The 57671-nt window shown below is 44.0% G+C and carries 44 protein-coding genes and 2 pseudogenes; 18 read left to right on the forward strand and 28 right to left on the reverse strand.

The window, feature by feature from the left end:
* Positions 1–115: 115 nt before the first annotated feature.
* Complete coding sequence (locus RID09_RS24075) at positions 116–619, reverse strand: Uma2 family endonuclease (RefSeq protein ID WP_446338447.1); 504 nt, start codon at positions 617–619, stop codon at positions 116–118.
* Between the two features lie 55 nt (positions 620–674).
* Positions 675–3212 carry a CHAT domain-containing protein gene (locus RID09_RS24080; protein WP_446338448.1) on the reverse strand — a complete coding sequence of 846 codons (2538 nt, stop codon included), beginning with the start codon at positions 3210–3212 and terminating at the stop codon, positions 675–677.
* Between the two features lie 785 nt (positions 3213–3997).
* Between RID09_RS24080 and RID09_RS24085 the strand changes: the two genes are divergently transcribed.
* Positions 3998–5107: an S-(hydroxymethyl)glutathione dehydrogenase/class III alcohol dehydrogenase gene (locus RID09_RS24085; RefSeq protein WP_446338449.1), complete on the forward strand. Its 1110-nt coding sequence runs from the start codon at positions 3998–4000 to the stop codon at positions 5105–5107.
* A gap of 333 nt (positions 5108–5440) precedes the next feature.
* Here the strand turns inward: RID09_RS24085 and RID09_RS24090 are convergent, their stop codons facing one another.
* Genes RID09_RS24090 through RID09_RS24100 form a run of 3 tightly spaced genes read right to left on the reverse strand, consistent with a single transcriptional unit; the run spans position 5441 to position 6114 of the window.
* Positions 5441–5704, reverse strand: a complete 264-nt coding sequence (locus tag RID09_RS24090; protein WP_446338450.1) for a Txe/YoeB family addiction module toxin — start codon at positions 5702–5704, stop codon at positions 5441–5443.
* Positions 5697–5951 (reverse strand): type II toxin-antitoxin system Phd/YefM family antitoxin, encoded by a 255-nt coding sequence (locus RID09_RS24095; RefSeq protein ID WP_446338451.1) that lies wholly within the window; start codon positions 5949–5951, stop codon positions 5697–5699. Before RID09_RS24095 ends, RID09_RS24090 begins: the two co-directional genes overlap by 8 nt.
* A complete protein-coding gene (locus RID09_RS24100) occupies positions 5929–6114 on the reverse strand; it encodes a hypothetical protein (protein ID WP_446338452.1) in 186 nt (61 codons plus the stop codon). The genes RID09_RS24095 and RID09_RS24100 overlap by 23 nt, the downstream gene beginning before the upstream one ends.
* Positions 6115–6368: 254 nt before the next feature.
* On the opposite strand from RID09_RS24100, the gene RID09_RS24105 reads away from it, so the two are divergent.
* From RID09_RS24105 to RID09_RS24125, 5 genes are read left to right on the forward strand one after another with little or no spacing between them, the layout of a single operon-like run.
* Entirely contained in the window at positions 6369–7442 is a 1074-nt protein-coding gene (locus RID09_RS24105) for a DNA cytosine methyltransferase (protein ID WP_446338453.1), read from the forward strand.
* A complete protein-coding gene (locus tag RID09_RS24110; protein ID WP_446338454.1) occupies positions 7439–8572 on the forward strand; it encodes a hypothetical protein in 1134 nt (377 codons plus the stop codon). Before RID09_RS24105 ends, RID09_RS24110 begins: the two co-directional genes overlap by 4 nt.
* A gap of 4 nt (positions 8573–8576) precedes the next feature.
* Positions 8577–8699, forward strand: coding sequence for a hypothetical protein (locus tag RID09_RS24115; protein ID WP_446338455.1), 123 nt, complete (start codon positions 8577–8579; stop codon positions 8697–8699).
* Between the two features lie 29 nt (positions 8700–8728).
* Positions 8729–8986, forward strand: a complete 258-nt coding sequence (locus tag RID09_RS24120) for a type II toxin-antitoxin system ParD family antitoxin (protein ID WP_446338456.1) — start codon at positions 8729–8731, stop codon at positions 8984–8986.
* A gap of 8 nt (positions 8987–8994) precedes the next feature.
* Positions 8995–9306 carry a type II toxin-antitoxin system RelE/ParE family toxin gene (locus tag RID09_RS24125; RefSeq protein ID WP_446338457.1) on the forward strand — a complete coding sequence of 104 codons (312 nt, stop codon included), beginning with the start codon at positions 8995–8997 and terminating at the stop codon, positions 9304–9306.
* A gap of 341 nt (positions 9307–9647) precedes the next feature.
* Here the strand turns inward: RID09_RS24125 and RID09_RS24130 are convergent, their stop codons facing one another.
* The 4 genes from RID09_RS24130 to RID09_RS24145 form a co-directional block, all read right to left on the reverse strand.
* On the reverse strand, positions 9648–9869 hold the full coding sequence (locus tag RID09_RS24130) for a hypothetical protein (RefSeq protein WP_446338458.1): 222 nt from the start codon (positions 9867–9869) through the stop codon (positions 9648–9650).
* Between the two features lie 73 nt (positions 9870–9942).
* Positions 9943–16581, reverse strand: a complete 6639-nt coding sequence (locus RID09_RS24135) for a hypothetical protein (RefSeq protein WP_446338459.1) — start codon at positions 16579–16581, stop codon at positions 9943–9945.
* Positions 16582–16752: 171 nt separating this feature from the next.
* Positions 16753–16977 (reverse strand): hypothetical protein, encoded by a 225-nt coding sequence (locus tag RID09_RS24140; protein WP_446338460.1) that lies wholly within the window; start codon positions 16975–16977, stop codon positions 16753–16755.
* Between the two features lie 451 nt (positions 16978–17428).
* Positions 17429–21412, reverse strand: coding sequence for a magnesium chelatase subunit H (locus RID09_RS24145; protein WP_446338461.1), 3984 nt, complete (start codon positions 21410–21412; stop codon positions 17429–17431).
* Positions 21413–21845: 433 nt separating this feature from the next.
* Here RID09_RS24145 and RID09_RS24150 point away from each other — a divergent pair, with 433 nt between their 5' ends.
* Positions 21846–22415 (forward strand): hypothetical protein, encoded by a 570-nt coding sequence (locus RID09_RS24150; RefSeq protein WP_446338462.1) that lies wholly within the window; start codon positions 21846–21848, stop codon positions 22413–22415.
* Positions 22416–22474: 59 nt separating this feature from the next.
* Here RID09_RS24150 and RID09_RS24155 read toward each other — a convergent pair whose 3' ends face one another.
* Together RID09_RS24155 and RID09_RS24160 are read right to left on the reverse strand one after the other, a co-directional pair.
* Positions 22475–23383 (reverse strand): glycosyltransferase family 2 protein, encoded by a 909-nt coding sequence (locus RID09_RS24155; protein ID WP_446338463.1) that lies wholly within the window; start codon positions 23381–23383, stop codon positions 22475–22477.
* Positions 23384–23547: 164 nt separating this feature from the next.
* Positions 23548–24186, reverse strand: coding sequence for a PEP-CTERM sorting domain-containing protein (locus RID09_RS24160; protein WP_446338464.1), 639 nt, complete (start codon positions 24184–24186; stop codon positions 23548–23550).
* A gap of 297 nt (positions 24187–24483) precedes the next feature.
* Between RID09_RS24160 and RID09_RS24165 the strand changes: the two genes are divergently transcribed.
* The 4 genes from RID09_RS24165 (at position 24484) to RID09_RS24180 (ending at position 31542) form a co-directional block, all read left to right on the forward strand.
* Positions 24484–25911 carry an AAA-like domain-containing protein gene (locus RID09_RS24165; protein ID WP_446338465.1) on the forward strand — a complete coding sequence of 476 codons (1428 nt, stop codon included), beginning with the start codon at positions 24484–24486 and terminating at the stop codon, positions 25909–25911.
* A 264-nt stretch (positions 25912–26175) separates the two neighbouring features.
* The gene (locus RID09_RS24170) at positions 26176–28617 is read left to right on the forward strand and encodes a GH116 family glycosyl hydrolase (protein ID WP_446338466.1); all 2442 of its coding nucleotides are present in this window, start codon (positions 26176–26178) and stop codon (positions 28615–28617) included.
* 187 nt (positions 28618–28804) lie between these two features.
* The gene (locus RID09_RS24175) at positions 28805–30109 is read left to right on the forward strand and encodes an ATP-binding protein (protein ID WP_446338467.1); all 1305 of its coding nucleotides are present in this window, start codon (positions 28805–28807) and stop codon (positions 30107–30109) included.
* Between the two features lie 98 nt (positions 30110–30207).
* Positions 30208–31542 carry a hypothetical protein gene (locus RID09_RS24180; protein WP_446338468.1) on the forward strand — a complete coding sequence of 445 codons (1335 nt, stop codon included), beginning with the start codon at positions 30208–30210 and terminating at the stop codon, positions 31540–31542.
* A gap of 384 nt (positions 31543–31926) precedes the next feature.
* Here RID09_RS24180 and RID09_RS24185 read toward each other — a convergent pair whose 3' ends face one another.
* Positions 31927–32487, reverse strand: coding sequence for a hypothetical protein (locus RID09_RS24185; protein ID WP_446338469.1), 561 nt, complete (start codon positions 32485–32487; stop codon positions 31927–31929).
* A gap of 220 nt (positions 32488–32707) precedes the next feature.
* On the opposite strand from RID09_RS24185, the pseudogene RID09_RS24190 reads away from it, so the two are divergent.
* A pseudogene (locus tag RID09_RS24190) lies at positions 32708–32863 on the forward strand (FAD-dependent oxidoreductase); the annotation flags it as partial.
* Between the two features lie 57 nt (positions 32864–32920).
* Here the strand turns inward: RID09_RS24190 and RID09_RS24195 are convergent.
* Both RID09_RS24195 and RID09_RS24200 read right to left on the reverse strand, forming a co-directional pair.
* Positions 32921–34144, reverse strand: coding sequence for an RNA-guided endonuclease InsQ/TnpB family protein (locus RID09_RS24195; RefSeq protein ID WP_446338470.1), 1224 nt, complete (start codon positions 34142–34144; stop codon positions 32921–32923).
* Complete coding sequence (locus tag RID09_RS24200; protein ID WP_446338497.1) at positions 34135–34731, reverse strand: IS607 family transposase; 597 nt, start codon at positions 34729–34731, stop codon at positions 34135–34137. The genes RID09_RS24195 and RID09_RS24200 overlap by 10 nt, the downstream gene beginning before the upstream one ends.
* A gap of 37 nt (positions 34732–34768) precedes the next feature.
* Between RID09_RS24200 and RID09_RS24205 the strand changes: the two genes are divergently transcribed.
* Positions 34769–36178: a phytoene desaturase family protein gene (locus RID09_RS24205; protein WP_446338471.1), complete on the forward strand. Its 1410-nt coding sequence runs from the start codon at positions 34769–34771 to the stop codon at positions 36176–36178.
* A gap of 251 nt (positions 36179–36429) precedes the next feature.
* Here the strand turns inward: RID09_RS24205 and RID09_RS24210 are convergent, their stop codons facing one another.
* The 5 genes from RID09_RS24210 to RID09_RS24230 form a co-directional block, all read right to left on the reverse strand.
* A complete protein-coding gene (locus RID09_RS24210; protein WP_446338472.1) occupies positions 36430–37569 on the reverse strand; it encodes a YbjN domain-containing protein in 1140 nt (379 codons plus the stop codon).
* A gap of 175 nt (positions 37570–37744) precedes the next feature.
* Positions 37745–38311 carry a hypothetical protein gene (locus RID09_RS24215; protein ID WP_446338473.1) on the reverse strand — a complete coding sequence of 189 codons (567 nt, stop codon included), beginning with the start codon at positions 38309–38311 and terminating at the stop codon, positions 37745–37747.
* Positions 38312–38321: 10 nt separating this feature from the next.
* Entirely contained in the window at positions 38322–43517 is a 5196-nt protein-coding gene (locus RID09_RS24220; RefSeq protein WP_446338474.1) for an eCIS core domain-containing protein, read from the reverse strand.
* 222 nt (positions 43518–43739) lie between these two features.
* The gene (locus RID09_RS24225; RefSeq protein WP_446338475.1) at positions 43740–44120 is read right to left on the reverse strand and encodes a hypothetical protein; all 381 of its coding nucleotides are present in this window, start codon (positions 44118–44120) and stop codon (positions 43740–43742) included.
* A gap of 2 nt (positions 44121–44122) precedes the next feature.
* Positions 44123–44317 (reverse strand): hypothetical protein, encoded by a 195-nt coding sequence (locus tag RID09_RS24230; RefSeq protein ID WP_446338476.1) that lies wholly within the window; start codon positions 44315–44317, stop codon positions 44123–44125.
* 67 nt (positions 44318–44384) lie between these two features.
* Between RID09_RS24230 and lysS the strand changes: the two genes are divergently transcribed.
* The 3 genes and pseudogenes from lysS to RID09_RS24245 all read left to right on the forward strand — a co-directional run.
* Complete coding sequence (gene lysS / locus RID09_RS24235; RefSeq protein WP_446338477.1) at positions 44385–45935, forward strand: lysine--tRNA ligase; 1551 nt, start codon at positions 44385–44387, stop codon at positions 45933–45935.
* Between the two features lie 248 nt (positions 45936–46183).
* Positions 46184–46795, forward strand: a complete 612-nt coding sequence (locus RID09_RS24240) for a Uma2 family endonuclease (RefSeq protein WP_446338478.1) — start codon at positions 46184–46186, stop codon at positions 46793–46795.
* A gap of 70 nt (positions 46796–46865) precedes the next feature.
* Positions 46866–47015, forward strand: a pseudogene (locus RID09_RS24245) (DUF433 domain-containing protein); the annotation flags it as partial.
* A gap of 99 nt (positions 47016–47114) precedes the next feature.
* On the opposite strand, the gene RID09_RS24250 reads toward RID09_RS24245, so the two are convergent.
* Positions 47115–47807: a hypothetical protein gene (locus tag RID09_RS24250; RefSeq protein WP_446338479.1), complete on the reverse strand. Its 693-nt coding sequence runs from the start codon at positions 47805–47807 to the stop codon at positions 47115–47117.
* 70 nt (positions 47808–47877) lie between these two features.
* The gene (locus RID09_RS24255; RefSeq protein ID WP_446338480.1) at positions 47878–50175 is read right to left on the reverse strand and encodes a hypothetical protein; all 2298 of its coding nucleotides are present in this window, start codon (positions 50173–50175) and stop codon (positions 47878–47880) included.
* 328 nt (positions 50176–50503) lie between these two features.
* Between RID09_RS24255 and RID09_RS24260 the strand changes: the two genes are divergently transcribed.
* Complete coding sequence (locus RID09_RS24260) at positions 50504–50848, forward strand: hypothetical protein (RefSeq protein WP_446338481.1); 345 nt, start codon at positions 50504–50506, stop codon at positions 50846–50848.
* 521 nt (positions 50849–51369) lie between these two features.
* On the opposite strand, the gene RID09_RS24265 is transcribed toward RID09_RS24260, so the two are convergent.
* From RID09_RS24265 to RID09_RS24275, 3 genes are all read right to left on the reverse strand, one after another.
* A complete protein-coding gene (locus RID09_RS24265) occupies positions 51370–51618 on the reverse strand; it encodes a hypothetical protein (protein ID WP_446338482.1) in 249 nt (82 codons plus the stop codon).
* Positions 51619–51949: 331 nt separating this feature from the next.
* Positions 51950–52243: a hypothetical protein gene (locus tag RID09_RS24270; protein WP_446338483.1), complete on the reverse strand. Its 294-nt coding sequence runs from the start codon at positions 52241–52243 to the stop codon at positions 51950–51952.
* Positions 52244–52428: 185 nt separating this feature from the next.
* Positions 52429–53031: a thioredoxin family protein gene (locus RID09_RS24275; protein WP_446338484.1), complete on the reverse strand. Its 603-nt coding sequence runs from the start codon at positions 53029–53031 to the stop codon at positions 52429–52431.
* A 71-nt stretch (positions 53032–53102) separates the two neighbouring features.
* On the opposite strand from RID09_RS24275, the gene RID09_RS24280 reads away from it, so the two are divergent.
* Entirely contained in the window at positions 53103–53507 is a 405-nt protein-coding gene (locus tag RID09_RS24280) for an NIL domain-containing protein (RefSeq protein WP_446338485.1), read from the forward strand.
* Between the two features lie 50 nt (positions 53508–53557).
* Here the strand turns inward: RID09_RS24280 and RID09_RS24285 are convergent, their stop codons facing one another.
* The 4 genes from RID09_RS24285 to RID09_RS24300 form a co-directional block, all read right to left on the reverse strand.
* Positions 53558–54148, reverse strand: a complete 591-nt coding sequence (locus tag RID09_RS24285; RefSeq protein WP_446338486.1) for a hypothetical protein — start codon at positions 54146–54148, stop codon at positions 53558–53560.
* A gap of 191 nt (positions 54149–54339) precedes the next feature.
* On the reverse strand, positions 54340–55143 hold the full coding sequence (gene thiD, locus RID09_RS24290) for a bifunctional hydroxymethylpyrimidine kinase/phosphomethylpyrimidine kinase (RefSeq protein ID WP_446338487.1): 804 nt from the start codon (positions 55141–55143) through the stop codon (positions 54340–54342).
* A 122-nt stretch (positions 55144–55265) separates the two neighbouring features.
* The gene (gene ftsZ, locus RID09_RS24295) at positions 55266–56534 is read right to left on the reverse strand and encodes a cell division protein FtsZ (RefSeq protein WP_446338488.1); all 1269 of its coding nucleotides are present in this window, start codon (positions 56532–56534) and stop codon (positions 55266–55268) included.
* Positions 56535–56724: 190 nt separating this feature from the next.
* Positions 56725–57567, reverse strand: coding sequence for a cell division protein FtsQ/DivIB (locus RID09_RS24300; RefSeq protein WP_446338489.1), 843 nt, complete (start codon positions 57565–57567; stop codon positions 56725–56727).
* Between the last annotated feature and the right edge of the window lie 104 nt (positions 57568–57671).

The following is a 57671-nucleotide window of genomic DNA, read 5'->3' on the forward strand; positions in this document are numbered from 1 at the left end:
CCGAACTAGAGAAGCGTCCGGAAGTGATTGTCCCCTACCAACTCATGCCCTTATTCATGTACAGACCGTCCATGGAAGGTCTCTACTGACAGGTTATCTCTGCCAATCCGCGTCTTCACGAAGTAAGGCGCGGTTCATGAACTCGCTTATTTTTCCGGTCAATTAACCATCCCAATTTTGCCTCGTTATCCCTATATTCTCTCATTTTTTCTTGTAGTTCTTTCAGGGAATCGGTTTCCGAACGCAATTCTACGACAAAATCTGGACAAATCGGGGCAAACTTCTTTCGTTGTGTCGGAGTTAACGCTTCCCATCGTTCCCGGCGTATCCAAGAGACATCAGGGGAACGCTCGGCACTATTGGGAAGTTTGAAGCCAGTGGAGGAATCAAAGGCAATCCCTAAATTATTAGGGCGGCTCCAAGCTTGGAGTTGATAGGCGAGTTCAATATTGCGATTTCCCGTTTCACTACCCGTTGGTGACATGATTAGTAATTCCCCTGATGTTGTCCGCTCAAATCGGTAATCTCGGTTTCTCTGACACAGCTCAAAGAACTGATCATCGGTTAAATCGATACTCAATTTTATCCGAGAAGGCAGAGTAATCGTTGCTATATTCATACAGGTATTACAACAGCATATTTTATCGAATTTTTGAAACCCACCCATGCCGATTTTATGGCGTTTCTCCTAAAAGCGATCGCCAATCTTGAATCGCCTGCTCGGACCAAAGCCAGTTCTGGCTCAGGGCGTCTGGTTGAAAATTTACGGGGTCATCTTGGAGAACTTTTTGCCGCAGTTTCGACGATTCATTTAAAAGATTGGTGCGGTTTTCGGCGGGCTGTTGTTGAGCAGATTTCCAGAATCCTAAAGCCAGTCCAGCATAAGCCGTTAGCGCTTCTTTCTTCGCCTCGTTTCCCGCCACATCTGCATCGATTTCCTCTTGTTCGATTAAGGTGAGAGCATCTAACCAGGCATTGTTAGCTCGCTCGAAATCTCCTTCTGCGTAGTAAGCAAAGCCAAGGGCATTATTATATTTAGCCGAGTCAGGTTGGGCTTTAACTGCTGTTTCCCAATACCGTCGCACATCGCTGATATTATAGTTTGTATCCCCCGTTTGAAGGGATTGCCAAGCCAGACGTCCTCTCAAGAAACTGATGGTTGGATTATCCAATTGGGAGGGAGAAACAGCCCCTAGTGCAGCATCAGCTTGAGACAATGCACCTCGATTGAGCAAAGCTTCCACAGCTTCCGTTCCGGCTTCGATCTTCCCTTGACCTAATTGTGCGATCGCTAAAGCTGTAACGCGACTAGTGTCGGCTTGCGCTAAGTTGCTCCTATCTAAGTCTGAGGGTTGGGGTACACTCGGCACAGGAGACTCAAGCGATGTAATTAACCCACCCGGTTGCGGCTGACGGTTCCAAAGCAAGGCGAAACTCAAAAGTGCGATCGCGACAGCACCGACACCTAATCCAATCCCCACTTTAGGTGCAACCCGCCAGGAACGCCACCCCTTTTGATTCGGTTGCGCTGGCTGGGGTTTAGGTTTAACCGTCTGTTGAGGTGATGGCGTAGCTGTTTTTGGGGGAGGTGTTGGTACTGGCGCTTCTGAGAAAACCGTGGATTTTTGAGGCGGCGGGATTAATACGTCCTGATTTGCTTTCCCTGGCGTCGTTGTAGGTGGATGCTTTGCGTCTAAGGGAGGTAACTTAGGTTCCTCGATCTCTGGGTCACTATCGAGTTGTTCGAGTAAACTCTTAATAAAGCTAGACGGATCATCCCCATCATCGTCTGAGGGAGTCTCATCCAACAAATTTTGGCTCGATGTATACTCATACTCAGCTAGGGGCAATTTATCCTCTAGCAGGAATTCATCCTCATTCTCTAACGTTGTGTTTAACATAGGTCGTGTAAATAGTTCGGTGTCACTTTCGTCAGAGACTAAAGGCATGTCTGGTGGTTCCGGTAACTGTAATCGTTCTTCCCGATTGTGATAGTCATCGTCCACATTAGTTAGGAATCCATCAAATTCGGGATGCAGATAAAGCACGGGCAGCGCCCAATATAATTGGTTGGAACCATAGGCAGAAATTAGCCCCTGTCGCGCCCGACTCAGACTCAGATCGATGGGATAGCCTTGATTGAGATTCCGATAAAGTAGGCGAGTCAGGGTAAGTGCCACTTCATCAGGAATTCGTTCTGCCATTGCCAGGACACCGGGAATACCTCGCTTGACCAAGGCTTCGGCTAAATTGCGCTCTTTGCCATTGTTTAGGGGGTTTGATGTGGCTGTATAGGCGCCACGACAGGAGTTAAACACTGCCAATTGCACCCCGTTATTTGCCAGCAATCCGGCTAAGTCATTGCCGTTCAAGGTTTCCGTTAACCCCGTTTTATTACTGACTAAATAAACATCACCGCCAGAATCCCCCAGACTACTGTGACCCGCATAATGGAAGACTTGATATTGACCTTGTTCTAAGGCTTGGGTGAGTTGTTCTCGTCCCGGTTGTTCGAGAATGGTGAGTTGAATCGCTGGGGGTTCTTGGCGAGAACGGCTTTTGAGTTCTTCTTGTAAGTGTGCTGCTTCCTGTGCCAGTTCTAAACTCTCTTGGTCACTCGGTCCGGCAATTACCATGAGAATTTTCAGGACAGGATTGGGTTGAGGGGGAAGGGAATGAATCGGTCGCATCAACCCGGCGCTAAGTTGATAACGGGAGAAGGCGACATCCGTCCCCGTTGCCAAAGGGCGATCGCCGGCATGGAGGACTTCCCAGGGTAAGCGGGGTAAGCGATTCCCTTTGAGTCCCAGGCGCAGTCGCAATACGGTGCGTTGATTTTGCGCGATCGCTTGTGCCATCATCCAGCTATCACGCAAGCTCCCTTGAAATAAAGCATTATAAAGTTCCTGACCCAGCGCCACCAGGTTTTTACAGGATTGACGCACTTGCTGATCTGAGTTAGGCAAAAAAAACAGCTCATCCATACCGCCAGACCCCCCTTGTAACAAGCCGAGGAGGGGATCATTCATCAGTTGTTTAGCTTGCGCTAACCACTCATCCATGGGCCAACGGACTTGTTCTTCTGCCAAAGGCACCCCCGGTGCGACTCGTTCAATCCGCACTAGATGCTGCTGGTCGTCCCCCAAAGGGGTCACAGAGAGATGGAATTCCTGTGCCACTGCTATTGCCTGGTCAAGTTTGCTGAATGTCAAGGGTTTTTACTGGGTTTTCAAGGTTTATCGCATTCATAGTGTCTTTAGATATAGATTGATTTAATTCTGTGAAAGTTTCCATAGAGAGTTTAGGCACATAAGGGCGAGTCACGGGTATTCAATGAGACATTTTGACCTTATGGAGGAGGGACAAGAGGTTAATCCTGGTTGAAAACGCTGGAATTTTTCGGTTCTGGATGTTACTGAACTCCAATTGAAGAACGGCTTGGCGAATTTTTCCGGATGAACCCCGCCTATTCCCGAAGAGTGAAATGGTAGATGCACCCTGATTGACGTTCCCTGGCTCACTGATTTGGGCTAGGGATTTTTTTTAGCCCTAGTGGTTAAGGAAAATCCTGGATTTTTCCGTTACATCGGTACATCAGGATGAAAACGTTTTTAAGGGATGTAGGGGTGGGTTTCACGATTATCGTTTTTTTTCGCCCCGATTTGACTCAACCTGCCCCTAGGGTAGTTTTTCAGTTTTGATTGTACAGACTGGCTCCCTTGCGGTGGGGTTAAGTCTCTTTTATCTTAACAATGGTTGCACGATAGGGAGATACCAGAAAATTACTCTGAAAAAGGGAGAAGTGATACCAAGTTGCAGTCAAAGAGGTAATCTGTCAGGGTTCGCGAAACCCTTCACTTATGAAACCTGCATCTGTAGGAAACATGTCATGCCCCTACTCTAAGCTTTTTTTGAGCGCTCAGTGTGATTACATCGATTGACGCTCTAGGGATACACTAAACGATAGTGCATTAAGACCACAAGCAGGAGGGGAGAAGTGGACGTTAAAGCAGCTATCGCCTACGAAGCAGGTAAACCGTTAACGATTGAAACGGTTCAGCTAGAGGGACCCAAAGCTGGGGAGGTATTAGTCGAAATTAAAGCCACAGGTATTTGTCATACCGATGCCTATACCCTCTCTGGCAAAGACCCAGAAGGACTATTCCCGGCTATCTTAGGACATGAAGGTGCAGGTGTAGTCGTGGAGGTGGGAGACGGGGTAAACAGCGTTAAACCCGGTGATCATGTGATTCCTCTCTACACACCCGAATGCCGTAACTGTGAGTATTGCTTAAGTTTCAAAACCAATCTCTGTCAGGCGATTCGGGCAACTCAGGGACGAGGAGTCATGCCCGATGGCACAAGTCGGTTTTCAAGTAATGGCAAAATGCTACATCACTACATGGGAACCTCTACCTTTGCCAACTATACCGTATTACCAGAAATTGCCGTGGCGAAAATTCGAGAAGATGCGCCCTTTGAGAAGGTTTGTTACATCGGCTGCGGCGTAACCACGGGGATTGGTGCGGTGATTAATACCGCCAAAGTTGAACCCGGTTCCAGAGTTGTGGTGTTTGGACTCGGTGGGATTGGCTTAAATGTGATCCAAGGAGCGCGAATGGTAGGCGCGAGTCAAATTGTGGGCGTTGATATTAATCCAGATAAACGGGAATTGGCCGAAAAGTTTGGTATGACAGATTTTGTTAATCCGCGTGAAGTCGAAGGAGATTTAGTTCCGTATTTGGTGGAGTTAACCAAAGGGGGAGCTGATTATAGTTTTGAGTGTATTGGGAATGTCAATGTCATGCGCCAAGCCTTAGAATGTTGCCATAAAGGATGGGGCGAGAGTGTGATTATTGGAGTAGCTGGTGCTGGACAAGAAATTAGTACGCGCCCGTTTCAATTGGTAACCGGACGAGTTTGGAAAGGAAGCGCGTTTGGTGGAGCAAGGGGACGCACTGATGTTCCTAAAATTGTGGATTGGTATATGGAAGGAAAGATTAATATTGATGATTTAATTACCCATGTCATGCCCTTGGAGAAAATAAATGAGGGGTTTGATTTAATGCACAAAGGGGAATCGATTCGCAGTGTGGTGACATTTTAAGGCAACTGGGTGGTAGGGGCGGGTTTTACCCATAACGTTTTGGAAACAACCTCTAACGTGACTAAACCCGCCCCTTTCTTTAGCCGCAGGGGAGCGAACCTGATCATGTAAAAACGCCCCATTGTAGAAGTCATTGGAACATGGGAATAACCGGTCTAAGATTATCGTACTAGAATTAAGCGTAATCAGGGAGCGCGATCGCAATTGTCTGTTAATTGGGTAGAGTGCGATCGCGAATTTTTTTTAGAGTGAGTATTGTTGTGATTTTATAGTTGGTTAAATATAGAATACACGACAATAATAAAGGGCGCACGTCTGTGCGCCCCTACTGTCTTAATAATGATAGCGACAAGAAATAATCGTTAGATAATTATCATTTACCGCGTAGACAAGACGATTAGTATCATCAATACGACGTGACCAAAACCCCGATAGATTTTCTTTCAACGGTTCAGGTTTGCCAATCCCCTCAAAGGGAAGACTTTTAGTTGCCTTGATCAGTTTATTAATCCTTTTAAGCGTTTTCTTATCCTGATTTTGCCAATAAAGATAGTCCTCCCAAGCTTCATCAGTCCAGGCTAACTTCCGATTACTCATCTAATAAATCTTTCTCGGTTACCTGTCCTTGTTTGTATTGAGCAATGGAGCGTTCTAAGTGAGCTGCATTGGCTGGAGATTTTAACAAATGAACGGTTTCGAGCAAACTATTGAAATACTCAAGGGACATAACGACGGCATCATCAGCATCCCGTCTGGTGATTATAGTATAGTCAGCATCATTAACCACCCGATCCAAAATGGCTTTCAGTTTATTTCTAGCTTCAGTAAACGTTACGACTTTCATCCCTAAAAGCTGTCGGCTTAATTGTACAAGTATAGCCTAGCTGATCTGAGCTACGCACGTCAAAGTCAAGTGTCAATTTGAGATTGTGTCTGGGATTTGGCGATCGCAACCGCCTGTTGATTTGGGATAGTGCGATACGTTCCTTCGGAACAGGCTTCGCCAACGTGAGATTTTATAGAGTGAGTATTGCTGTTATTTTATAGTTAGTTAAATATAGGGCGCACAACAATAATAAAAGGCGCACGTCGGTGCGCCCCTACCGTCGAACAGGGAAAGTCGCATCCACTGAAACGGTACGTGCGATCGGGATGCAGCCTTGCATAGTTAACTCGATAATTGTGTTGGCTTCCTCTTGGAGCTGCGTGAAGGTGCGACTATGTTTTATAATAAGAGAATTAAATTTGTTGAATAACAGGAATGGGAAAAGTTAAATTTATTGATTTATTTGCTGGAATTGGTGGATTTAGAATTGCCTTTGAAAGAACGGGCTATGAATGCGTATATTCTTGTGAACTTGATTCCAAGTGTCAGGAAGTATATTTTAATAATTTTTCAGATAGACCCGCAGGTGACATTACAAGAATAGACATTAATAGTATTCCTGATTTTGATGTTTTAACGGCGGGGTTTCCTTGTCAGCCTTTTAGTATATGTGGTAAAAGAAAAGGTTTTCAGGACACACGAGGCACATTATTTTTTCGCATTTGTGAAATAATTGCGGCAAAAAAACCTCCAGTTATTCTTCTGGAAAATGTAAAACATTTAATGTATCAAGATAAAGGTAGAACACTAAATGTGATTTTGTACTCTTTAGAAGACTTGGGATATAAAGTCAATTATAGCCTACTGAATTCTAAAAATTTTGGAGTTCCTCAAAACCGGGAAAGAATAATTATTGTTGCTACCAAAAAGAAACGATTTAATTTTAATAAATTGAAAACAATAAACTCTAGAGCAAAATTAAGAAATTTTCTATCCGATTCTGAAAACTTTGAATATTTAGATCCAGACAGCTATACTTTAATAGATCAACCCAAACAACAGCAATCGGGATTAATTTTTGTAGGATATCGGAATAATAAGAGTATTTGGAAAAAAGGAGTTAGACCCAATACTCATCATTTATCTAGGGTTCACCATCAACCCAATAGAATTTATTCAGTAGAAGGCATACATCCTACAATACCTTCTCAAGAGACATCGGGGCGATTCTTTATTTATCTTCCTAAAGAAAACGCCGTTCGCAAATTGACGATTAAAGAATGTTATAGAATTATGGGATTTCCAGAGAATTTTAAACTCCACAATAATTTAGGAGAATGTTACAAGCAAGTGGGAAACTCGGTCTGCATTCCCATGGTTTCTGAAATTGCTCATCAATTAAAGGAACAAATATTTATTGGTAGTCAGGAAGAAGAAAAGGAAAATGATTTTATAGCTGAAAAGAAAGAAAAGTTTATTCAATTGCAAATACCAGGATTACGGTTATGAATCACAAAGAAAAATTATTACAGGTTTATAAACAAGCTACCAATGCTGAAGATATTAAAGGTGAAATACCAGATACTTACAAAGACTTTATTTCCAAGATTGCCAACAACTGTACTCGATTAAAAGGAGTTTATACAGTCTTAATAACTTTGTTACTGCATAAAACTCTTAACCCAGACCAAGATATTAGATTTCATCAAGCCCAAATAGGAGGTTTTTCAGGTAGAAATATAGATAAACAGTATATTACTCCTACTTTACAAGAGTTAGGGCTTCCTGCAATGGCTGAAAGTGGCTGGTTAACCCGCTCCCTTGAACAACCTAAACCCTACACTCTTGATTACCCAGGAAAAATCGGTAATAAATCAGTTAAAGAAGCATTTCTGAATCTTATAGATTGGGTTCAAAAAAATCCTGACCAAGCAGATTTAGTATTGAAAATACTTTTAGGGCAAGTTATCAAAAATGCCAATTCCAATAAAATTGAGATTACTAAAATAGAAAATAATGCAAGGCTTAATATTAGAGTTATAGTTGATTGTTTAGAAGAGCATTTTAATTTTAATTATAAAACTCATGGAGCATCTAAACTTCCAGTTCTTGCATTCTATGCCATTTATCAAATTTTGATTGAAGAAGTTGAACGATATAAATTATGTACCTTAAAAAAGTTAGCTAGTCATACAGCTTCCGATCTAACGTCTAGAAGTGCAGGTGATATTGAAGTATTTGATGAAAACAATAAGTTATTTGAAGCTGTTGAAATTAAACAGGGCAAGAAAATTGATGTGCAAATGATTCGTATAGCTAAGGAAAAAATAGTGAAATACCACCCACAAAGATACTGTATTTTTTCATCATCTGATATTGAAAACTCAGATTCTGAATTAATTGATATAGAAATTAGTGAAATAGAGAAAAATCATGGTTGCCAAATAATTATTAACGGAACCATACCCACCTTGAAGTATTATTTCAGATTGATAAGTTCACTAGATATTTTTATCAATAAATATTCCATATTGATAGAAGCAGATTCTGAGCTTCAAATTACTCATAAGATTAAGTGGAATGAAATATTATCTGAACATTTTGGTATCTCTTACGGGGATCAGAAAATAGGCGACTGATATCATGGACACACGAGAAAGGGCGCACGTCGGTGCGCCCCTACCGTCGAACATGGAAAGATCGCATCCACTGAAAGTAAGCGCGATCGCTCTTCGGGAAAGTATAGATGCGATCGCGCTACAATAGCAGCAGGTTAATCTGAGGCTGATTTTAGTATGCCAATTACATTGCCACCGGAACTGGAACAGTTTATCAACAATCAGGTTGCTAGCGGCAAGTATGCCTCTACTGATGAAGTCTTCTTGGCTGGTATTAAGCTGCTACAGGAACGAGAAAATCTTTATCAAGGACGGTTTGAAGAATTACGCCGCGAGATTATGGTTGGAGTTGAAGAGGCTGAACGAGGCGAATTGTTAGACGCAGAAACCGTTATAATTGGGCTGCAAGAGAAATTGCAACAGCGTCGCGCTTAGGCTAATTGATGAGCAATGTTTGCCGAATTACACCGACAGCAAGCCGAGATATAGAGAGTATTATGGACTATATCTCCCAGAGAGGAAGTATTGAAACGGCAGAGCGTTTTCTTGAGAAGATTGACACGAAGTTCAAAATGCTATCTCAGTTCCCCCGAATGGGACGTCAACGAGATGAACTATATCCCAACTTGCGGAGTGTACCGTTAGAGGATTATCTAATTTTTTATCGTCTGGTTCCAAATGGAATCGAGGTGATGCGGGTAGTAGGCGGTTATCGCGATCTGGAGGCGTTATTTGGGGAAGATGATCAAGACTAAGCGATCGCATACATCGACACAGAAACGCGATCGCACTTCAGTCTCTATCAATTAGGCTTTCCATCAAGCGACTTTTGGGTTCAGGAATCGGACATCCTAACTCGTTGGCGGTTTCAATAAATTATTTCTTATTTTTAGATTATTTAATCATTGTAAATTACATCCACAAATTTGCTGGATTGTCTTTGTCATCTTCCCATTTAGCCGGATTGTTGATAATACAGCGCTTTGCGCTGTAATAAAGTACAGTAAATAAAAGTCCCCCTTAAAAAGGGGGATGCGAGGGGGATCGACAATGTACCGCATAGCAGAGCAAACTGCTGTATAGTCTCGAATTCGGTCTAATGATCCATCAGCGCGAATGATGTGGTCATAAAATCGCGGTTGCCAACCAAAAGATGAATAATTATTCCTTTTACACCACTGACTAACTGCTGCTTTGTCTGATCGAATGATTGCACCCAGAGAACCTGCTTTCGGAGACATTTGTGATCTTGCCCGATAGAACTCGGTGTCGCTACGGAATGTATAGACGCGCCATGGCGCGTCTCTACAATGGTCATGTCACTTTCACCCTAATGCTTTTAGTGATGTGCGTTTTACATTTAATTCGTCCCACCTACTTAGCTGATCTGATTAGACAAAGATACTGGAGAGATTGTTTTGGATGACACTAGCTTGCGTCCAATTTACCACAGCTAGGCGATCGCTACCGGCAAAAATTTCTGCTCCATTTGTGCTATCAAAGATAGACAGATCATCTGTGGTTAAACCTGATCCGAGTTGGAAGATAGTTTGATCCAGTTGGAAGTTGTGGATGCTATCGAAGCCATCGCCTAGTTCTAGGATAACCGTATCTTGACCGCCACCGAGCCAAATAGTATTGTTGCCTAGACCACCATAGATGATATTGTCGCCATTACCCACGTAGATGGTATCGTTTCCAGCACCAGCATCGATGAAATTATTACCGTCACCCGTGTCAATCCGATCAATTCCAACACCTCCATAGATGGTGTTATCACCCTGATTGGCGTAGATGGTATCATTTCCACCTAAACCATCAATGATATCGTTGTCAGGAGTACCAAAAAGGATATCCGATTTTTCTGTCCCGACAATTTCGAGAATCTCGTTTCCATCGGTGACACCAATTGTAAATTCCTTCCAGAAAATGCCACCATTACCATCAGAGGTTTGGACGCGAATGTTATAGGAATTCTGGGTTTCGTAATCGAAGGAGGCTTTGGTTTTTAGGGTATTGCCGACAATTTCAAATACGTTATTGTCCGTATCTCCTGTGCCAGAAACTAAACTATAGGAATGGGTTTCTCCTAACTCGGAATCTACAGAAGAAAGAGTACCAACGGCTGCACCAATCGGTAAATTTTCGGCGACTGCAGTATTCGTCAGAGCAATATCAGTAGGATCGGCGCTGAAGACAAGTGCTGTATCAATCTGGTTTTGTAAAGCTGTACCCGTGTTCTCTTCTATGGCTTGGGTAATGGTTTTATTTCCGTTGAGAACATCTTGGATATCTTGTTTGGTTTCAGCCAATGCCACCTTTTCTACTTTGGCAAATTGCACTTCCAGAGATTCTATGGGCAACGTATTCGCAAAATCCTGAATAGTTTGGTTGGCGGCGGCGATGATTTGAGCGAATCCTTGGATAAGGCTGGTGTTTCCAGCTGGAATTCCGGCGCCATTGGTGATTATGGTTTCCAATTGGGTAGGATTCGTTAAATCTAAGGGTATACCACTTTGGATTTTATTGGCGATTGCCCCTACCAGATTATCCAGGATTTGACTTGGGGAGGCGTTGGCGAAGTGTGAAACAATGGTAGCCGCTTGGCTGATTAAGATGGCAATTTGGCTATGGGCGGTATAGGCGGTAACGGCATCAGTTTGATTATTATTGATCGCCTCTACGGGATTGAAGGTATTGATGTCAATGGTATTCGGAATTGAGAAGGCGTTAGTGAATAAATCATTGGCTTGCTGTTGCGTCAATCCTCGTGCGATTAATTCAGCGATGACAGTAGTTAATGGGGTTACTACAGAGGCATCAGGGCTGGCGATGAAGGCGGTGTCTTGTGTTAATCCTGTGGCGGTGTTAATTCCACCCAGGGAGACGATTTGACCTTCAGAGATGTCGAGAATTCCGTCACTATTGGTGTCATAGATAAGTAAGTCATCGGTAAAGGTAAAGGAGCCTTGGGCATCGGTGATAGCGAAGGATTCGTTGTTGTCTAATTCTCCGTTACGATTGGCGTCGAAGAAGACTGTTGCACCAATAATGTCGTTGTTGGTTACTTTTCCAAGCAGATCAATCGTAAAGTCAAAAGTATCTTGGACATCAAAATCTATACCCGCCGGATTATTAGTAGTATCTGAGTCAGATACTTCGACACTAACGGTATAGCCTCCGTTGAACAAGAACCCTAAAAATGGTTTAAACTGAAACTCAAGATTAGTTAAATCTATTGAATCAAAAGGATTGAATAGATTGTTGACTCCTGATGTCGAATCATATACTGTCAATGCTCCTTTGTTCACAATCACATTGTAGGTTAAGTCACCACTCCCCAGGTAAGGCAAGGCTGTAAACGTTTCACCTGCAGCACCTGTAACACCAGTGTTTTCTGGTAAATTACCTGGCATACCATCTAACAAATCTAGAAATGTATGAAATTGTTCTTGAAGATAAGGTTGTGTTTTGACTTGAGCATCATCCGTCAGCGACTGAGAGCCAGGTAAGAATTTAGCACCACCTTCAGAACTGGAATATTCTTCTAAAATGGCTTTATTGGTAATGATCGTCTCGTCGTCAAGATTATCATCTACTTCCAAGTCGTAAGTTATGACTACAACGTTATCGCCACTGGTAGAATTATAAGCGGCGATCGCACCTGTAGCAGAATCATTTAAGCGAATCCCATTACCAAAGAGATCATCAGGAGTACCGCTTATTCCGTCAGGACCACCGCCTAAAAAGCTAATGCCACTGGAATTAATCAAAGCACCATTCCCATAAGCCACTTGAAGATTTAGCCCGCCGATGGGTATCTTTAATCCTGTGGGCAGATTATCTTTAATCAGTACATCAAATGCACCATTAGGACTTGTGCCAGTGTTTTCCAGAATGATGGCATAGGTGACTAAATCCGTTATTGAATTATTATCTCCATTATGAGCTAGATTACTACCCGGAGCATCACTCAAATCAGCCGTTATATCACTATCGAAATAATTAGTGGTGCTAAGAGTATTGGAGTCAATTGTTCCAGTGAATCTTACCCCTGGGGTTCCAGGAGCAGTAAATCCAAGGGTGGGAGGATTGGGAGAATTTCCAATAACAGGGAAAAATTCGCTAAACACAGCATTAGCTTCGCTGGTTGCGACTACACCCTGAGTAATCTTGAGTTCTGGTTGCGCTAATTCAAGTAAGGCATATTTAGCAAAGGCGCGAGAACCACCATTGGTACTACCCTCTTGTTCATAAACCAGATTAGTTAGTAACAGGTTATTTTCGGTTACCTGATCTCCTACTTCTAAGGTATAGAGAAGGTCAATAGTTTGGGGTGCAACGGTGTTAGGATCGTCAAAGTTTCCGTAGTTGAACAGCAAAGAATTGTTTTGACGCCCAACAGAAAGATTTGGACCTGTCGAGGGTATGATTGGATTGACGCTACCATAAAAGGTATTAAGCGTATCCATCGGACCATAAACGATTTGCTCTAAAACAGGTGGTCCACTGTGTACCGTTGTTATATCTAATCGACTGAGACTTTCATTGAAAACAGGTAAAGGAAGGAAAGATGTAAATTTTAGCTGTTCTATGTCGGCAAAAGGCAGAGTATATTTGATCCGATAAGTAACTTCATCCCCAGCTACAACAGTATTACCAGTTTTCAGATTCCCATCACTGTCCTTAATCTGAAAAACGCTTACTTCATAGCCATCATCTTGTCCCGAATTGCTATTAAATTTACCACGAGGTAAGTAGAAGTATGTGCTACTAGAATCTGACTCATTGAAAGGTAAATTATTTCCAGTGTCGATATGAGGAGCGAAGTTTTGACCAGGATTAACATTTAAAACATCCCCTGTAATTGTGGCATTATTCCTGAAAAAGTCACCATTGTCAACCGATGTATCAGGAAAACTTCCCGTAAAATCTTCCTGTATTACTGTGCGGAATTTTATTTGCCCTGTAGTTGCACCAAAAGTAGCACCATAACCACCTGAGTCAAAAATATTCCCACCTAATAATTTATCATTAGGATTAGACTGTGGAGCTAATGACAATAACGCTTGAGAAATATCTAAGTTAACTGTGCCACTACTACCCCCACTTGGATCGACAAAAGTGAAGTCTCCAGAGTTGGTAAATGAACCGGTAGTAACGACATTATGCTCGTTAATTGTAAAAGTCGGGGTGAAACTGGTATCGAATTTCTGACCATCGGAAAATATATCATTGATATTGACATTCCCGAAGGCGAAATAATCAGACACCTGGAAATTCATGGTGTATTCAATCACATCTCCCGGACTTAATCCTAGTGCTTTGGTATCACCATTTGGTAATACTCGATTCCAGGTTTTTTGAATAGCGAGTGACCGATCATATAGAGTATGAGTTGCATTGGGTTCAATGAAGGTGATGGCAGTATTATCTGGAGGATTGTAGGGTCCGGCGAAAGGTTGACCATCTCGTGGATCTAGCGGATTCCATACAAGACTTGGATCTAATTTAGCGATATCTGTTGAAGTAACTGCATTCCCAGTTTGAGGGTTGATAACGTCAGTAGTACTGTTGTCTAAGAGTGGGATATAGAAATCAAAATTGAGGCTGGCATTACCTGTTACAGGATTAGGAAAGGCAGCAATTAGAGTACCACCTGAACCAGGGGGAGTTTTAGTTATAGTAGGTGTACCGCCACTCGTACTAACAACACTCTTAAACTGGAGATTATCGGGCAAAATATCCTGAATTGCCAGGTTATCGATTGTCTGTCCCGGCGCAATACCCACTGAGATATTGTACTGTTTACTGAAGTTTTCTCCAGTGACAGTTTCGTTTTCCGGACCTGCATAGTATTTACTAATTCGGTACAGCAGCGGTTTTAAATAATTTTCGGTAACGTCGTCATTTGATTCCATTATTGGATCAATTGGCTGACTGTTCGATACGGCATTTGCACCCAACCGGAAACCACCGCTAGTAGAGAGCTTGAGCGGCTGATTATAGTCAGCTAAATTACTGATCTGAACGTCAATTTCAAGTTTAGCATCGGGTTGATCTGGGGTAAAACTACCTTGAGGTAAGGGTATTACATATAATGTATCTCCTTGATTAAATCCTGATGGAACTCCGATTGTGCCAGCATAAGGATGATCTACTACAAGATTTCCAGAGTTATCAAGGTAGATGGTTGCTAATATTGGTTGTATCCCCAAAACACTCAGAGGAACCGAATGCAACCCATCGCTAATCGTATTACCAGTATCAGGGTCAACAACCGATGAAATATCTTGGTCAAGAATGTATCGTATGCCGTTAGGAATCAGGGTAAGACCATCATAAGTATCTGTCATTACCCCATTGTCATCAGCCATCCCATCCGTACCAGTGGTATCGAGGTACAAATTGACAAAAGGAGCATAACCGACATTTCCGGGAGAAGAGGCGACGTTGTCGAAGCTAACTATAAATGTGCGCTTTTCTCCAATTAAAGGGTAAGGGTCGAGGTAAGGGTAAGTATTTGTGATATCAACAGCGGTTGTCTCTGGAATGGGTTTATCGGTTTCTTGACCAAGGACAACATAATTAGTACCCACACCACCGTTAGTACCGGGTGCACCAATTAAGAAGTCATCAATTCCATCACCATTTACATCTCCGGCATCACTCACTGAAAACCCAGTTAAATCAGTATCTGCAAGACCATCAATTTCAACGAACCAACCCTGATCTGGTGCTAAACTATTAAGATCAAGTTTTGGATTTGAGCCAAAGCCTCCTTGACGACCATAAACTACATATACTTGACCAGAATCGTTGAGACTATTGGTATCTGCATAAGGTGCGGCAATCAGGAAATCATCAATTCCATCACCATTGACATCTCCGGCGGCGCTAATTGCGTAACCTAAGAAGTCATTGTTATTCAGACCATCAATATAAAAGCCATCTGTACCAGTACTATTAATTATGCTGCTAGTAGTCAGAGTTGATGGGAAGCCTGAGTGGTTGCCATAGACGACATAAGCGCGACCTTGAAGATTGAGAGCTGGTGAAGGTGCAGTAACAATGACTGGTGAAGGTGCAGTAACAATGAAGTCGTCATTGCTATCTCCGTTAATATCGCCGGCGCTACTGACTTTCCAGCCTAATATTTCTTGTGAAGCGGCTTGAAATATAAAACCATTGGCACCAGTTAAACTTGTAGTAGACGTAGCTATACTCCCGCGTGTGTCATAGCCAAAGACTACATAAGTTTCCCCATTGAAAATATTAGTATCAGGCGCACCGATAATTACATCATCTTTATTGTCTCCATTGATATCTCCACTTCCCACTGATGATCCTAAACCTTTTGGGTTAGGATTAGGACTAGGATCGCTAAAGGTCAGAAAATCGGTAGGAGGAGCAGTACTAATATCGAATGTACCTGAGTGACCACCATTAAGAGTTGTACCGAAGATGACATGAACATTTCCATTATTAGAATCAGCAGCCGGATCTCCAATAATCACATCATCTGTGCCATCACCATCGATATCTCCGCTACTAACTGACCATCCTAATACGTCTGAAATATTTGCATTACTATCGCTATTAACAATAGTAAAGCCTTGCCCTGGCGATAAGCTAGTTACATTGGTAGCTATAGACCGACTTATATCACCATAAATGACATAAGTTCGACCTTGATTATTTGTGTTGTTAGCAAAAGGATCACCAATAATGATGTCATCTGTGCCATCACCATTAATATTGCCAATACTTACTGATACTAGCGAGGATAATTGGGAATTTAGGGAAATAGTCTGAGTGGAAGAAGTGGTTAAATCATTGCTGCCAAAAACGACATGAAGTTCACCCAAACCCGAACCAGCTCCCGGCGCACTAATCAGGAAATCATTAAACCCATCTCCATCAAAGTCACCGTTACCTTTGACTACAGAACCGAACCCAAATAGATTGCCGAGAATTTCATCAATAACGAAACCGTTGGGTATAGTGGATGGTGCGATATTGATAGGCATAGCGTTTATTTATCCAAAATTTAGATGATTTTGTCTGCCACTATCCCCCTTGGGATTGGGATATCGTTATAATCGTATTATCCGGAATATTCGCAGAAGTTTCACATTTATTACAAAAGTTTACAATGCCCTGGTATTTTGACGGGGTTGTGGGTTTTCCCTGATAATTTTTTACATCCATAAATTTGCGGGGTTGTTTTTGTCGTCTTCCCACTTAGCCAGATTATTGATAATATAGTCTCGAATTCGGTCTAATGATCCATCAGCGCGAATGATGTGATCATAAAATCGCGGTTGCCAACCAAAAGATGAATAATTATTCCTTTTACACCACTGAGTAACGGCTGCTTTGTATGATCGAATGATGGCGCCCAGAGAACCTGCTTTCGGAGACATTTGTGATCTTGCCCGATAGAACTCCGTGTCGCCACTGAATGTAGAGACGTTGCATGCAACGTCTCTACAATGGTCATATCACCGACTATAACATCAGGGAATAAAATGGTGCGATCGCGGGTACAGATGGTGAGGAGATATCAAACCTTTTGCCCCTGGTGGGTTAATGGGATTCCACCCGATATTTGTTTTATACAAGATTATGGGTTTTCCCCGATCATTATGTAGAGACGTTGCATGCAACGTCTCTACAATGGTCATATCACCGACTATAACATCAGGGAATAAAATGGTGCGATCGCGGGTACAGATGGTGAGGAATCAACCTTTTGCCCCTGGTGTGTTAATGGGATTAAACCCGATATTTGTTTTATACAAGATTATGGGTTTTCCCCGATCATTATGTAGAGACGCGCCATGGCGCGTCTCTACACAATGGTCATATCACCGACTATTCTATCCCTTCAATCCGATCCTCAACCTCCTGATACAACTCCCGCAACATCTGCAGATTACTCTCACTCGTCTCCCAATACCCGCGTCCATTCACTTCCAACAACGTGGACACCACCTTGCGGAAAGAATGGGGGTTCAAATTCATCAACCGCTTCCGCATTTCTTCATCCTGGATAAACGTCTCATTGGCTTCCTCGTATACCCAGTTATCCACCGCGCCAGCCGTTGCACTCCAACCCATGGTATTGACTAACCGCTTCGAGAGTTCTCGCACTCCCTCATACCCGTGACTCAGCATTCCCTCATACCATTTCGGGTTGAGTAGCTTCGTCCGCGCATCTAAACGCACCGTCTCCGATAACGTCCTTACCTGGGCGTTTGCTGTCGTCGTATCAGCAATATAAGATGCAGGCGTCTTACCATCTTTACGCAGGGTTGATACCACTTTCGTCGGATCAGAATCAAAATAGTGAGACACATCCGTCAGACTAATCTCCGAAGAATCCAGATTCTGGAACGTCGCCTCCGCCGTTTTCAACGAAGACTCGAAAATCTGGCGATTCTGTTCCATGGTTCCCGGATTATCCGCACTAAAAGCAAAGGATTTCCGTGTCAGGTACATATCCTGTAACTCGGATTCGCTTTCCCAAGTGCTATTCTCCACCGCCAGATTCACATTCGAGGCATAGGAACCCGACGCATTGGAGAACACCCGCGTCGCTGCTTGGCGCAGATTAATTCCCATATCCGCCGCCTGTTGCATCGCGTGTTTGCGGACAAAGTTCATCTCCTCGGGTTCATCCGCCTCAGCCGCCATTTTCACAGCTTGATCCAACAGATTCATCTGGTTGATGAACAAATCCCGGAATACGCCAGAACAGTTAATCACCACATCAATTCGGGGACGCCCCAACTCTTCTAGGGAAATCAATTCTAATTTATTCACTCGTCCCAACGCATCGGGAACCGGCTTCACCCCAACCATCCACATAATTTGTGCCAGGGATTCGCCATAAGTCTTGATATTATCCGTTCCCCAGAGAACACAGGCAATGGTTTCGGGCCAATTCCCGCCATTTTCCGCCCGATGTCGCGCCAATAAGCGGTCTACGACGATTTTTGCCGATTTTACCGCCGCTGTGGTGGGGATGGATTGGGGGTCAAGGGCGTGGATATTCTTGCCGGTGGGTAATACATCGGGGTTGCGGATGGGATCACCCCCAGGTCCGGGAAGCACATATTCCCCTTCCAACGCTTTCAGCATCGCCCCAAGTTCGTTATCGGCGACAATTTGCTGGAGACAGAATTCCAGATACTCAAATAGGGGTTTAATTGCATCCGAGTCAACTTGACAGTACCCCGCATCAATTAATGCTTCTATCCAAGGGGTGCGCTTCCGCATATTAAAGAAATTCAGACTCGTCACCTTGGACACCCGCCCCTCTGCATCGGTTTGGGCTTGAACTAACGCCGCTACAGCTTTGCGAGTGGCTTGGGTGATGTCTTGGAGTAACTGCACATCCGCTAAGACACCTCGGTCGTTATTTTGATAAATCTCGTCGATATCCCGGTTAATGCTGTTGGCGATAATCCCCGGTAGACTCTGGATTTCTTCCTCTGGACGATCCAAACTAGCAATATTCACTAATGTCGCGATCGCTTCCTCAGCAGTGGGCGGTTTGCCAATCACATGCAACCCACAGGGTAACAGCCGAGACTCAATCTCCATCAGCTTTTTGTAGACTAACCCCACCAGGGTATCCCGTTCTTCTGGGTTCAGTTCACTGGCGTCTTTTTCGGGTAAGGCGATATCTTTATCCAGATTCACCAAGCGGCATTTATCCATAATTGTGTTCACAATTGGAATACCGCGTCCGGTGTCTTTTAGGGTTTGATAGGACCCAATTAATTCACTCAGTTCCTTCAACCCTTTATATAACCCTGCATTCTCCGCCGGAGGGGTCAGGTAGGAAATGGTTTCGGCGTAACTGCGCCGTTTCGCAATTGTCGCTTCACTGGGATTATTCGCCGCATAATAGTAGAGATTGGGAATCGAACCAATTAAATTATCCGGGTAACAATCCCCGGACATCCCCATTTGCTTACCGGGCATAAATTCCAATGACCCGTGAGTCCCGAAATGCAGTACAGCATCCGCTTGCCAGAGATGTTCTAAATAGGTGTAGTAAGCCGCAAATCCGTGGTGGGGGCTGGCGGAACGGGAGAAGAGAAGCCGCATTGGATCGCCTTCATAGCCGAACGTGGGCTGCACCCCAATAAACACGTTACCGAATTGCTTACCATAAATCAGCAGGTTTTGTCCATCACTATTTAAATGTCCCGGCGGTGGACCCCAGTTTTCTTCTAAACGGGTGGAGTAAGGGGTAAACCGTTCATACTCCATCACCGACATGCGGTAGGCAATATTCAGTTCGGGACTAGCATACTGTGCCTGGGCATCATGGATGACTTGTTGCATCAGCGCTTCGGCGGATTCGGGTAAGTCTTCCACGTCGTAGCCGTTATGCTTGAGGGCTTCCATGACTTTATAAATCGACCCGAAGACATCCAGATAGGCGGCGGTACCTACATTTCCCTTATCCGGCGGGAAACTAAACACGGTAATCGCCACCTTCTTATCCAGTTTCGGCTTGCGGCGCAGGCTTGCCCATTTCAGCGCCCGCTTCGCCACGGCTTCAATCCGATCCTGAAGTGCGATCGCTTTCCCGGTGGTGCCATCTCGTCCGGATAGGATAATTGGTTCGATCGCGCCGTCTAATTCTGGGATGGCAATTTGCAGTGCTACCTGAATCGGGTGTAATCCTAAATCACTCCCTTCCCACTCTTCTGTGGTTTGGAAGACTAAGGGCAATGCCACCATATAGGGACGGTTGAGGCGTTTTAAGGATTCGATCGCCTTGGGATGATCTTGTCGCGCCGGACCCCCAACTAGGGCAAATCCAGTTAGAGACACCACCGCATCCACCAGAGTTACATTGGCTTGTCCCTTACTCGTGGGCGTGTCATAGAAAAAGGCATCCACGGGTTTGGAGAAATCTAGTCCCCCAGCAAACACAGGCAGAACTCGTGCGCCCATGGCTTCTAGTTCCTGTACCATTGCCACATAATGGGCATCATCCCCGGTGACGAGGTGGGTGCGTTGCAGGACTAAACCGACACAGGGGGCGAAGGGGTCTTTTAAATCCTCGGAGATATCGTCGCGATTGTTATACCAGGTGAGATACTCTTTGACATCCTCAAACATTTTCGTAGACAGGGGATGCCAAAGTCCCATGTCTGGGTAAACCACCGGATCTTTAAATTCTAGGGTTCTTCCCTTAAGCACATATTTATCTGCCAGCATTAACAGGAAGTTTTCCAGATTCTGGGAGGAACCTCCTAGCCAATACTGGAACGAAAGCATAAAGTTACGGGCGTCCTGTGCCTTGTCGATGGGCATATATTTCAGGACTTTGGGCAGCGTCTGCAATAGCTTCAGCATGCCATCTTGGAAGGATGAGCCTGACTTTTCTTTACGCTTCTTCATGAACTGGGCGATGGCACTCTTGGATTGACCCAGTTGTGCCATGGAGAAACTGCCTAATTTATTCAGGCGCATCACCTGAGGCATAGAGGGGAATACCACCGCCGCATCTAAGCGATCGCGATGAGGTTGGACGGCGGCGACAACCTTATCCGCTAAGTCTTCGATAAAGATTAGAGAGGCGATAAAGATATTCGCTTTGGCAATATCCTGCTGAAATGCCTCATAGTTTTGGGGGTCCCGGAGTTCTTCGATTAAGTAGCCACTGATTTCAATGGCGATATCCGGCTGATTTTGATTAATTGAATGGACAGCCGCCGATAAAGCACTTTGGTATTGTGGCTCTAGCACGACATAGACCACCTTCAGTACGTGACGATTCTTGGGGTCATCGGGGGTGATGTGACGAATGGTGGACTTGACGTGAGTGAACATGCGGTTCTAGCTCCTTTTGATCCTTGTTCTCTTCTCATTAGTAGGGTTCCAGGGAAGGTTAGCTTGGCTTCCGCTTGGAACAATCGGCTTGGCGTTACAGTTAGGGCAACTTTAGTGGTTTTACCAGAAAATGCTGACCCATGCAGCGTTTTAGCCCTCGTTTGACACAATTCGATAGGAAGTTGCTCAATTTACTTTACATTTATTTACATTCATAGAAGTGGTTGCTCTAAATATTATTCACAAAACTTTACTTTTAAATCAATCTGGGCAAAATTACACTCAGTTTTCTAGAGTTGCTGGGGTGCATGTAGACACATAATATTGGCAATTCTGGAATACAGGCATAAAAGGACACAGAATCTCAAGGGAGGTTAGTCGTGGCGCTGTCTTTGCTAGATGCGATCGCACATCCATGTCAGCGGGGGTACTGATGCATACAACCCCGACTCCCAAGCGTAGAGTTCAGATAGTTATTCTCTGTGAGGATCGCCAGCAAGAAGTTTTTGCCCGTCATTTCTTGAAAAAGCGCGGTTTTACTGGCATCATTCGAGCTAAAATATGTCCGCCTGGTCGCCAATCGGGAGAACAGTATGTACGCACTCAGTATCCGGTAGAAGTCAAAGCCTATCGTCAGAATAGAAACCGTGTATCAATTGGATTAGTTGTGTTGATTGATGCCGATACAGGTGGGTTGCAAGAACGACTCAATCAGTTGGATCTCGCCCTCAGCGAAGATTCCCAACAAAGTCGTCAACCCGATGACGCGATCGCGCTCTTTATTCCTAAACGTAATATTGAGACTTGGATACACTTTTTGCAGGGAGAAACCGTGGATGAGGAGACAGAGTATTCAAAATTTGAGAAAGATGAAGCGGCTTGTAAACCATCTGTGAAAAACCTAGCAGAACAATGCCGTTGTCAGAACTTACCAGACAACGCACCTGCGTCACTTCAGGCACCTTGTGGAGAATTGCAACGGTTATTACCACTCTTAAAATAAGTGCGATCGCCCTGTCATTGGTTTACTAATGTGTGTGTCAATTACTGCGTAGGGGCGTATTAACCTACAGTGATTTGTGCTTCTTCATCAAAGGAAAGGTATTGTTTATTTGTTTCTACTCCGTTGCTCTCCTGTCGCTTATTTCCGGATGCAATTGGCTGTTGTTGCATCTCCCAACTTTTGAGAACAATCAGATATTCATAGAATGCCTGTAGTGTACACCAAGCAAAACCGGCTTGACCATCTAGACAACCACCGAGGAAAAAATACATATAAAAGAAGCGCAACAAAGGTCTGAAGGGAAGACGCAAGGACAAATCTTTTAAAGCTCGCCGTCGTTCGACTTCTGATTGACCCAAGCACAAATTCCACCAATTCACTCGTCCCTGTTCGAGTTGTCGCAACGTTTCAGCCGCCTCATTTGTGGAGTAGCGATTATGCTTGTCTATCCAGCGCGTCAAGCCTTTTGAACAGGTATAGTGAGGATAGGTTTCGTTGAGGAAACCTGTGGAACCGTTACAAACTTCTCGCTCGGTGTGACCATAATCTGTAAACCAGACCTTATTTTTCTGGAACAGGCGCAATTGATAGCGGGGATACTGGGTGCTGTGGCGAATCCATTTACCCATAAACAGGACTCGTTCTGCCACATAATAGCCGATGTGTTCGGGGTTTTGGATGGTGTCCAGACATTCTTGGAACAGTTGGGAAGTCATGCGTTCATCGGCTTCTAGAATGTAGACCCATTCATATTTAGTAGGAATCGCTTCCAGCATCCAGGTGCGTTGTTTTCCGTGACTTTCAAATTTGTGCTGTAATATCCGGATGGGATAGCGGGAGGCAATTTCAATCGTGCGATCTGTACTGAATGAGTCTACAACAATGACATCATCTGAAAGCAGGGCAGATTCAATGCAAGAAGCGATGTCTAATTCTTCGTTGTGGGTGAGGATGTAAATAGAAAACATAACTGGTTTTGGATTGGATAATATTAGAGGGGAGCTTTTTAAGAGAATTCTGGTCCGCCAAAAAGTGGAGAAACCGTTGTTTTTGGTTTTCTCCACTGTTAAGTTGCTCCTTAAAAATTAAACATTCGAGCAAATAGGTCGTTGAAGTTATGAGCCTAGTTTTTTTACTTTTTCTTACGCTTCAAGGCTGAACCAGCACCGAGAGTACCAAGAACAAAAATCCCCAGTATAGAAGACGGTTCCGGAGCGGGTTGGGCATAAACCATGTCATCAAAGGTGTATGTTTCCCGGAAACCACCACCCAGATTACCCTCTGTTAGCATGACCTCATCAAAAGGCGTATCGGACACGAATCCCCAGAAGTCACCTTGAAGAGTACTGGGAATCTCTTGGTCTATAAGCTGTTGACCATCCATAAATAAAGTAACAGTAGCAGCGATGTTTGAGCCAGGACCACCAGGTCCGGCTAAATCCCAGATTCCCCCCCAAGCATTGATACCATCCCAAATTTCCGGTTGATCGAACTTCCACGTTGTCGTTTGTAAGGGATTATCGTCTATCTGATCGCTCCAAACCCCATTTTCGATCTCACCTACGGTGGAAATAACGCTAACCCCTGGATTTAATGTCTGATCCTCAAAGTCTTCTGTTTCAAACCAAGGTTCGTCCAAAGCATCTATCCAAGCTTGCTTATCTGTAAATACTGTAATGTTAGTAGCATCTGCTTTTGGTGCTAAGACTAAGACTGACAGACCACAAGATGCGGCGATAAGTGCTGAGCAAAAAGATCTTGAAGTTTTCATATTTCTCAAAAAGAATGATGGTTTCGTGTTTTTTCAGGTGCACTTTACATTATTAAATTTAAACTGTCTCTTCAGCGCTGTCAGTAGCAAAAAGTAGGAACATCCCGGAGCCGTTTTATAAAGTTCCCATGAAGAAGTCACCCCCTTTATGAAGCGTTTGTAAAACAGTAGGCAGGTTTTGTGAAGTTTTCATAAATAAGTTGGTCAGGTTTATCAAGCTTGTGTAAAACAGTAGGCAGGTTTTATGAAGTTCAGGTCAACTTGTCCACAGGTGTGTCTATAGGAGTAAAAATACTCATGCGTCTTGAAGAAGCACTTGAACTCTTGCAATCCTTTGTCTATACTCAAACCAAGCAACACTTAAATACTCTGCAAATTGCTGTCCTGCGGGGATCTTGGGAACATCAATCCTATGAGCAAATAGCCGAAACTTACTGTTTCTCCAGCGCTCACGCCAAGACAGTTGGTGCCAAGTTATGGAACCTTCTCTCCCAAGTGCTTGGTACAAAAGTTAATAAAAAGAATTTTTCAGTGGTTCTGGAACGTAAAGCGAAAGAGTGGATGGTAGAGAAGGCAATCGATATAGCCATTCAGTCCGTTCGTTCAGAAACTTCATCGTGCCAAAATCAATTATCTGTTACATCCGCTACAAAAAATTGTGTCACATCCTGCGTAATCCCTGAATTACCCGGAGGTCAAGTTCCCCTAGAGTCTTCTTTTTATATAGAACGTCCCCCCATTGAAGAACGCTGCTACGATGCTATTGGACAACCGGGAGCATTAATTCGCATTCATGCTCCCACGCAAATGGGTAAAACATCCCTAATGGCAAAAATTTTACAGCAAGCAAGATGGCAAGAGTATCATACTGTAACTTTAAGCTTTCAGCTTGCGAGTAGCCATGTTTTAAGTGATCTTGATAAATTCTTTCAATGGTTCTGCGCCAGCATTGGTAAAAGCTTAGGGTTACCGAATCAGGTGGCTGATTATTGGGATACGATGTTGGGTGGCAACTCCAGTAGCACGGATTACTTTGAGAACTATCTGTTGTCAGAAATTGACAGTCCTATAGTCATTGGCTTAGATAATGTTGAGGTAATTTTTCAATACCCGGAAATTGCCTCAAATTTTTTTTGCCTGTTGCGAACCTGGAATGAGAAAGCTAAGTACGGAAACAGTCTAAGCCGAGTCTGGGAAAAACTGCGGTTAGTCGTTGTTTATTCAACAGAAATTTATATGCCCTTGATGATTCATCACTCATCGTTTAATGTGGGACTATCAATTGGGTTGCCCGAATTTACCAGCAAGCAAGTACAAGATTTAGTGCAGCGGTATGGATTCAATTGGGATATTGATCAGGTAAAACAGCTAATGTTTCTAGTTGGAGGTCATCCCTATCTGATCCGAAAGGCGCTTTATCACATCTTGCAACAAGATTTTACCCTAGAAGAGTTGTTGGTTAATTATACCAGAAACGTGAGGATTTACAGCGAATACCTGTATCAGCAATTATCGAATCTGCGACAGTACCCAGAACTTTATTCAGCGTTTACCCAAGTGACAAGTTCGCAAAAACCTGTGGAATTAGAATGGGAACAAACATTACAATTACAGACCATGGGATTGGTGCATCTACAAGGCGATCGTGTGCTGCCTAGCTGCAACTTGTATCGTCAGTATTTTAACGTCTCAGCGTTTCATCTACAGGAGTTCTACCCTAAGTGATAGTAAGCATTACTTAGATTTTATGTAATTGGTTAGTATTTAATGTTTGTTAAAGATTATATCAAATCAATATTATCTGAATAACCTCTTGCTGCGCTACTTCCTGAACAAATAGCATCAGAGTTTCCCAGTTGGAAAGGGGCGGGTTTATTGGGATAGGGGTGCAACCGAAAAAATAGTCGTAAAACCCGCCCCTACATGGTGCAAGAGGTGAGATTGATCCAAAATAGTGCAAGCGACCAACTACACCGTAAGATCGAAAGCATGATCTATCAACCACCGCGCCCAACTATCCCCGATTGTACCTGGCAACGTCCAATTGGACAGGGCTGGGAGAATCCCTACACTGTACGCTATGCCAGTAATCTGGATGATGGACCCTGGCATGGTATGCCCCTTGGCGGATTTGGCGCAGGTTGTTTGGGGCGCTCTTCACGGGGAGACTTTAATCTATGGCATCTGGATGGGGGAGAACATACATTCAAACGTCTGCCAGCTTGCCAGTTTAGCGTCTTTGAACAGCCAGAAAACCAAGACGCCCAAGCCTATGCCCTTTGTACCGAACCCCCAGAGGATGGCAGCCTGGGCAAATGGCAATGGTATCCCACGTCGCCTAATGTAGAGACCAAAAATGGCGCGTCTCTACCAACGGGAACCTATCACGCCCTTTATCCCCGGAGTTGGTTTGTCTACGAGAATGTGTTTCAAACCGAATTAACCTGCCAACAGTTTTCCCCGATTTGGGCAGATTGTTATCAGGAAAGCAGTTATCCGGTGGCGGTGTTTGAATGGACTGCCCATAATCCCACAGATCAGCCGATTATTTTAAGTATTATGCTCACCTGGCAGAATATGGTGGGCTGGTTTACCAATGCGATTAAGCATCCCCAAGTTCGGGTACGGGATGATGGGAGTCCGGTTTACGAGTATCAACCGCGTTGGGGAAATAGCACCGGGAATTATAATCAATGGATTGTGGATAATTTCCGGGTGGGTTGTCTGTTAGACCGAGTTAGGCTGCGGGATGAGATTGAAGAAGGCGAAGGACAACTCTGTTTTGCCACGGTGACGAATCCAAGTCAGGAGGTATTCTATCACTGTCGCTGGAATCCCACAGGGGATGGAGCAGACGTGTGGAATACGTTTGCCAGTGACGGGAGTCTGAGTGATGTGCAAGACGAAACTCCCGCCGAACCCGGAGAACAAATTGCGGGCGCGATCGCAGTACGGGTAAGACTGCGCCCAGGAAGAACGCGCAAAATCCCATTTATCCTCGCCTGGGATTTTCCGGTGACGGAGTTTTCTGGGGGGGTTAAATATTACCGCCGTTATACGGATTTCTTTGGTCGCACGGGAAATAATGCCTGGTCAATTGTCCGCACTGCCCTCAAACATACTGACCTTTGGCAAGAGCGAATTTCCTCCTGGCAAAACCCTATTTTACAGCGTCAGGATTTACCCAATTGGTTCAAAATGGCTCTGTTTAATGAACTCTATTTATTATCGGCTGGGGGGACAATTTGGAGTGCCGCCGATGAAGGTGATCCGGTGGGTCAATTCGGGGTTTTGGAATCCTTGGATTATCGTTGGTACGAAAGTTTAGATGTGCGGCTTTATGGGTCTTTTGCCCTAGCGATGTTGTGGTCGCGATTGGATAAAGCGGTACTGGAAGCCTTTGCCCGGGCGATTCCCACGAGTGATGATACGCCTCGGATTATTGGATACAACCAAGGGACAGCGATTCGCAAAGCCGCCAATGCGACACCTCACGATTTAGGCGCACCCAATGAACATCCTTGGGAAAAGACAAACTATACCAGTTATCAAGATTGTAATCAGTGGAAAGATTTACCCTGTGATTTTGTCTTGCAGGTGTATCGGACGTTTGTGTTTACGGGGTCGAAGGATATTGAATTTTTAGCCGAATGTTGGTCAGCAATTGTTAGGGCGCTGGCGTATCTGAAAACCTTTGATCACGATGGTGATGGGATTCCGGAAAACTCAGGCGCACCGGATCAAACCTTTGATGATTGGCAGTTGCAGGGAGTTAGCGCGTACTGTGGTGGGTTATGGTTAGCCGCCTTAGAAGCCGGAAGCGCGATCGCACAAATTCTCCTGGACAACTACACCCTAGTTTTTTCAATTGATCTGCCTGATCCGGAGTCGATTCAACAAACCCTGAACGACTATCAGAAATGGCTGCAACAGGCGAAACCGATTTATCAGCGAAAACTCTGGAATGGTCAATATTATCGCCTCGATAGCGAAAGTGATTCTGATGTGGTGATGGCAGATCAACTCTGTGGTCAGTTCTATGCCCAATTACTAGGATTGCCGGATATTGTTCCAGCAGAATGTACCCAGTCAGCGTTGAAAACTGTTTATGAATCTTGTTTTTTAAAGTTCCATAATGCCCAATTTGGTGCAGCGAATGGGGTAAAACCCGACGGTTCTCCCGAACATCCAGATGCAACTCATCCCCTAGAAGTGTGGACAGGGATTAATTTTGGCATAGCCGCATTTTTAATTCAATTGGGAATGAAGGATGAAGCCTTAAAAGTGACAGAATCAGTGGTGCGACAGGTGTATGAGAATGGATTACAATTCCGTACCCCGGAAGCGATTACGAGCGTTGGCACATTTCGGGCAGGTCATTATCTGCGGGCGATGGCAATTTGGGCAGTTTATTTAACGTTGAGTAAATAGTTTTTAGTTTTGTGTATGGGTGGGTTTGACTACTATTAACTGTCAACCTTTGACCCAGAACAGGTGCAGGATTTTGCCTTTAGTCCTGACAGCAAAACCCTGGTAACAGGCAATGGAATCCTTTGCTGTATTGCCGAGTCTCTTTCCTTGTGTCATCTGCCCTCTGTAATCCGCTACAATAGGCGTCATGCCATCATCAAAGACACCTGCCAACGCCTCCAGCCAATTTCTCAAACGCCAAGCCGCGTCGCTGCTGCTGTATCAATCCGTTCTCCATAACGACGTGGGACAAGCTTTTATCCATACGTTGCAAACCTTAAGCAAGGGTGAAGCCGAGCAAACGGCTTGCTTGGTGGCTTATGGTAGCTGGTTCAAAATTTTAGCCGCCCACGGAGAAAGTTGGCAAGATTATCTGATTCGGCAGATTCTCCAGGATGATAATCCCTTTACTCAGCAAGTGCAACGGGTAGCCCTGCAAGATTTACACCCAGCCCTAGTCATGGCGGCAAAACAGGATTTACGCGCCTTGTACCATCTGTATCAATGCAGCGCCGAACAGCTAAGTCGGTGGGTGCAAAAAGCCTCTCAATTAGAATTACAGCCTGTTTCCTGGAGTCTGGAAACAGTAAAGCCCACATTTCTACACCAACAGAGTGATTGGACAGAATCTATAGAAGAATTAGCCACCTACTATCGGCAACATGGTACTGGGTTATTTGCTCAATATCATGCCCTGCGTTGGCAGTCGGGTCAATTAGTTGGTATCGCCCGCCCTGATCCGATTGAGTTAACTCAATTGGTGGGATATGAGTCTCAACAAGCCACGTTAGTTAAAAATACAGAATTCTTACTCGCGGGTTATCCGGCTTTACATGTCTTACTTTATGGCAGTCGTGGTTCAGGTAAGTCGTCATTAGTCAAGGGTTTATTACAAAAGTATAAGCATCAGGGACTGCGGTTGATTGAAGTGGCTAAATCTGACTTAAAAGAACTAGCTATGATTGTGGAGCAATTGCGAGACGTACCACAGAGGTTTATCATCTTTGTGGATGACCTCTCCTTTGAAGAAGATGATGATGCGTTTAAGGCATTAAAAGTCGTCTTAGAAGGAAGTGTCACCGCCCGTCCCCCAAATGTAGTCGTTTATGCAACCTCCAATCGACGCCACTTGGTACGGGAATTTTTTGCCGATCGCCCTCGTCCCAGCGATAATGATGAAATCCATGCCTGGGATACCTTACAGGAAAAATTATCCTTTAGCGATCGCTTCGGCTTAACCTTAACCTTTGAACCAGCAAACCAAGACACTTATCTCAACATCGTCTATCATTTAGCCCAGCAAGCAGACATACACTTACCACAAAATGACTTAAAATCCCGTGCAATTCAGTGGGCAACCCGCCACAATGGACGTTCTGGGCGCAGCGCCCGCCAGTTTGTTGATTTTCTCAGCGCTGATTTAGGGATTCATCCTGTGAATGATAAATTATGAGTTCACTAATTTTTGACAAAGGATGTAGCTTACTTATCGCTGCGCCAGTATGACAAATAACGAATGACAAATAACGAATGACGAATGACAAATGACCCATGAACCAACTTGTTAATCAAATGCTTCTTGGTACAGTTGCTTTTACCGTCAGCGTGGGTGTGGGATTATTCATTAACCCGAACAAAGCCTTGGTTAATGGAGTCGTTACCGTTGTGGCAAGTTATACTGGCGTTATTGTAGCGGATCGGCGACGCCTCCAAGGGGAAAAACAGCGCAAAAACGCTTTACTCCATCAAATCCAAGAATTTGAGGAAGAAGAAAGCCTGCTGTATGAATCACTGATGCAGGGAAGGGAAACACAACACCAACTCGAAGCCAGCATTAATGCTTTACAAACTGAACGGAGTCAGCTTCTGAGTCGCGTGTCTGAATTGCATAATCAACGAAATACCTTGTATCAGGAAATCAGTGAAGTTCAACAGCACAAACAGCAGCACCTAGAGGAGATAGATACCCTGCGATCGCAAATTCAGCAGCTAGAGAAACACCAAAGTGAACTCAATCAATCCCTCTGGGCAAAAACTGCCCAAATTCAGCCAGCGGAAACTCGCTTAAATCACTTACATTCTGAACTCGAACAGCTTCAAACCGAAATTGCTGATAAACTCCATCAACACGAACATCTTCATCAAGACTTAGCTGAACTCGAACGCCGTAAGCAATACTTAGGTGGAGAAGCTTACGACTTACATACCGAGATTCAGGCATTAAAGCAGCGTTTAGAGCAACTGAATCAAGCATTCTTGTCCTTACGGATACAGCAACAACGGGTTCAGGAAAATCTAACTCCCCTAAAATCGGAACTGGATCAAATGCAGCAGCAACTTACAGAAAAACATCAGCAACAAAAGCAACTGAATCAAGACTTGGCACGATTAGAGCAGCTTAAACATCAGTTAGAATTCGATTATGCCGCTCTGCAACAGCAAATGCAAACCCTACGGGTTCAGAATTTAACATCAACTGAAACGGCTTTGCCAACACTTGAACGTAATTTATCTCGAATCTTACCTCAAAAATGGTTGAATTTAATGGCATTCGTTCAACAGCTTAACGAGGATGAGCTAATGGCATTTAAAGCAATTTTGGCGGAAGATCAAGCCGCTTTGAATCAAATTTATCAGCAAAAAAAGATAACTTTATCGGCTTTAATTCAGTCTCTTAATAAAAAGTCTATATTCGTACTTGGAAATTCTCTGTTTTTCAGCGATAGTACCTCTGTTATTCCTCAACTCCATAAAGACTATAGGTCTGTCTTGAAAGAACCAACATCTATTTATTTTAAAAACTTAATTGGACTGAATTATCGACAAATACAATCTGACATCGTATCCACAAGATTTGCTACACCTCATAAACCTGTAGAGACATAACTGGCTACGTCTCTACACAAAAATTGTCGGGTTATTTTTTCTAGTTTATTTCACAAATTGACAATGGATAATGAACAATGGATAATGACCTCTCCTTAAAAGAAGAGGATTGAAATTAAGAAAAATCTTTTTTAATTTCTTCGTAAACGAAGAGGTCTTAGATCCAATTAATCAATTGTCAATTATCAATTATTAATTATCCATTGATAAAGATTCTGACTTTTCACGCCATAAGGATGCGGGAGCTTTTTTTGCACGGGGAAGCAGGGGAAGCAGGGGAAGCAGGGGAAGCAGGGGGAGAATTCAAAGCTTTCTCAAGAGAAGGAGAGAGGTTTTCCAGATCCTGTGAAAAGTAAGCCTTAAAAAGGGGGACTCTGACAGACTTCAAAACAATAATTCATTGACTGGGCAACTATCGGAACCACTATTTACACAAAAAGCAAATGTAAAAAAAATACTTTTCTCTGCTTCGACAGCCTTATAAATGGCATCAAACTTATAGTAAATGTGACCAATTTTCGCTTGTTCTTGAAGCGTTTTTTTTGAAAACCCTTCACGGGAAGCAATTGTGTTGAAAGTAACGTCTTGATTCTTGGCATATTCTAAGGTCAGCCAGGAAACAAGTTGTTGTTCTGATGGAGATAAGCCTTTATACCACGTTGCATATAGTCTAAAGACTTTTTCGGTCTTTGACTCAGGATCATCGTCTTCATCATCATCTTCATCATCGTCTCCATCAATCCCCAAAAAATCTGTTATTTGCTCTATCGTTTCCCCGGTGCGATTAATTTGCTCAATTCCATCATTTATAGTCTCTAGAATATCGTCTATTTCCTCAAGTGGGAATGCTAAAACTGAAGCTTGCCAAAAAGTTACTAAGCTAATCAGAGAGAACGATATAAAATTTAATAAGTTTAAGCGAATAAAAATTACTTTATGTAGCATACATCATACCGAAAATTAAACAGGATAAAAACCCACCAAATCTTCAGGATATATCCTGAAAATCTAGTTTAATTTAAATATAAACATCTGGTTTGGGTATAATCACTTAAGGATTAGGTGAATCGTGATTTTCAGCACGTAGATACCTAATTATATTTACAAACGAATCTTTTGCTCCTATGTATCCAGTCCCTCAATTACTTTGTAAACACAATATACAATGAGTTTTCCAGATATTATTGTTATTGGTAGTGGTATCGGCGGTCTAAGTTGCGCCGCAATGCTTTCCCGCTATGGCTTTGATGTAACAGTCTGTGAAAGCCACTCGATTCCTGGTGGGGCTGCACACAGTTTTATCCGCAATGGTTATAGTTGGTAAAAGTATAGTCAAATATAGACAGACTGAATTTCATTGCAGAAATTCCCTTCGCTTTTACTTTGAGAGATTAATTCTCCTTGGGTGAACTACGCACCTCTCTATCCCATAGCGGTTAAACGCATTTGGGAATGCTTTTCGTAAAATATTGTAGGAACCTATGACATCAGATTGAACAAGAACCCCCTTGTCTGTACGATATAAACCTCGTTTAATTCTTTTTCCACTAAAAACGGGTTTCTCAGTTATCTGTCCATAAACGGGGAGAGGATCTAAATTCAAAAAATTAGCAGCTGAAGTATAGGATTCTTCTTGAATAATCACCGATATTCCTGCTAATTGACATTTGTAAGTAATCATGTCAATTAATCGAGCATGAGGAACGGTCACAAATTTTTGATTGTTGACTTTTCCTAAGTTCACTTCTTGTTTCCAACCGTCATTTTTTCCGATTACTAAAGTGGTGATATCTTGGTCAACTAAGAGATTGACTAAATAACGACTAGCTCGATGAAGATAATTATCTATCTTCTGATTACGGCAACGAGTTAAACGACGAATTCTCTGGGAACTTTGACGATTGCTTTTTAACAGAGATTGTAACTTCGCTCGACGTTGGTTATAAAATTGATTTAGGCTTTTTAACGGTCTGCCATTAATCAACAAAGGAGTAAACTCCGGTTGATTTGAAGTTACAGCCATCAAATTATCTATGCCTAAATCTATCGCTGCTATTTTTTCATTTGAGGTTAATAACTTTTCTTTTTCTTCATAAATCACCTCAATTACATAACAATCACATTTCGGAACTATTCTCACTTCTGCTATCCGATTAGCCACTTGACTTGTCAACGAAATCTTAGTTCCTGATAGCTTGACTAATCCTTTTCTACAAGCTACTTTGCTTAGGGCTTGAATTGTATAAATTAGAAGATTTCGTCCTTTTTTGGTATCTTTATAGCCAGGGATTTTCGGTCTACCTATAAATTTATCGGGATGCTTTTTAAATTCGGAGTTCGCTGCGAAAAATGATTTCCAGTTCCGATCTAATCCTCTTAAAACTTGCTGCGATACTTTTGCGGGTAAGGCTTTGTATGGCTCTGTGTTTTTCATCATAGAAGCCATCTGATTATAAGTCAAATACCCATAACCATAAATCCAGTTTTGACGGATGAGATAATTGGCTGAGTTGTAAAGATTTTTAGACTGCCAAGACAAGCGATCTATCGACCTCCAAAAACAATGCCCTTTTTTAATAATATGTCTTTCCGCTAGTCGCATTCTTGTCCGTTATATTTTAACTCGGCTATAATCTTTTCGGTTTTTCGTTTCGACCTTCTTAATCCGTAAATCCGCGAGCAAAAAGAGGTAATAATCGCTATTAAGTCGTCCATTAATTCATCTTGTTCCTCCTCACTCTGCTTAACAATTTCAATCTCTTTATCTAATTCTTTTAGGAGAATTTCTAGATAATTCGTTCCAAATCTAGCCAAACGGTCTTTATGTTCTACAATCAAAATATTGTAGTTTGGATCGACTAAAATTTTAGCCAATTGTTTCCGATTATCATTTAATCCACTCCCAATCTCTTTGACAATTTTATAGATTTTGTAGCCTCTCGCAATTGCATAATCTTTTAATCGCTCCGCTTGTCGATCTAGATTATCTTTGTTTTGGGCGCTGTCCACTCTTGCATAAATACAAGCTATCAAGTCAGGTTTCAAGTTGTCCTCAATCGCCTCCGAAGTTATGATAATCGTACCAGACGGCAATTGATGACCTGTCAAATTTCCTTGTTTCCACCACCTCCAGGCAGTTCGATAACTGATTCCTGCTTTTTTGGCATAGTCTGAAAGTTTCATGTCTATATATTACCCAACATGACTACATCTGACTATATTCTTATTGAAACTTTACAATACCTTTGATTCGGGTCCTTCGCTATACTCTGGCTTATCCTACAGTCCTTCCCCGAACCCCCTGCGTCAAGTTCTGGATGCGATTGGTGAGGAACTTCCCTGTCTGACTTATGATACCTGGGGATGCTGTTTACCAGAGGGGGATTTTGATACTTCGGTTGGGGCGTTGCAATTTAGTGACGTACTCGCCAAGCTGCGCGGGAATCAGGCGGTGGCTGAATGGCGTTCATTACAACGGGTAATGGCACCGTTGGGACAAGCTGCGATCGCAATTCCCCCGGCGGCGATACGTTGGGATTTGGGGGTAGCGTTGACGGTGGGGCGATTTGCGCCATCGATGTGGCAACATGGGCTTGCGGTCATGAAGCTGACAGGACTCTTTAGCCAGATTATGGATGATGTGGTGTTTGACCCCTTCTTACGCAACTGGTTAAATCTCCTCTGTTTCCTGCTATCTGGACTTCCGGCGAATGGAACAAGTGCAGCCGAGATGGCGTTTATGTTTGCTGACTGGTATCAACCGGGTGTTGTCTTAGATTATCCAGTGGGGGGAAGTGGCGCACTCGTGGAAGCCTTGATACGGGGGCTGAAAAAACATGGGGGTCAACTGAGGCTAAATGCTCATATCGAGCAAGTTTTGGTGGAAAATAATCGGGCGGTTGGTGTGCGATTGCGCGGAGGTGAGGAAATCCGGGCGCGTCAGGGGGTGGTATCCAATGCCTCGGTTTGGGATACTCTGAAATTGATACCCGAAGCTGCGGTTAATACAGCGTTTCGCCAGTCTCGACAAGCGACACCGGCTTGTGAGAGTTTCATGCATCTGCATCTGGGGATTGACGCCGAAGGATTACGTTCAGATTTAGCCTGTCACCATATTGTTGTCAACGATTGGGATAAAGGGGTAAGTGCGCCACAAAATGTGGTGCTAATCTCAATTCCTTCGATTCTTGACCCTTCCCTCGCGCCACCAGGAAAGCATACGATTCATGTATATACGCCGGGGAATGAACCCTATAAACTTTGGCAAGGACTTGATCGCCATAGTGATACCTATTTACAGCAAAAGCAGGTGCGATCGCAAGTGATGTGGCAAGCCTTAGAGCGAATTATACCCGACGTGCGATCGCGGTGTGATCTGACGCTAGTGGGTACACCGTTAACCCATGAACGTTTTTTGCGACGTTATCGGGGTTCCTATGGACCAGCGATTCAGGCGGGGGTTGGTTTCTTTCCCGGAGTGGGTACACCTCTACCCGGATTATACTGCTGTGGCGATTCCACCTTTCCTGGAATTGGTTTACCTGCAGTGGCGGCGAGTGGGATGATTGCAGCGAATACTCTTGCACCTGTACAGAAGCATTTAGATATGTTGAGGGAGATTGGTTATGTTGGATGATAGTTGGTGGTTCATTCTTCATTCAGTTGATAACAATTAGTTAAATGTCTGGAATGCAAGGGAAGTTTGGCAAAACCCGTCATAATCTGACTTTTCGCGTTATGTGGCGCAACGTTAGTTTTAAGTGTGTAGGGGCGGGTTTCACAACTATCTTTTTGGTTGCACCCAGATGTGACTAAACCCGCCCCTCCTCAGGTCTCTAGACTTCCCGTGAAAAGTTAGGTCATAATCAGTGAATCAGCGATCGCGGATTACCGCTTTTCGATTTTGGAAATTGCCTCTTCTGGTGATGCATCTCCCTGAATCACAGACTTGATTCCCGGTAGATATTGATCCATCATTGCCACATTGGTGTCAACTAAGCGCTTCATTTGAGGAAACGTGAGTGTTGAACCTTCAACGTCAATGCTGGTTTTGTAGGTAATTTCTCCCTCAGCAAAGTCTAACTCAAAATTGCCGATAATCATGCCATAATTAGCTCTAGCGATGAATTCAGCTAACGATCGACGCTTGGATTTGGGGACTGTAACTGGACAAATTGAGTAAAAGACGAATTGCTGTTCGTGTTCTCTGGCTCTAGCGTAGCAAGTCCATTGACCATTTTTTCCCTGGAATCCCATTTGCAATACAGGTTGTCCTTTTATTTGATAAAAAGACCAATCATCCTGTTTGAAGAAATTGACCATTTCCGCAAACATTGGGATGCTGGATGGTTCAGGTTCGGTGATGGTGCTGGGTACTTGCTTTTCTATCGCATCCAGACTAACATCAGCTAATTCATCGAAGAAATTGGTTATTCCCTTAAGCAACTGAGAAGTGGTTTTCTGTGTCACTTCCGATAGATTAGCCTCCGTCCAATCTTTGAAGAAGGTAGTAATTGCTTCTGCAATTTCTTCGCTTGAACCGGAAGTGGTGGCTTGAGCAAGGGCGGCTGGACTAATATAATCCCAGAGGGTACGGTAGCCTATCTCGCCTGATTCCTGTTGCTGTTTGATGGACAGCGCTAACCAATTCTCAGTAGAGAGTAATGGGTGATTGGGTTGTTCTTGGCTTAGATTCAGGATATAGGTTGCAGCTTCGTCAATGTTTGTGGTATGTCCTACTAGGCGAGGCAGTAAGTCGGGTTTTAAAAGGGTTTCGATTTGGATGTCTGGTTCGGGTAGGAATTCCCCAGCCGATAGGGGGTTACGCACTTCCGGCTTAAGGTTAAATAATGCCTCTGTATCGATGTACTGGTAGAGTTCGGGGTTGACTTGGAAGGTGAAACGACATTCAATGAGTTCGTCATCTTGTTTGGTTAGGGCTAGGGTGACTGCGTGGATGGGTAGGGGGGTAGTGGTGCGATCGTGTAGTTTTACAACACTTTTCAGGTTTATGGAATACAAAATCATAGCCACTTGCTTCTGATATAACACGTCAAATTAAAATTGACAGACCACTAACTTGAAAACTGCTGTATGTCCGACCACTAATATCACATATTCTTTTTGACCCTCCAGTCTCTTGTCACCCCGTCAAGTTATTTCCTCTCTTTTTCAGTTACGACAGCGCTTAATGGCAAAAACCTTATATTTCTCCATCAGGAACATTTTGTTGAGCTAGTCTTTGCTCGCGCATTGTGTCCGCTAATTCCTGAGTGATGCGCTCAATTTCTTCAAATGTTGGCTCGATTTCTCCTCCGCGAACTCGATTAACTTCTGTGCGAACCATCGAGTATGGAACTCCTCCAAGAATAAGAATTGCTTCAAACACTTGAATAAGTACTTCCTCATTTGTTTCAGAAATCAGGGATTGCTTTAAAGCAGGGTCTGGCCATTTAGATTGAGTTGATAATAGAGCAGCTGCCCTAATCCGTACTGAATAGTTGGGATCGTTTAGTAGTAAATCACGAATTTTTTTGATAATTTTGCTGTCTGGAGAAAACTCATAATTAGACCTTAAAATATCAAGTCCTCGCGATCTCCAGCTATATCTTGAATCACCTAAGCATGAATAAAAGAACTCTATAGCAGGAGTATATCTAGCTTTTGCAAGTTCCCTCATCATTGTGATAATTTTATCAGAGGTTTCATTGTTTTTCTTATAAGCAGTTTTTACGTCTTCCAATAATCTCTGCATATCCTTCTTGGTCATAGTTAAATCCCTATGTTGCATTCAGTATTTCAGTTAAGCGTAGAGAATGTTTTATCGCTTGCTTTATTCTAGATCTTACTGTATCTCTGGTGACTGCTTCAAGTTCACGAACGATCGTAGCTAGATGTTTCTGATGAGAATTCAAAATCGCGAGATCAGTTTTTGCCTCCATAAATTCTTGACTAGGATTCTGTTGTCCACTATTAACTAATCGAGCTTCATCTTGAAGAGCAGCTAAGAGATTAGTAGATCTCATCTTTTTAGCTATATCTCGGATCTCCTGAAGCATCGTTTGCTCTTGAGAGGTGGTTGGACGACCACTTGCTGTACCTCGTCCGGTATCCAATGATGCATCCGCAAGTTTATTTGAAGCTTCTGTATGCTCTCTCTTATCAGCATTTGAGTCTAAGTTAGAACGTCTCTCACTGGCGTGACCAATCCTTGATCCTCTAGATCTGTTTAAACGTTCCCCACCTACCCAAAGATTATCTACAGTATTAAACCAATCGCATAAATACTTCCATACAACCTCTTTAACACCATCGTTATCCAATGTTCTGGGCGTATACTGGGAGCCTTTGCTCGTTAGGATAGTAGCTGCATCTGCAAAGCTTTTTCCATTAACCTCTAGAAGAACTTTCTCTTTCTCTGAGTCATAAGCAATAATATGTCGCCTATCATAACCAGGTTTAAGTTTACCGTCGGAGCCAGATACGTGATACTGAGGAAATTGCTCTTGGAGTTGTCGTTTGGTCGATTCTCTCCAAGATGGTCGATCTGGTTTATCGTTAAGATTTATATTGACAACTCCAGCACTGCCTGCATTTATAGAGCCTGCTAGTGTTGTTGTGTTAGGTGCAATTACTACTTTGAAATCAAGGTCTCCATCTTTCTCATCCTTGGCAGCATCATTGAAGTGAACGCTAAGCTTAATTCCTGGCTTCAGCTTAGCTGTATAATCCTGCTCGATTTGCTTTGCCTTTGCTTCTTTGTGTTGTCTTAGAGTTTTGTAATCTTTTGGCTCACCATCAATTTTCTTTAATTCAGCAACAGCATCTTCTGCAAGTTTTGGATGATCTTTTTCTGAAAGGCTTTCTCGTTTCTTTTCCTTGTCATCATTACCCTCCTTATCCTTACCAAACCCAAGCTTACCGCCAATCTTCTTGGCAAACTTCACCGCTTGAGAAATCAACCAACCAATCGCCTTGTCAATCGGCTCTTTCACGGTTTGAATGATTTTTTGAATCTTCTCACTAATACCACCTAAACCCAACAGACTTGCCATAAAGCTAATCACCACAGGTAACGCTTTAGACAAAGCATTCTCAATCAACTTCGCGGCTCCACCCAGCGCCCCATTTGCAATAGCTGTTACTGACTCCATCACCGCGTTCACCAACTCGACAATCTGGCTACCGCGCTCAATGAAGAACATGATGATGTCGTAAATCATCTTACAGGCTTTGGCAAATGCTGAAGCTGGGTTTAACAAACTAATCACCCACAGCACGCCCTGTTTAATCACACTCTCAATCACAAAATTCTGGATGGTATCAATTACCATCACTTTAAGGTCACCAATCTTATCCTGAATGAACTGCCACAGACCCGCTAATCCTTCATTCTTCAAGATGACAAAGACTTCAAAGGTCTTTTCCAACCCATTGAACATCTTCTCTCCGTTCTTGCCCAGAGCCTTGATTGTCCGTGACTTAATTGAGTCATACGCTAACCCCAGCACCTGCATCACTAAGGTAAAGATGCCTTTGAGGTCAAAGCTTTCTGGCATTTGAATGCCTGCCTTTGCCATCGTCCCCGTCAGCCAACCCAGTAGCCCTTTCTGGAGATGTTCCCAAACATTGCCGACAAAGCTTTCAAACCCTTGCTTAATCCCAGAAACCAAATTCCCTAAGAACTTAATCGGATCTAAAATAATCTTGTCAATCGCACCAGCCGCTTTTGCCAAGACACCCATCAGCATATCTTTCAATTGCATGATGGTCTGAACGGTTCCCACGATGGCATCTTTTGCCTTATCTTTTAAACCTTTATTTTCTTCTTTCCGTTTCTCAATGTCGGCATCCAGCTCTTGCAGGTTATCACGATATTTCTGTGCCAGCGAGTCAATTAACTCATCCTGCTTACTATTAACACTCTCCTCTAATTGCTCAAACTTCCCTTGAATGTTCTGCGCTGCGTCCTGTCCGACTTTCCTGAGATTTTCCGGCAAATCCGCAACAAATTCCTGAATTTTCTGCTTGCCCTCAGCAATTTTTTGTTTCGCTTCATTCAGTTTTTGGGCGACAAAATTAGCAATGTCGGTCAGAGTGCCATCTATTGACTTGAGATACCTTTCTCGCCCATCGACAAAGAATTGATTGACCTCTAGTGGCAACCCATGCCAACTATCACTAACTCGCTCATCCCATCCAGTTACGTCGTACCATTCACCATAGCGCTCATCCTCCCATGCCTCCATTTTCTGGTCAACGTAATTCTCAAATATCTGCTTGGCAGTTGCAGCTCCTGCATCAAACTTTTTGGTAACCTCTGTATCTATATTGCTGAGAACTTTTTCAACATCTTGCTTCGTATTTTGGTAGATACCATTAATTTTGTTAGCAATGTTAGTCCGTTCCTGGGTATCCTTACCCTGAGTTTCACTCTGAGCGCCCATCACCTGATTCAACAGTTGTGAACGCTCATCATGCATTCCCTGGAGCTGGGTTTGGCTAGTCGTTTGTGCTTCCGCTTCAGCCTTATTGATAGTGGCTTTTTCATCCCGACTATAGGTTTGTGGGGCTTCTTTAGCGTGGGTTTGTGCTTCTGTCTTCGCACTTAGCGCTTCCACAAACTGTGGTTCATTTGATTTTTCCAGTGTCTCTTCCGGGACTTTCGCCTTACCTAACTCCTCATCCAGTTCTTGACTATTTGCCTCAAACGGTGCGGATACTTCAGCATCAGGTTTCGGTTTAGGTGCAGCTTTCTCGGCATTAATATCAGTTGGTGCAGCTCCCGCTTCTGGCGGCTGCATTGGCTTGACAGGTTTGGGTTCAACTCCACTGGTGTCAGGGGCGGCTTGGGTTTTCTCCTCAATGGGACCTGCTGCTTTTTTTTCCTCGTCAGTTACCTGTGAGGAGACATCCTGCTTCACTGAATCAAGCTGATTACTCTCCTTGAATTTTTTGGCGTCTTCTTCGTTATCAGGAATAATTGCGCCAATTTTTTCCATCAGCTTTGCCTTGAAAGCTTCGGCATTAAATGCTCCAGGCTGCTGCTGATTCATTTCCCCGACTTGTTTGTTTTGCGCCTTACTTTCTAATTCATTTGCAGGGGGTTCAGCGGCGTCTTGGGCTTCTTTAGATTCAGCCTTGGCGGGGTCATGCTGTTTTTCTTTATCGGCTACTCCCTTTGCCTTATTAACTACTCCCTTAAATGCGGGATCTTCTTCTGGGGAACTGGGAGATTTGGCTCCACCACCACCTGGGGTAGCTGATGCCCCACCTGCTCCAGCCGCTTGTTGGTTTCCGCCTTGTGTTGCAGGGGCTTTCCCTGCCTCTTCTGGAATGGCTGGTGCTGCTGCACCCCCACCTTCATTGGCTACCTGGGGAGTGGCTGGAGCCGCGTTACCACCGGATTCTGGCGCTGGTGCGGGAGTGGTTTGTACTGGCTGGGGTTTATTCTCTTTTACTGTTTGTTCTTGGGGATTTTCTTTTCGTTGGATTTTCAGTTGTGCCGGAAAACCGGATACCAACCGTTCTTTTGTCTGTAACTTATTTCCCTTTGTCGCAACTTGGCTATCAGTTTTCGCCTGAACTTGACTGCCATTTTGCTGAACAACATGAGCTAATTCATGTGCCAATAATTCCTGTCCTGGCTGATTATCGGGTTGATATTCTCCCTGTTTAAAGAAGATATCTGTACCTGTAGTAAATGCCTTGGCTTGAATTGACTCATTCAGTTTGTTCGACTTACTATCGGTGTGAATCTGAACTTGACTAAAATCCGCCCCGAACGCCTGCTCCATTGGCTGGCGTATTTTATTGGAAATTGGCTGTCCGCTTCCCCGTTTCTGTTCAATCTCCTGCTCTAGATTCGGTGCAGCCTCGACTTCACTGGTGTCAGAGGATTGGGGCGGTGTACCTTTGTTCTGAACGGCTTCTGTCTTTGTTTGAATATGTCGCTGATTCAATATAGGATTTACTGGCTTAACAGGCGACTGAATCCGCTGCGGCTGTACGAATTTGCCAGTTTGGAAAGCATTGAGTTGATTTAATTTGGGGTGAGAGGCGGGTTGAATTTGGTGAGAATACGAATTTGTGAACTTGCCCAGATTAGCCTGTCTGGGGATCGAGGATGACGGTGTACCTGGAACGTTTACCGGAATTTCGAGGAAATTGTGATCATCTTCTGATTTTTCTGTCTCTTGAGCTGGTGTGTCAGGTGTTTCAGATTGGCGTTGAACGGTTGGAGGTTCACTCGATGATATCTTATCTTCTTCAGCGTCTGGTACTTCCTGTCGCTGGATAGTTTCATCCGATTCCTGTAACTCTTCCTCAGCTTCTGGCTCTATCTTTTCCTCAGTTTCAACTGACTGTTGTTGAATCGAATTGCCTAATCCCCTGAAGTTAACTTGTCTTTGTATAGAAGATGGCGATGTACCCGGAGCGTTGATGGGGAGTTCTAGGAAATTACGAGTTGGTTGTTGCGCTTTCGCTTGGATTTCAGTGTCTTCTTCTTGATTCTCTACGCTGTTTACCTGGGCTTCGGCGATTCCCTCGGCTTCACTGTCGGATATTTCCTGACGCTCTCTAGTATCATCTGATGCGGAACCATCGGAGGCGGCTGCTAAAGAAATCTCGTCGTGCTCTTTCGTCTCTTCTTGATCTTGCTCATCTAATGCATCTGCTTGAATGTCTACAGCATCGGTGGCTGGCGTTGTCGGTTGATTCGCAACCTCACCGGATTTTGACGGACTCGGATTGGAAGCGGTTGTGGGGTTTGGAGCTTTAATCGGAATGTTGTGGGAGTTGTAACCTAACTGGGAGATTTGATCAGCTTGTCGTTTGAGCTGTAGTGTTTCCTTTTGGGATAAAGGTGGTGGTAATGCTTTGACAAGACGCCTCTGTATCTTGAAGGGATTCGGCACAGGTGTCGAATTGGGCTTAATGAAGCCTTTTTTCCAGAGGTGTTCGTGAGAAGACATTGCCAACTGCCCCAACGATGGCGGTGATTCTGCTTCAGAATTCCCTTATTCTATCCGCTTACGGCTGAAAATAAACTAAATTGTGATCAAAATTATACTGTCAACTGAATAATTTTTGTTAAACTGACTGGAATGAGTACACATATACCATAACTATAAAAAACGGAGTAAAAACAGTAACTTCAACAAGTTATGACTGGTTTGGCGATAGAATCACCCTTACTAAACTTCCTGCAATTTCTGGGAACCTTGAATATTTGGCAATGGTTCTAACGCCGTACTGATGGGAGAGTATTGGCAATAACAGACGACAATTGCATCAAAATCACTGCTGGGGGATTTTGTCTTGTACTCTTCAACCTTGGTTACTTCCCAATCTCCGATGCGGCTGTGGGTGCTAGCATCTGGGAATTGTTTTTGGGCGAACTTGTCAATCCGGTGGTATTCCCTCAGGCGATAACCTGGTTCAGGAATCGGTTTACTCGAAGAGTCAAAGTGTTCAGCTAGGATATCTGTGATGGCTCCCGTATGGGCAAGTATCCGGTTTTCAGCGCCTTCTTCCTCACTCCAGTCAGCACGAAAGATGATGTATTTTCTGCCCATGGTTAATCCTCCAGGTAATTAGGAAATTCCGTTTTGCGCTCAAACACACAATCATATTTGAGTGTATTATCTCCAGTCCGTTCGATTCGCAGCAACGTCCAGCCGTATTTCTTTTCCATCTTGTAACATTTGCCGCGTTTGGTTACAGCATGGCGAGAATCAGGTTGTTCGCTGCGATCGCGTGAGGCTCCGGTCATCTGTTGTGTCCAATGTTAAGATAGATTTCCGAGATCATACAAGATTAGCATCGAGCAGTTCCCTATTATGTCCCCTGAGCAGTCCCCACCCGATCGCCAAAACACTCTGGAAGAAATTCGTGCTACCCGTTTGGAAAAAGTCCAACAGCTTAAAGCGTTGGGAATCGATCCCTATGCTTATCGCTGGGAGCCTACCCATCATGCGGCTGAACTGCAAGAGAAATTCGCGGATCTAGGGAATGGTGAAGAGGTTGATTTTGAAGTCGCGATCGCAGGTCGTATTCTAGCGCGTCGTGTCTTTGGCAAGTTAGCATTCTTCAATCTCCAAGACGAAACTGGAACGATTCAACTTTATCTAGACAAAAAGCGGATTACCGCAACAATGACTGATCTGCCGAATCCCTTCAACAACCTCAAGCAATTCACAGATATTGGGGACATTTTAGGCGTAAAGGGGACAATTAAGCGCACAGATAAAGGTGAACTCTCCGTCTATGTCAGTGAATATGCTATCCTGACCAAATCTCTATTACCCTTACCCGATAAGTGGCATGGTCTCACCGATACCGAAAAGCGCTATCGCCAGCGTTATGTTGACTTGATGGTGAATCCCACTGTTCGGGAAACCTTCCGCCGCCGTGCTAAAATTACTGCTGCCATTCGTCGCTATTTAGAGGATCGTGGCTTTATTGAAATTGAAACCCCTGTCTTTAGTACAGAAGCCGGTGGTGCAGAAGCTCGTCCTTTTATCACCTATCACAATACCCTAGAGATGGAGTTGTACCTGCGAATTGCCACAGAACTCCACCTAAAGCGGTTAATTGTCGGCGGATTTGAAAAGGTATTTGAGTTGGGGCGAATTTTCCGGAACGAGGGAATTTCCACGCGCCACAATCCTGAATTTACCTCAATTGAGGTGTACCAGGCTTACGCCGACTACAACGACATGATGACGTTGACGGAAAATTTAATTACCACCGTCACTCAAGATACTTTGACAACTCTGGAAATTACTTATCAAGGTGAAACAATTAATTTCACTCCTCCCTGGCGTCGAGTCACGATGCATGAGTTGGTGCAGGAAGTGACGGGTTTAGATTTTAGCCAGTTTAAGACATTAGATGAGGCAAAAGTTGCGGCTAAAAAAGTAGGGATTGAAGGGGTAGACGACTGTCCATCACTGGGGAAACTTCTCAACGAATGCTTTGAGCAAAAATGTGAAGAAACTCTGATTCAGCCCACATTTATCCTTGACTTTCCTATAGAAATTTCTCCCCTAGCTAAACCTCACCGTTCTAAGCCGGGATTAGTGGAACGCTTTGAGTTATTTATTGCTGGGCGAGAAACGGCTAATAGCTTTTCTGAATTAACTGATCCGATTGATCAACGGGAACGTTTAGAAGCGCAAGCCGCACGGAAAGCCGCTGGAGACTTGGAAGCGCAAGGGGTTGATGAAGACTTTCTGGCGGCGTTAGAGTACGGAATGCCACCGACAGGGGGTTTAGGAATTGGTATTGATCGCTTGGTGATGCTATTAACGGATTCGGCGAGTATTCGAGATGTGATTGCATTTCCGTTGCTCAAGAGTAGCAGCCGCGATGGTTCTCCTGCACCCTGAGTGAGCGCTAAAAAAGGTAATCTAATACCAACAGGACTTATGCACAAACGCCATTTATGGTAGGGGCTCTTTCATTGCCGTGCCCCTACAGGTAGCGCTCCGATGCTTGAGGTTGACTGTGTTTTTGAGGGTGAAACCGAGTGCGATCGCTGTTTGGTTGTGCCAACGGTATCTGAAACCCAGTGCCGCAATGCTCTGCTAAAGTTGGGTTATAGCCTACCGAACTAGATGCTCCGAAGGGGGCGATCATGACTGTAACGACTAAGAAGCTAACCGTTGAAGAGTATCTGACCTACTCAGACGGGACTGATACCCGCTATGAGTTGGTGAACGGGGAATTAGTAGCAATGAGTATTGGCACCGGGCAACATGGAGAAATCATTGACTTTCTCTATCGGCAAATCGATGCTGAGATCGGGCGTAGCGGACGCGACTGGATTGTTAGACCCGTGGCGATTGGTGTGCGATCGCCTCGTGCTGGCAAGTGGGATACCTCTCGCATTCCCGATTTGACTATTATTCCTAGCCAGCAGTGGCGCGAATTAAGAACCCGCGAGGCTGTTATTGAACTCAACGAACCCCCTCCGATTTTAGTGATAGAAGTCGTTAGCGAATCGACAAAGACCGCAGATTATCGGGCTAAGCGGGTTGAGTACAACGTTTTAAACATTCCAGAATATTGGGTCGTTGACCCACTGACATCAAAGGTGACGATTTTTACCCTGGTTGAGGAACTGTATGAAGGTATGGAGTTCGTTGGTGCTGAGCAGATTGTTTCAGGCACTTTCCCAGAGTTGACTCTGACAGTCGAGCAGATTATTTGGGCTGGAGCAATTCCTAGCGCTGAAGAAAACGAATGAAAGTTACACAATAGCTCGGCTTACTCAGACTTGTTATTCTAGGCTTCAGTAGGGATTCAAAACCAATGCCATGACATCAAAAGTAATTTATCCTCATATCGAGAAAGCGGAAGGTCAACCCGCACGGTTACAGCGAATACCGCGTGTGCGTGTCGCTCAGATTGTCATGGATTATTTGGCTTATGGTTGGTCAGTGGACAGCTTTATAGACGAAACACTAATGTGAGACTTTACAGAAGTCAGCAACACCCCTTAATGCATGAATTCACCAACAGCATCCAATGTTACCAAAGGGTAAAGGCTTTGGATTTGTTTCTTTTTATTCTTTAATTGTAGAACAATCAGGTACTTTTCCAAGATTGCATATAAACAATGCCTTATCCGGCTTTTCCTTACACATAAACAAAATTTGCGATTTACTTGGTAAGTTTTCTTGTATCCAAGTTTGATTAGTGGGGTTAGCAAGAGTTTTACACATTCGTTTATTAGCTGTATTGACCGTAAGAAAAATTCCTTTACGATAGTTGTATTTGGTAATAAACTCTTGAATCTTTAACAGGTCTTTTTGGATATCTGAAAAAGTAAGCTTAGGATTGCTTTTTACTTCAATAATTAGTTCTTGCTGCTCAAAGCTATCTGGACAATGTAGCAGAAAATCAGGGAAATATTCTTTATCAAGAGCCTCAACTCCATACAGGTCTTGCACTTTTTCACTAATCTGTTTTTTCTTAAGTTCTGCCTGAAGGTGGAAAGGTAAAACAGTACTTGAATCGCTTGAATCTGCTGCCACTTCTTTGTCCATTAACAATCTAATTTGATGGTATAATTCATAACAAAATACTCTTTCGCCATATTTAGCAAGGTAGGGTTCTAAAGACTTTCGTCGTAAGTCATCTTCGGAAATATCGTGATAGTTGAATGCAGATTCATTCAAGTCTTCATTGCCGTAATAAATATTATCAACAGCATTAATTGCTCTCCGAAAAATTTTAATAAAAGAGTGAACATCCATATTAGACAGAATATTGTCAGTTATTTCATGAGGGTAATTGCCACATCATTTATCTACTTTATGGGGAAAATTATATTTTTTCTGAATATAGTTTACCTAATTCTGTAAATAATCTAGGCAGTTTTTCTGCATTTTCATCGTACAGCTTTGGCAATTCCTTTTTTGAGTCAATTATATCTGAATATTTTATAAAATCAGGCTCTGCCCACATTTCTTTCCACATAAGTTTTTGGTCAGTAAATACTATGCCGTCTTTAGCAGAACCCCGAATAGTTGTGTCAATCAGGGCTATAACCTTTTCTTCCTCCCCCACTTTTGCATACTGAGACAATGCATTTGATAACTTATCTGGTGGTATGTTAGGGGCAATAAAAACATTATCTTTTCCGGCTATATACCCTTCAATGATTGCTATCAAAGGATGACTAGACTTTTCCAGTAAGGTATAAAGTCGAGCTTCCAACTGTTGGAATATACGTTGAGAGTTGTCCTTGTGTCCTTTAAGAAACTTCCATGCAGCAAAGCCTGCACCAAATGCGATGAGAGCAGCCCCTCCAGTCATTACACCAACTCCGCCAAGGGCAGCCATTATGGAGCTGTAGGCTGCGGCTCCTGATAAAGTACTAATGGCTGTACCTGTGCCAGCTACACCAAAAGCACCTACAGCAGCCCAAGCTGTACCAACAGCAGCAGCACTTGTTAAAGTTCCTGCCACTGCTGCAATCCCTAAATTAACCTTGTCTTCTGTATTCATCTGAGAGACTGAGGCAATCGATACTAAGGCAGCCGCTCCAATTAAAGCCGCTCCACCAGTCGCCACTGCCAATCCACCGAGCATTCCTAACCCGCCCGCAGCTACAGAACCGCCGCCCAACGCAGCTAGAGTAGCATTAGTTGCCGCTGCTCCAGATAAGCTACTGATAGCTGCCCCCGTCCCTGCTTTGATTCCAAAAGTTTTAGCAACGTGAGTAGCTGTTGGAACTATCTTACTTGCCTTTTTGACTGAATCTCCGACTCTCTTGACAGATTCGCTAATATCGTCCTCCGTCGATTCTCCATCTCGCTCAAAGAATCGATCGCGTGCTAGCTTATAAATAATTTTGCAATCATCATGAAGATCAGAATTTAGAATTAGTGAATCTAATGCGGCTAAAGTGGTTTCATCAGAAACTTCTTCACCATCTCTGACTTGAATATAAACAGACAGATACTTTTGTTTATCACTTTCACTAAGTACAGAGCTAATCTGAATCAGATTGACGATAAACAGTTCAACGGTAATTGCTCTCGATGTGGCACTGGAAACTGAGTATCTCTGTTTAAGGTCTAGGGGTAATAGAGAGTTTTGAGCGATAGAGTCAAGCTGGTTTAAAGCCTCAAAATCCGAAATTGCCTCACCTGCTTTCACACATTGATAGGTTCCTCGCAATAATTCCTGTTCAGCTTCACTGAGGTTAGATGCAGTCAGTGTTTCTTCAATAAATTTCTCAATCCCCGTAAGACGAGAGTTCTGGCTTGCCAGACTGTATCGCTGACAAATTTTTGAATCCAAGTCAGAGGATGAAATGATGAAATCTAATAGGTCTAGAGCTGCTAAATCGCCTGTATACTGACCATCTTTTACTAGCTCATATGCACTTTTGCACCTCTTCCTACTAGAGTTTCCTTGAAATTTAGCATTATTAATTAAAAAAGGAATAACATTCTCGTTGTTCAAAAATTTATCATAAAGGGTGTGTAGAACAATAACAATATCATTGCCTTGAACACCACATTTTTTAAGCATCACTTTATCAGCGTCAAGGATTTCAGGCGTGATGTTAATTTTATAAGTTTTACCCGTTCTCAGGGTAACTTTTTGGGTTCCACCTTGACTGACTATATCATAGCCAACATAGATGTGGTATATCTCCTCAAAATCTTGATTTATTTGACTGTCAGGCTGCAAAGCTACCTGCTCAACCTTCTCTTCAATTTCAGCGTTTGAAGTATTTCTCAAGTCGGGATTATTTATTTCAATATGATGATTATTTTTATCTTTATCATCTGATTCTAATTCTCCAAGAGCTGGAAGTTTTATCAATTCATATACTTGCTGCCAAGCTGCGATATCTTCACCTATTTTGCGCCCATATACTTTAACTTTGTTGATAGATTTGAGCTGTAGATTATTGATTTTTTTACATACAAACTCAACTGTTCTTTGTCGATTTAAAGGTTTGCTTGCTTCCAGCAGTAGGTGCAAGCAGTCATCCTTTACGGTAGCTTTCGCAGTGATGCCTACAGTTTGCAGTGATTGATTCAGTAAGGCGGCGATTGCCTTTGCATTACCCTGCTTGGCAAGCTCCAGAAGATTGGATTGAGTCATGGCTAGCAGTCCTAAGTGTTAGGAGCTAATACTTAACTTGCTACAGCATAGCCTAGCGTTCTGTCTTGCAGCAATGTAAACACAGCCGAATGCAGAAGTAGAGAGGATAATCTAGCGAGCGCTACTGCTCTACAGAATCGCCTGTTGCCCCAAAACTGAATCACCAAGCGATCGCACTTTCCTCCCCGAAGTCCATTCCCCAAAGCTGAAGCAGTACGAGGAGCGATCGCCTTCGGCACCAGCGTTAGCGAAGCGAGGCGCTAGCCTAGCTGATCGCTCTCACTCCCATAAGCTACGATAAATCCAAACACCGTTACACAGAAAACCCATGTCTGAGCAAGTGCGTTACATTACCAACGAGCAAGGGGAGCGAGTTGGCGTCTGGTTAGATTTGGACGCCTATAATCGACTAGCGAACCCATTAGCTCTAGATAACGAGTGCTTAATTGGCTTAAGCCAAGATGAACTGCAAGCGTTAGCCGATAGTAAGCTAGCTCCCGCCGCACAAAATCAATTGAACGATTTGCTAGTTCAGAATGCAGAATCTCAGCTTTCTGCCGATGAAGTTGCAAATCTAGACCGTCTCCTAGCACAAGTCGATCAACTAACAATCCTCAAAACCAGAGCCAGATACACTCTGCACTGCCTAGAAACAGTGGCAACGATAGCGTGAGCGCTTATATTCCTGTTGAGCTACAGCGACAAATTCGTACTTAATTTGATAGATTAGATTCGGCTTGTAGTAAGGGCTTTAGCCCTAGATTCCGTTGGGTTTTCTTGCGTCAACCCAACCTACAACCTATCCCACAATTTTAGCTGTGTCAGTCCACTACATAGGGCTTGCTGCACAAAGCCCTTACCCTTGAAAATAAAACTGTAGAGGATGATTCAAGGTTAAGAAAGTGCAAGGTTTGGAGCCTTATACTAAATCCGGGTTAGCCACCCCTTTATAATCTAGTCCGCGCAGGCGGACTTTGTTTGTGTAGCAGCGATTTCAATCGCCTCCTCTTGCATGGGGTTTCCAAGGCGGATTTGGTATTAAGGGGTGAAAAACCTGACGAAGAAGCGAGCGAGACGCTCACACTACCGTTTGGTTCTTTCCTCCGGAACTCCTGAACTCCTGAACTCCTTTTCTCCTACTCCCTACTCAAATGACTTATTCATCGGCGCAATAAAAGTTAACGGCAAAGATCGTCATTGGTCATAATTAGAGTCAGAGGAAATATTTCGGCTAATTAGGTTAACCGTGTAGTTTAGACTAACCAGGAGCAGGAATAGAATTGCTACTTTTATCGACATCGGAGCAAAAAACAAGCAAAATACCAGACAAATTAAGGCAGTGAGTACAGCAGCAACTCGTTCTATTTCTTCAGTGACTTTAATGCTAAGGTAGACAGCGATTAAGGCAATCGATAAGGTGATCAACCAAAGTATCAGCGTCATAAAACTATAGAAGCAATAACTCAAGGATCTGCCTCATACAAACTCTTATGGCAGCAGGACGGAAATCGTGACAGTTTCAGAGATTTTCACATTCTGCTTTCTGCCTTTTTGTACGATGCATATCTTGACTTTAACATCTTTATCTTAACATCTAGACCAGCGTTTTTAGTAATTGAACTCACCTAAATTATCGTAACATTAACGACAAAAAAATATTAGTTTTACAGGGTGACATTGTAACAAAAGGGACAAAACTATTTCTTTTCGGACTTATTACTTGTAACTTCTTAACTTTTAAGAGCGGCTAACTGGGGTTACACAGACTGACACTCTAGGGCATCATGGACATCCATCCCATTACCTTTTTACCTCTTCGGAAAAGTACAGAGTCAGCCAATCCTAAGTAATGGGCTACGAGTAATAGCAAAAAAGATTGACTCATAACCTGATCGAGAAGGTGAGGACAATTGTCAAAGTCTAAACACAGTACTGTAGAACGATTCCAGAGTTCTCGAAATAACTTACAATTTTTGGGTAGAAAAGATATGAGAGAACGGAATCGGCTGAGTGCCGCCTTCTCAAAGTCAGCGCTGGTGTAATTGGCTGGAGAGTGTTGATCTGCCATTTTTATCCTCCTACTAGCCTAGTAGCTCTCCCATATCCAAGATAATGGAGCGAAGCCTATCCTTCCAAAGCTCTGTAAAAAAAACTTTACTTAACAGGGTGGATTGGGGAAGAGAGTCTATTTGCTACTGTTCCCCGACGTAGCCTGCTACGCTATTTACAGGGCTCTCCTGGCGTCCTCAACAACTACTCTTTCACTTGAGTGCCATGACTGCGAGGGTCATCTGAGGATGTCTTTGACGATGACACAGGCGCTTTAAATGTAGAGACTTGTCCATCGCCTTGAGTATAGGGTAATGGTAGATCCGCGACCAAAGCTTCTAAGTTCGCCTCTAAAACCGGGTGAGGTTGTTCCCCAATCGTTTGGGCAATTGCTTCGCCTTGGGCGTCTAAAAACACAAAATGGGGGATACCATCGACTCGATAGTTGAGAATTTCGGGTAACCACTTGCTGTTATCCACATTCAGCATCACAAAATTAACCGAGTCGGTGTACTGTTGTTTCAATTCCCCTAAGTCCTGCGCCATGGCTTGACAAGTGGTACACCAGTTAGCATAGAACTCCATGAAGGTGGGCTTGCCATTGCTGAGTGCGACTTCTAGGGGCGTAGATTCCTCAGCTTGGGCGTCAAGAGAAGCCGAACCCGTCTGTGTTTGTAATCCTAAGAATAGAGCAACGCCAAGAATGATGGCGACTAGGGCAATTATAAAATTTCTCAGTCGAGAGCTGAGATTTGCTTTAGGTGTTTGGGGAGATGGAGATCCGGAGTCGGGGGAATTCGCGGTCATATTTAAGGGCAATTTAACCTACAACTGATCAATTTTTATCAAAACGATCCTTTCCATAGGCTAACAAGACCATGAAAAAACGGCTAACTCTAACCTTTCCCAAACGCACCGTCCAAATGCCAGTAACCTACCGACTGGCAAAGGATTTCAATGTCGCCGCCAATATTATCCGCGCCCAAGTCGCACCCAATCAAATCGGTAAACTGGTGGTGGAACTCTCAGGAGATATTGATCAGCTCGATGCTGCCATTGAGTGGATGCGATCGCACGATATTAATGTATCCCTGGTTGACCGTGAAATTATGATTGATGAAACGAGCTGTGTTGATTGTGGGTTGTGTACAGGTGTGTGTCCCACAGAAGCCTTAACCCTCAATCCCGATACCTTTCGACTTAACTTTACGCGATCGCGTTGTATTGTCTGTGAGCAGTGTATCCCTACTTGTCCGGTTCAGGCAATTTCTACTAATCTGTAGTTATTGATTCATGGTTCATTGGTAATTCAAGGACATAAGACCCATGATAATCAGCGATTGTTCTTTAACAAAGGTCGCACAATCAGAAAACCTGTACCAAATGCGGTGAGGACAATCAGCACGATGGCTACAATTAAAACCCAGCCATTGACCTCTCTATGACTCTCAGAGGCGGATGTACGGCGGGAACGAGACTCTTCCTGTTCAATCACCAAAGTTTCTCTGTAAGGCGAGGAAGGGGCGTCCCACTTAGGATGAGGGGGTGGAACATCAACCCCTAGCCTAGAGGGGGCTGATTTAGGGATTGACGGGGCGGGACGAGGTTCTGAGGGAATCGACTGGCGTCGAGGCATTTGGGCGCCTGTGACGGGTGTCAATGAATCCACAACCTGCTGAAGATGTTGGCTTGATTGCAGGACTTTTTCCACTTCTTGGCGCAGTTTTTGGTTTTGTTTGACCAACTGCTGATTTTGACCATTGAGGGAATCCAACATGGCTTGGGCGGCTTGTAACTCAGCCGCCAGTTCCCGGTATACAGAGATTGGCACCGAAGGGCAATAATTATTGGCAGAGGTTGAGGGGGTATAACGATCAGTTGGCGGATTTTGCATAGAAGGATTAATTGGGGAATTAGAATTCATGGGTCTTGCCAAGCCTCTGTAGAGTCATAAGAGTTTCGATTTTATCGAGGAATAGTCGTAACCTATTTCTGATAAACTCCTAGCTCCATAACTGTGGCATTAATTATACGACGCCTATCTTACAATATTCGCCTCTTTAGGCAATGAGTAAACGCTATTTAACATTAACCCTACTCCCTTGCCCTTTCCGGTCATAAACGGGGCAATACGGCGAAAAAATGCCCCACAGGTCCATATCCTTGACCAATATCGAGAGCGTATTGGAGTGCTGTGGTCACATACTCCTTTGCCAATTGCACGGCGGTGAGTGGGTTTTTCCCCATCGCCAAATTCGCCGCGATCGCACTACTGAGTGTACAGCCTGTACCGTGATTATTCTTTGTCTCAATCCAGGTTGTTTTCAGGGTGTACAACTGGGCTCCATCGAACCAGACATCGACCCCACATAAGTTACCCGTCATCGCACCGCCCTTAACCAAGACAGCTTTTGCTCCCAGTTGATGAATACGTTGGGCAGCCCTTCCCATATCATCCAGGGTATGAATGTCCAAACCGCTGAGCAATTGAGCCTCATAACGGTTTGGTGTGACTATTGTTGCCAGAGGAATCAAACCTTCTCGCAAAGACGTTACCGCCTGATCATCAATCAATTGGTCTCCTGTGCGGGATACCATCACCGGATCAACCACCAACGGGTCAAGATTTAAACCCTGAACCTGGGAAACCACAGCATTAATAATCTCAGCGTTGAGTAACATTCCCGTTTTGGTCGCCTGAGTACCGATATCACGCACCACCGCCTCAATTTGGGCAACGACGGCGGCGACTGGCAAAGCATCCACGCGGTTGACCCCTTGAGTATTCTGGGCGGTGACACAAGTCAAGGCACTCGTTCCATGAACACAGTGAAAGGCAAAGGTTTTCAAATCTGCCTGAATTCCCGCCCCACCTCCGCTATCTGATCCGGCTATTGTCAGCGCTACTGGTACTTGCATGAGTTTTGTCAGTTAACAGTTAACAGTTAACAGTTAACAGTTAACAGTTAGTTAACCGTTAACAGGAAGTGTTTTGAGTTAACTCCTCATCTCTCCCATCTTCCTCTTCCTTCTACCGTCTCCTAACTTCTGGGAAAACGACGCCGTTGCAAAAATTCGGGAATATCTAGCCCCGGTCGGTTTTTCGGTTCGGGTTCAGGGGTTGGCGGATTAGGTTTCGGTGTGATCGGTCGCGTATAACGGGGAATTTCTTTGACAGGTGGGGGCGGTGGCGCTTCACCACTAAAGCCCGTGGCAATCACGGTAATTCTAATCTCACCTTGAAGCCTGTCATCAATCACAGCACCAAAAATAATATTGGCGTTAGGATCAACCACTTCGTAGATTGTTTCTGCCGCTGCATTAACTTCGTGTAACGTCAGATCACTACCACCTGTAATATTAAAGACCACCCCTCTAGCGCCTTCTACTGAAGACTCCAGTAGGGGCGAGGAAATCGCCGCCACAGCCGCTTCTCTAGCGCGGGATTTACCTGAACCCACACCAATTCCCATTAACGCCGAACCTGCGTCTGCCATAACAGCTCGCACGTCAGCAAAATCGACATTCACTAACCCCGGAACGGTGATAATGTCTGAGATTCCCTGCACACCCTGACGCAGGATATCATCAGCCACTCTAAAGGCATCTTGAACCGGTGTTTGTTCAGAAATCACCGACAAGAGCTTATTATTGGGAATCACGATTAGAGTATCGACGCGGCTTTGCAGTGCCGCAATTCCTTCCTCGGCTTGAGAAGTACGGCGGCGTCCCTCAAAGGTGAAGGGACGAGTCACAACGCCCACTGTTAAAGCGCCGAGTTCTTTCGCAATCTCTGCCACAATTGGCGCCGCCCCCGTTCCTGTACCACCGCCCATCCCGGCTGTGATGAAAACTAAATCGGACTCGGCTAAGGCTTGGGCAATTTCATCGCGAGATTCTTCCGCCGCTTTTTGACCAATGGCTGGATTTCCGCCTGCACCGAGTCCCCGGGTTAATTTTTGACCCACCTGCAAGCGTTTGGCGGCGGAGTTTTGGGAGAGGGCTTGAGAATCGGTATTAATCGACCAAAACTCGATCCCAGCCACTTCACTGGCAATCATTCGGTTGACCGCGTTTCCGCCTCCACCACCGACACCAACAACTTTAATTTTGGCAACACTACCTGGCAAAATGTTGTCACTCCTCGTGTCTTCCCTGGGAATCCCCTTGGAATCATAATCATGGGGTTGACCAAACTGCAACCCAGAGTTACTGAAGGGATGGGTATTTTCCACTCCAACTGAAAGATCGGTATTCAGCGTGATAGGAGAGCTTTGATGGACAAGCCCTAGTTTACTATTAAGCGTCATTGCAATAGGTCAGGGTTGATAATCAACTTTATCAGTTATATGTAGCAATCTGAGTCAACTATAGGGTAAGTCGATCGAAAAACCAACGAACACCCCTGTTTGTTGTTAAGACTCTTGAAGGGTGCTCTCCTCAAGAGTTGCCAAAATTGGCATAGCTGAATTCTCTTTTATACCACTCTTCCCGCCACGGTTAGTCATGATCAGGTTTAGATGTCTCACTTGGCATCCTCATCTGAATCACCGGACGGTCTGGGTTTTTGAGATCAATATAGGCGATTTGGCTTTGTTGAAGATGAGTGGGTAACTGTCGCATACGATCCAAGACTGCCAGTTGCTCCGCCAACTGGGAACTATCCGATCCTAAGTGAACATTTCCTAACTCGGTTTTCAAGATTAAATTAGCTGGATTTCGCCAATCAATTTCCAGGACTTTGACGGGAGAGTGGTGGATGACCTGATACACTTGCGACCAGTAAGGACGATAGTATTCATTTTGACCCCTTACTTGCAGCGTGGGCAACTCCACATTGGCTTTGAGAGAATGATAGCTACTTTGGGGTATCCAGACACCCCGTTCATCCAAAAAGCCTGGTTCTGAGGTCACCTGAGTTTGCCCCTGTGCAGCTAAAGCTATCCCCTGTGCGATCGCAACGGGCTGGCGCTCTTGCACTTGAATGGTCAATCCTGGGGGTATGAGTTGACGGGTTACTGTCGCTCTGGCAATGGGTGCGGCGCCCTCAAGCACCTCCGCGATCGCTTGGGGTTCCACGCGCAATAGGGACTGAGGATAGGATAAGGGGAGCAGGGAACGAATTGCTTGAGTTGAGAGAAATTGATTGCCCTCAATGTCAATCTGTTCCGGTTGGCGAATCACCCAGTCGGGCAAGGTAATCGCCCAAATCAAACCACTAGCCATACCGCCAACCATGAGCGATCGCCACAGAGCCTGAAAAAATTTAATTCGGCGTGCGCGTCGTAACTGTTGTCGCCGATTGCTGATTTGTGCTTGGGAAACTGATGCAATGTTTGCCATCTACTACCGCTAGAGGTTCCAAATATATCAATGCCACCATCCTACTTTCCCTTGCCAGGAGATTGACATTCTGCCCCACTAACCTTAACGGATGAGGAAATTTT

Source organism: Coleofasciculus sp. G1-WW12-02 (assembly GCF_040219735.1).
In the GTDB taxonomy this organism is placed as follows: domain Bacteria; phylum Cyanobacteriota; class Cyanobacteriia; order Cyanobacteriales; family Coleofasciculaceae; genus Coleofasciculus.

Excerpts from the sequence above, each read along its gene's own strand:
- RID09_RS24075 (WP_446338447.1), bottom strand. The coding sequence starts at position 619 with ATGAATATAGCAACGATTACTCTGCCTTCTCGGATAAAATTGAGTATC.
- RID09_RS24090 (WP_446338450.1), bottom strand. The coding sequence starts at position 5,704 with ATGAGTAATCGGAAGTTAGCCTGGACTGATGAAGCTTGGGAGGACTAT.
- RID09_RS24095 (WP_446338451.1), bottom strand. The coding sequence starts at position 5,951 with ATGAAAGTCGTAACGTTTACTGAAGCTAGAAATAAACTGAAAGCCATT.
- RID09_RS24105 (WP_446338453.1), top strand. The coding sequence starts at position 6,369 with ATGGGAAAAGTTAAATTTATTGATTTATTTGCTGGAATTGGTGGATTT.
- RID09_RS24110 (WP_446338454.1), top strand. The coding sequence starts at position 7,439 with ATGAATCACAAAGAAAAATTATTACAGGTTTATAAACAAGCTACCAAT.
- RID09_RS24115 (WP_446338455.1), top strand. The coding sequence starts at position 8,577 with ATGGACACACGAGAAAGGGCGCACGTCGGTGCGCCCCTACCGTCGAAC.
- RID09_RS24120 (WP_446338456.1), top strand. The coding sequence starts at position 8,729 with ATGCCAATTACATTGCCACCGGAACTGGAACAGTTTATCAACAATCAG.
- RID09_RS24125 (WP_446338457.1), top strand. The coding sequence starts at position 8,995 with ATGAGCAATGTTTGCCGAATTACACCGACAGCAAGCCGAGATATAGAG.
- RID09_RS24130 (WP_446338458.1), bottom strand. The coding sequence starts at position 9,869 with ATGACCATTGTAGAGACGCGCCATGGCGCGTCTATACATTCCGTAGCG.
- RID09_RS24135 (WP_446338459.1), bottom strand. The coding sequence starts at position 16,581 with ATGCCTATCAATATCGCACCATCCACTATACCCAACGGTTTCGTTATT.
- RID09_RS24140 (WP_446338460.1), bottom strand. The coding sequence starts at position 16,977 with ATGTCTCCGAAAGCAGGTTCTCTGGGCGCCATCATTCGATCATACAAA.
- RID09_RS24145 (WP_446338461.1), bottom strand. The coding sequence starts at position 21,412 with ATGTTCACTCACGTCAAGTCCACCATTCGTCACATCACCCCCGATGAC.
- RID09_RS24150 (WP_446338462.1), top strand. The coding sequence starts at position 21,846 with ATGCATACAACCCCGACTCCCAAGCGTAGAGTTCAGATAGTTATTCTC.
- RID09_RS24155 (WP_446338463.1), bottom strand. The coding sequence starts at position 23,383 with ATGTTTTCTATTTACATCCTCACCCACAACGAAGAATTAGACATCGCT.
- RID09_RS24160 (WP_446338464.1), bottom strand. The coding sequence starts at position 24,186 with ATGAAAACTTCAAGATCTTTTTGCTCAGCACTTATCGCCGCATCTTGT.
- RID09_RS24165 (WP_446338465.1), top strand. The coding sequence starts at position 24,484 with ATGCGTCTTGAAGAAGCACTTGAACTCTTGCAATCCTTTGTCTATACT.
- RID09_RS24170 (WP_446338466.1), top strand. The coding sequence starts at position 26,176 with ATGATCTATCAACCACCGCGCCCAACTATCCCCGATTGTACCTGGCAA.
- RID09_RS24175 (WP_446338467.1), top strand. The coding sequence starts at position 28,805 with ATGCCATCATCAAAGACACCTGCCAACGCCTCCAGCCAATTTCTCAAA.
- RID09_RS24180 (WP_446338468.1), top strand. The coding sequence starts at position 30,208 with ATGAACCAACTTGTTAATCAAATGCTTCTTGGTACAGTTGCTTTTACC.
- RID09_RS24185 (WP_446338469.1), bottom strand. The coding sequence starts at position 32,487 with ATGCTACATAAAGTAATTTTTATTCGCTTAAACTTATTAAATTTTATA.
- RID09_RS24195 (WP_446338470.1), bottom strand. The coding sequence starts at position 34,144 with ATGCGACTAGCGGAAAGACATATTATTAAAAAAGGGCATTGTTTTTGG.
- RID09_RS24210 (WP_446338472.1), bottom strand. The coding sequence starts at position 37,569 with ATGATTTTGTATTCCATAAACCTGAAAAGTGTTGTAAAACTACACGAT.
- RID09_RS24215 (WP_446338473.1), bottom strand. The coding sequence starts at position 38,311 with ATGACCAAGAAGGATATGCAGAGATTATTGGAAGACGTAAAAACTGCT.
- RID09_RS24220 (WP_446338474.1), bottom strand. The coding sequence starts at position 43,517 with ATGTCTTCTCACGAACACCTCTGGAAAAAAGGCTTCATTAAGCCCAAT.
- RID09_RS24225 (WP_446338475.1), bottom strand. The coding sequence starts at position 44,120 with ATGGGCAGAAAATACATCATCTTTCGTGCTGACTGGAGTGAGGAAGAA.
- RID09_RS24230 (WP_446338476.1), bottom strand. The coding sequence starts at position 44,317 with ATGACCGGAGCCTCACGCGATCGCAGCGAACAACCTGATTCTCGCCAT.
- lysS (WP_446338477.1), top strand. The coding sequence starts at position 44,385 with ATGTCCCCTGAGCAGTCCCCACCCGATCGCCAAAACACTCTGGAAGAA.
- RID09_RS24240 (WP_446338478.1), top strand. The coding sequence starts at position 46,184 with ATGACTGTAACGACTAAGAAGCTAACCGTTGAAGAGTATCTGACCTAC.
- RID09_RS24250 (WP_446338479.1), bottom strand. The coding sequence starts at position 47,807 with ATGGATGTTCACTCTTTTATTAAAATTTTTCGGAGAGCAATTAATGCT.
- RID09_RS24255 (WP_446338480.1), bottom strand. The coding sequence starts at position 50,175 with ATGACTCAATCCAATCTTCTGGAGCTTGCCAAGCAGGGTAATGCAAAG.
- RID09_RS24260 (WP_446338481.1), top strand. The coding sequence starts at position 50,504 with ATGTCTGAGCAAGTGCGTTACATTACCAACGAGCAAGGGGAGCGAGTT.
- RID09_RS24265 (WP_446338482.1), bottom strand. The coding sequence starts at position 51,618 with ATGACGCTGATACTTTGGTTGATCACCTTATCGATTGCCTTAATCGCT.
- RID09_RS24270 (WP_446338483.1), bottom strand. The coding sequence starts at position 52,243 with ATGGCAGATCAACACTCTCCAGCCAATTACACCAGCGCTGACTTTGAG.
- RID09_RS24275 (WP_446338484.1), bottom strand. The coding sequence starts at position 53,031 with ATGACCGCGAATTCCCCCGACTCCGGATCTCCATCTCCCCAAACACCT.
- RID09_RS24280 (WP_446338485.1), top strand. The coding sequence starts at position 53,103 with ATGAAAAAACGGCTAACTCTAACCTTTCCCAAACGCACCGTCCAAATG.
- RID09_RS24285 (WP_446338486.1), bottom strand. The coding sequence starts at position 54,148 with ATGAATTCTAATTCCCCAATTAATCCTTCTATGCAAAATCCGCCAACT.
- thiD (WP_446338487.1), bottom strand. The coding sequence starts at position 55,143 with ATGCAAGTACCAGTAGCGCTGACAATAGCCGGATCAGATAGCGGAGGT.
- ftsZ (WP_446338488.1), bottom strand. The coding sequence starts at position 56,534 with ATGACGCTTAATAGTAAACTAGGGCTTGTCCATCAAAGCTCTCCTATC.
- RID09_RS24300 (WP_446338489.1), bottom strand. The coding sequence starts at position 57,567 with ATGGCAAACATTGCATCAGTTTCCCAAGCACAAATCAGCAATCGGCGA.